Annotated in this window: 49 protein-coding genes and 1 riboswitch (2 of these 50 running past the window's edge); of the genes, 32 read left to right on the top strand and 17 right to left on the bottom strand. The window is 74.1% G+C overall.

Going from position 1 to position 56,435, the window contains the following annotated elements; genetic code table 11:
* On the top strand, positions 1-360 hold the 3' portion of the coding sequence (locus AB0D01_RS23025; RefSeq protein ID WP_363058092.1) for an alpha/beta hydrolase-fold protein. 753 nt of this gene lie to the left of the window's left edge; the window shows 360 of its 1,113 coding nt (coding positions 754-1,113); the start codon falls outside the window, past its left edge; the stop codon is at positions 358-360.
* A 51-nt stretch (positions 361-411) separates the two neighbouring features.
* On the opposite strand, the gene AB0D01_RS23020 is transcribed toward AB0D01_RS23025, so the two are convergent.
* Together AB0D01_RS23020 and AB0D01_RS23015 are read right to left on the bottom strand one after the other, a co-directional pair.
* Positions 412-1,485: an NlpC/P60 family protein gene (locus AB0D01_RS23020; RefSeq protein WP_363058090.1), complete on the bottom strand. Its 1,074-nt coding sequence runs from the start codon at positions 1,483-1,485 to the stop codon at positions 412-414.
* Between the two features lie 118 nt (positions 1,486-1,603).
* Entirely contained in the window at positions 1,604-1,960 is a 357-nt protein-coding gene (locus tag AB0D01_RS23015) for a hypothetical protein (RefSeq protein WP_363058089.1), read from the bottom strand.
* Between the two features lie 356 nt (positions 1,961-2,316).
* On the opposite strand from AB0D01_RS23015, the gene AB0D01_RS23010 reads away from it, so the two are divergent.
* The 3 genes from AB0D01_RS23010 (at position 2,317) to pcrA (ending at position 8,207) form a co-directional block, all read left to right on the top strand.
* Complete coding sequence (locus AB0D01_RS23010) at positions 2,317-3,831, top strand: VCBS repeat-containing protein (RefSeq protein WP_363058087.1); 1,515 nt, start codon at positions 2,317-2,319, stop codon at positions 3,829-3,831.
* Positions 3,832-3,976: 145 nt separating this feature from the next.
* Entirely contained in the window at positions 3,977-5,497 is a 1,521-nt protein-coding gene (locus tag AB0D01_RS23005; protein WP_363058085.1) for a VCBS repeat domain-containing M23 family metallopeptidase, read from the top strand.
* Between the two features lie 193 nt (positions 5,498-5,690).
* A complete protein-coding gene (gene pcrA, locus AB0D01_RS23000) occupies positions 5,691-8,207 on the top strand; it encodes a DNA helicase PcrA (RefSeq protein WP_363058083.1) in 2,517 nt (838 codons plus the stop codon).
* 94 nt (positions 8,208-8,301) lie between these two features.
* Here pcrA and AB0D01_RS22995 read toward each other — a convergent pair whose 3' ends face one another.
* Positions 8,302-9,780, bottom strand: a complete 1,479-nt coding sequence (locus AB0D01_RS22995) for a peptidoglycan DD-metalloendopeptidase family protein (RefSeq protein WP_363058178.1) — start codon at positions 9,778-9,780, stop codon at positions 8,302-8,304.
* Between the two features lie 274 nt (positions 9,781-10,054).
* Entirely contained in the window at positions 10,055-10,888 is an 834-nt protein-coding gene (locus AB0D01_RS22990) for an alpha/beta fold hydrolase (RefSeq protein ID WP_363058081.1), read from the bottom strand.
* Positions 10,889-11,098: 210 nt separating this feature from the next.
* Between AB0D01_RS22990 and AB0D01_RS22985 the strand changes: the two genes are divergently transcribed.
* Positions 11,099-11,503 (top strand): cobalamin B12-binding domain-containing protein, encoded by a 405-nt coding sequence (locus AB0D01_RS22985; RefSeq protein WP_363058079.1) that lies wholly within the window; start codon positions 11,099-11,101, stop codon positions 11,501-11,503.
* A 107-nt stretch (positions 11,504-11,610) separates the two neighbouring features.
* Here the strand turns inward: AB0D01_RS22985 and AB0D01_RS22980 are convergent, their stop codons facing one another.
* Both AB0D01_RS22980 and AB0D01_RS22975 read right to left on the bottom strand, forming a co-directional pair.
* Complete coding sequence (locus AB0D01_RS22980; RefSeq protein ID WP_363058077.1) at positions 11,611-13,236, bottom strand: DUF5691 domain-containing protein; 1,626 nt, start codon at positions 13,234-13,236, stop codon at positions 11,611-11,613.
* Positions 13,237-13,587: 351 nt separating this feature from the next.
* A complete protein-coding gene (locus tag AB0D01_RS22975) occupies positions 13,588-14,934 on the bottom strand; it encodes an SWIM zinc finger family protein (RefSeq protein ID WP_363058075.1) in 1,347 nt (448 codons plus the stop codon).
* Between the two features lie 134 nt (positions 14,935-15,068).
* Here AB0D01_RS22975 and AB0D01_RS22970 point away from each other — a divergent pair, with 134 nt between their 5' ends.
* The 5 genes from AB0D01_RS22970 (at position 15,069) to sucD (ending at position 22,258) form a co-directional block, all read left to right on the top strand.
* Complete coding sequence (locus AB0D01_RS22970) at positions 15,069-16,175, top strand: AAA family ATPase (protein WP_363058073.1); 1,107 nt, start codon at positions 15,069-15,071, stop codon at positions 16,173-16,175.
* Entirely contained in the window at positions 16,172-18,481 is a 2,310-nt protein-coding gene (locus AB0D01_RS22965) for a DUF5682 family protein (RefSeq protein ID WP_363058071.1), read from the top strand. The genes AB0D01_RS22970 and AB0D01_RS22965 overlap by 4 nt, the downstream gene beginning before the upstream one ends.
* Before the next feature lie 153 nt (positions 18,482-18,634).
* Complete coding sequence (locus tag AB0D01_RS22960) at positions 18,635-19,813, top strand: VWA domain-containing protein (protein WP_363058069.1); 1,179 nt, start codon at positions 18,635-18,637, stop codon at positions 19,811-19,813.
* A gap of 354 nt (positions 19,814-20,167) precedes the next feature.
* The gene (gene sucC, locus AB0D01_RS22955) at positions 20,168-21,346 is read left to right on the top strand and encodes an ADP-forming succinate--CoA ligase subunit beta (RefSeq protein WP_363058067.1); all 1,179 of its coding nucleotides are present in this window, start codon (positions 20,168-20,170) and stop codon (positions 21,344-21,346) included.
* Between the two features lie 21 nt (positions 21,347-21,367).
* Positions 21,368-22,258 carry a succinate--CoA ligase subunit alpha gene (gene sucD, locus AB0D01_RS22950; RefSeq protein WP_030710487.1) on the top strand — a complete coding sequence of 297 codons (891 nt, stop codon included), beginning with the start codon at positions 21,368-21,370 and terminating at the stop codon, positions 22,256-22,258.
* A 96-nt stretch (positions 22,259-22,354) separates the two neighbouring features.
* On the opposite strand, the gene AB0D01_RS22945 is transcribed toward sucD, so the two are convergent.
* Positions 22,355-24,187 carry a helix-turn-helix domain-containing protein gene (locus tag AB0D01_RS22945; protein ID WP_363058064.1) on the bottom strand — a complete coding sequence of 611 codons (1,833 nt, stop codon included), beginning with the start codon at positions 24,185-24,187 and terminating at the stop codon, positions 22,355-22,357.
* Between the two features lie 119 nt (positions 24,188-24,306).
* Here AB0D01_RS22945 and AB0D01_RS22940 point away from each other — a divergent pair, with 119 nt between their 5' ends.
* On the top strand, positions 24,307-26,130 hold the full coding sequence (locus AB0D01_RS22940; RefSeq protein ID WP_363058062.1) for a DUF6350 family protein: 1,824 nt from the start codon (positions 24,307-24,309) through the stop codon (positions 26,128-26,130).
* Positions 26,131-26,411: 281 nt separating this feature from the next.
* Here the strand turns inward: AB0D01_RS22940 and AB0D01_RS22935 are convergent, their stop codons facing one another.
* The gene (locus AB0D01_RS22935) at positions 26,412-27,020 is read right to left on the bottom strand and encodes a hypothetical protein (RefSeq protein WP_363058060.1); all 609 of its coding nucleotides are present in this window, start codon (positions 27,018-27,020) and stop codon (positions 26,412-26,414) included.
* Positions 27,021-27,268: 248 nt separating this feature from the next.
* Here AB0D01_RS22935 and purN point away from each other — a divergent pair, with 248 nt between their 5' ends.
* Positions 27,269-27,892, top strand: coding sequence for a phosphoribosylglycinamide formyltransferase (gene purN, locus AB0D01_RS22930; protein WP_363058058.1), 624 nt, complete (start codon positions 27,269-27,271; stop codon positions 27,890-27,892).
* Positions 27,889-29,484, top strand: a complete 1,596-nt coding sequence (gene purH, locus AB0D01_RS22925) for a bifunctional phosphoribosylaminoimidazolecarboxamide formyltransferase/IMP cyclohydrolase (RefSeq protein WP_363058056.1) — start codon at positions 27,889-27,891, stop codon at positions 29,482-29,484. Before purN ends, purH begins: the two co-directional genes overlap by 4 nt.
* A 78-nt stretch (positions 29,485-29,562) precedes the next feature.
* Here the strand turns inward: purH and AB0D01_RS22920 are convergent, their stop codons facing one another.
* Positions 29,563-30,183, bottom strand: a complete 621-nt coding sequence (locus tag AB0D01_RS22920; RefSeq protein ID WP_363058054.1) for a hypothetical protein — start codon at positions 30,181-30,183, stop codon at positions 29,563-29,565.
* Between the two features lie 243 nt (positions 30,184-30,426).
* Here AB0D01_RS22920 and AB0D01_RS22915 point away from each other — a divergent pair, with 243 nt between their 5' ends.
* A complete protein-coding gene (locus AB0D01_RS22915; protein WP_363058052.1) occupies positions 30,427-31,287 on the top strand; it encodes a bifunctional methylenetetrahydrofolate dehydrogenase/methenyltetrahydrofolate cyclohydrolase in 861 nt (286 codons plus the stop codon).
* Positions 31,277-31,804, top strand: a complete 528-nt coding sequence (locus AB0D01_RS22910; protein WP_363058050.1) for a DUF3017 domain-containing protein — start codon at positions 31,277-31,279, stop codon at positions 31,802-31,804. Before AB0D01_RS22915 ends, AB0D01_RS22910 begins: the two co-directional genes overlap by 11 nt.
* Before the next feature lie 20 nt (positions 31,805-31,824).
* Here AB0D01_RS22910 and AB0D01_RS22905 read toward each other — a convergent pair whose 3' ends face one another.
* A complete protein-coding gene (locus AB0D01_RS22905) occupies positions 31,825-32,793 on the bottom strand; it encodes a LysR substrate-binding domain-containing protein (RefSeq protein ID WP_363058048.1) in 969 nt (322 codons plus the stop codon).
* A 71-nt stretch (positions 32,794-32,864) separates the two neighbouring features.
* Here AB0D01_RS22905 and AB0D01_RS22900 point away from each other — a divergent pair, with 71 nt between their 5' ends.
* From AB0D01_RS22900 to AB0D01_RS22880, 5 genes are all read left to right on the top strand, one after another.
* Complete coding sequence (locus tag AB0D01_RS22900) at positions 32,865-33,488, top strand: short chain dehydrogenase (protein WP_363058046.1); 624 nt, start codon at positions 32,865-32,867, stop codon at positions 33,486-33,488.
* A 215-nt stretch (positions 33,489-33,703) separates the two neighbouring features.
* A complete protein-coding gene (locus AB0D01_RS22895) occupies positions 33,704-34,693 on the top strand; it encodes a malate dehydrogenase (RefSeq protein ID WP_363058044.1) in 990 nt (329 codons plus the stop codon).
* 150 nt (positions 34,694-34,843) lie between these two features.
* A complete protein-coding gene (locus AB0D01_RS22890; RefSeq protein WP_363058042.1) occupies positions 34,844-36,697 on the top strand; it encodes a hypothetical protein in 1,854 nt (617 codons plus the stop codon).
* On the top strand, positions 36,687-37,061 hold the full coding sequence (locus AB0D01_RS22885) for a hypothetical protein (protein WP_363058040.1): 375 nt from the start codon (positions 36,687-36,689) through the stop codon (positions 37,059-37,061). Before AB0D01_RS22890 ends, AB0D01_RS22885 begins: the two co-directional genes overlap by 11 nt.
* A 131-nt stretch (positions 37,062-37,192) precedes the next feature.
* Positions 37,193-37,888: a hypothetical protein gene (locus AB0D01_RS22880; protein WP_363058038.1), complete on the top strand. Its 696-nt coding sequence runs from the start codon at positions 37,193-37,195 to the stop codon at positions 37,886-37,888.
* Here AB0D01_RS22880 and AB0D01_RS22875 read toward each other — a convergent pair whose 3' ends face one another.
* Positions 37,889-38,341: a carboxymuconolactone decarboxylase family protein gene (locus tag AB0D01_RS22875; RefSeq protein ID WP_363058176.1), complete on the bottom strand. Its 453-nt coding sequence runs from the start codon at positions 38,339-38,341 to the stop codon at positions 37,889-37,891.
* 139 nt (positions 38,342-38,480) lie between these two features.
* Here AB0D01_RS22875 and AB0D01_RS22870 point away from each other — a divergent pair, with 139 nt between their 5' ends.
* Positions 38,481-39,923, top strand: coding sequence for a PLP-dependent aminotransferase family protein (locus tag AB0D01_RS22870; protein ID WP_363058036.1), 1,443 nt, complete (start codon positions 38,481-38,483; stop codon positions 39,921-39,923).
* Positions 39,924-39,957: 34 nt separating this feature from the next.
* Here the strand turns inward: AB0D01_RS22870 and AB0D01_RS22865 are convergent, their stop codons facing one another.
* Complete coding sequence (locus AB0D01_RS22865; RefSeq protein WP_363058174.1) at positions 39,958-40,803, bottom strand: DMT family transporter; 846 nt, start codon at positions 40,801-40,803, stop codon at positions 39,958-39,960.
* Positions 40,804-40,944: 141 nt separating this feature from the next.
* Between AB0D01_RS22865 and AB0D01_RS22860 the strand changes: the two genes are divergently transcribed.
* Both AB0D01_RS22860 and AB0D01_RS22855 read left to right on the top strand, forming a co-directional pair.
* A complete protein-coding gene (locus AB0D01_RS22860; RefSeq protein WP_363058034.1) occupies positions 40,945-41,247 on the top strand; it encodes a hypothetical protein in 303 nt (100 codons plus the stop codon).
* Between the two features lie 8 nt (positions 41,248-41,255).
* On the top strand, positions 41,256-42,458 hold the full coding sequence (locus AB0D01_RS22855; RefSeq protein WP_363058032.1) for a glutathionylspermidine synthase family protein: 1,203 nt from the start codon (positions 41,256-41,258) through the stop codon (positions 42,456-42,458).
* Here AB0D01_RS22855 and AB0D01_RS22850 read toward each other — a convergent pair.
* Together AB0D01_RS22850 and rocD are read right to left on the bottom strand one after the other, a co-directional pair.
* Entirely contained in the window at positions 42,448-43,020 is a 573-nt protein-coding gene (locus AB0D01_RS22850; RefSeq protein WP_363058030.1) for a hypothetical protein, read from the bottom strand. The genes AB0D01_RS22855 and AB0D01_RS22850 overlap by 11 nt on opposite strands.
* Positions 43,021-43,187: 167 nt before the next feature.
* Complete coding sequence (gene rocD / locus AB0D01_RS22845) at positions 43,188-44,393, bottom strand: ornithine--oxo-acid transaminase (RefSeq protein ID WP_363058028.1); 1,206 nt, start codon at positions 44,391-44,393, stop codon at positions 43,188-43,190.
* 108 nt (positions 44,394-44,501) lie between these two features.
* Positions 44,502-44,592, top strand: a riboswitch (ZMP/ZTP riboswitch).
* A gap of 35 nt (positions 44,593-44,627) precedes the next feature.
* Here rocD and glyA point away from each other — a divergent pair.
* The 4 genes from glyA to AB0D01_RS22825 all read left to right on the top strand — a co-directional run bounded on the left by glyA (position 44,628) and on the right by AB0D01_RS22825 (position 48,940).
* The gene (gene glyA, locus AB0D01_RS22840) at positions 44,628-45,899 is read left to right on the top strand and encodes a serine hydroxymethyltransferase (RefSeq protein WP_363058026.1); all 1,272 of its coding nucleotides are present in this window, start codon (positions 44,628-44,630) and stop codon (positions 45,897-45,899) included.
* 192 nt (positions 45,900-46,091) lie between these two features.
* Positions 46,092-47,105, top strand: a complete 1,014-nt coding sequence (gene trpS / locus AB0D01_RS22835; RefSeq protein WP_363058024.1) for a tryptophan--tRNA ligase — start codon at positions 46,092-46,094, stop codon at positions 47,103-47,105.
* Between the two features lie 82 nt (positions 47,106-47,187).
* Positions 47,188-47,784: a 2'-5' RNA ligase family protein gene (locus AB0D01_RS22830; protein ID WP_363058022.1), complete on the top strand. Its 597-nt coding sequence runs from the start codon at positions 47,188-47,190 to the stop codon at positions 47,782-47,784.
* A gap of 157 nt (positions 47,785-47,941) precedes the next feature.
* Entirely contained in the window at positions 47,942-48,940 is a 999-nt protein-coding gene (locus AB0D01_RS22825; RefSeq protein WP_363058020.1) for a YihY/virulence factor BrkB family protein, read from the top strand.
* Between the two features lie 20 nt (positions 48,941-48,960).
* Here the strand turns inward: AB0D01_RS22825 and AB0D01_RS22820 are convergent, their stop codons facing one another.
* Positions 48,961-50,205, bottom strand: a complete 1,245-nt coding sequence (locus AB0D01_RS22820) for a D-alanyl-D-alanine carboxypeptidase (RefSeq protein WP_363058018.1) — start codon at positions 50,203-50,205, stop codon at positions 48,961-48,963.
* 121 nt (positions 50,206-50,326) lie between these two features.
* On the opposite strand from AB0D01_RS22820, the gene AB0D01_RS22815 reads away from it, so the two are divergent.
* The 3 genes from AB0D01_RS22815 (at position 50,327) to AB0D01_RS22805 (ending at position 53,722) form a co-directional block, all read left to right on the top strand.
* Entirely contained in the window at positions 50,327-50,572 is a 246-nt protein-coding gene (locus AB0D01_RS22815) for a hypothetical protein (RefSeq protein ID WP_363058016.1), read from the top strand.
* Entirely contained in the window at positions 50,569-52,044 is a 1,476-nt protein-coding gene (locus tag AB0D01_RS22810; protein ID WP_363058014.1) for a metallophosphoesterase, read from the top strand. Before AB0D01_RS22815 ends, AB0D01_RS22810 begins: the two co-directional genes overlap by 4 nt.
* Before the next feature lie 121 nt (positions 52,045-52,165).
* Positions 52,166-53,722, top strand: a complete 1,557-nt coding sequence (locus AB0D01_RS22805) for an ABC transporter substrate-binding protein (RefSeq protein ID WP_363058012.1) — start codon at positions 52,166-52,168, stop codon at positions 53,720-53,722.
* On the opposite strand, the gene AB0D01_RS22800 is transcribed toward AB0D01_RS22805, so the two are convergent.
* Positions 53,709-54,326, bottom strand: coding sequence for a MarR family transcriptional regulator (locus AB0D01_RS22800; RefSeq protein ID WP_363058010.1), 618 nt, complete (start codon positions 54,324-54,326; stop codon positions 53,709-53,711). The two genes, AB0D01_RS22805 and AB0D01_RS22800, sit on opposite strands and share 14 nt — an antisense overlap.
* A 109-nt stretch (positions 54,327-54,435) precedes the next feature.
* Between AB0D01_RS22800 and AB0D01_RS22795 the strand changes: the two genes are divergently transcribed.
* Together AB0D01_RS22795 and AB0D01_RS22790 are read left to right on the top strand one after the other, a co-directional pair.
* Positions 54,436-55,689 carry an MFS transporter gene (locus AB0D01_RS22795; RefSeq protein WP_363058008.1) on the top strand — a complete coding sequence of 418 codons (1,254 nt, stop codon included), beginning with the start codon at positions 54,436-54,438 and terminating at the stop codon, positions 55,687-55,689.
* A gap of 249 nt (positions 55,690-55,938) precedes the next feature.
* Positions 55,939-56,292, top strand: coding sequence for a hypothetical protein (locus AB0D01_RS22790; protein ID WP_363058172.1), 354 nt, complete (start codon positions 55,939-55,941; stop codon positions 56,290-56,292).
* A gap of 67 nt (positions 56,293-56,359) precedes the next feature.
* On the opposite strand, the gene AB0D01_RS22785 is transcribed toward AB0D01_RS22790, so the two are convergent.
* Positions 56,360-56,435, bottom strand: partial view of a TetR family transcriptional regulator gene (locus AB0D01_RS22785; protein ID WP_363058006.1) — the final stretch only. Its footprint extends 674 nt past the window's final position; 76 of the gene's 750 nt are visible here — the last part of the coding sequence; its start codon lies beyond the right edge, outside the window — the gene reads right to left on this strand; it ends in the stop codon at positions 56,360-56,362.

Here is a 56,435-nt window from a genome sequence, read left to right as displayed (position 1 = left end):
TACTGCGCCGCCAAGCTCGCGATCCTGCACCCCGACCGCTACGGCGCGGCCGTCTCCCTGTCCGGGTACAACGACCCCGGGCAGGAGCCCAGCTCGCTGGTCGCCCAGGACCCGGAACTGCGCCGCACCCACAACCTCAAGCACCTCCTCCAGACGCAGCCCGCCCCGCCGGCGGTCTCCCTGTGGATGTCGGGCGCCGAGCACGACGGCTACCTGTCCGGCCAGGACCTGAAGGCCATCGCCAAGAGCCCGACGACGGTGCACGCGGAGAAGGTCGGCGGCGGGCACAACCTCGACTCGTGGTCCAGGCAGCTGCCGCAGACCTTCGACTGGCTGAGCAAGACGGTCAAGGCGCCGTAGCGGGAGGCCTCGGGCCGGGCGGCTCGGGCCGGGCGGATCGGGTCGGACGCCTCAGGCCGGACGGGAGGCGCCCGCCCAGGGCATCGAGTCCACCGGCGCGAGGCGGACCGTGGAGCCGGGACGCGGGGCGTGGATCATCTGGCCACCGCCGACGTACAGGCCGACGTGCGTCACCCCGGAGTAGAAGAACACCAGGTCACCGGGGGCCAACGCGTCCCGCGAGACCCGCCGGCCGGCGTTGATCTGGGTGTAGGTGGTGCGGGGCAGGGAGACCCCGGCCGCGCGCCACGCCGCCTGGGTCAGCCCCGAGCAGTCGTACGAGCCCGGTCCCGTCGCGCCCCACACGTACGGCTTGCCGATCGCCCCGTGGGCGAACGCCACCGCGCGGGCGGCGCGGGAGCCGTCCGAGGGGACCGGTGCCGGGCGCGCCGCGGGCCCGGCCGCCGCGCCGGCCCCGGCCCCCGCGGCCGGGGTGGTCGCGCCACCGCCCGACGCGGCCTCGTACGCCGCCCGCTCCTCGGCGGTGAGCCGGTCCAGCAGCCGCTTGGCGGTGTTCAGCCGGTCCTCGACGACGGCCTTCTGCGCGGCCAGTTCGTCCTGGCCGGCGCGGAGTTCCGCGACCTTGCCGGCCGCCTTCTCGCGCAGCGCGCCGACCTCGTCGAGGCCGCGCCGTACGGAGGACACCTCGGCGGCGGTGCGGTCGCCGGCCCGGGCCAGGAAGCCGGCGCGGTCGAGGTAGTCCTGCGGGTCGGTGGCCATGGCCAGTTGGAGCGCGGGGCCCAGCCCGCCGCTGCGGTACTGGCCGGCCGCGAGCGAGCCGAGCGCGTTGCGGGCGGTGTTGAGGCGGTCCGTCCTGCGGGCGGCCTCGTCGCGCAGCCCGTTCAGCGACCGCTCCGCCGCGTCGGCCTTCTCCTTCGCCCCGTTGTACCGCTCGGTCGCCGCCTCGGCCTCCCCGTAGAGCCGGTCCACCTCGGCCCTCACCTGGGCCGGGCCGAGCTGCGGTTCGGCCTGCGACGTGCCCTCGAAGGCGGTGGTGGTGGCAGCGCCCGCGAGGGCGAGCGTGGCGGCGGTCCGTACGGGGCCGCCGCACAGCGGGCGCTGCCGGGGCTTTCGATGACTGGCCACGGGGGCCTCACGTCCTTCCGTCGGTCTTGGGGGAGGACGCTAAACCCGGAGGTCACGGGACGATGTCGAAAAGCCCGGAAGTGATCTTGTCTGGCCGTGGATGACCGGAGGGGACCGCTCAGTGCCAGAGGACGGCGATAAAGATATTCGCCACGGTCAGTCCGCCCACCGCGCCGAACAGCGCCTTGTCGACGCTCTCCTCGTCCCGCTTCACGTAGACCAGCGCGAGGATCACGAAGAGGATCGCCAGCTTGATCCCGATCTTCACGTGGTTCAGGGGCGCTCCGCCGCTCATCTCCCGGAAGCCGACGAGCAGGACGCCGGTGACGAGCATGGTCAGCGCGCCGTGCAGCATCGCGGGCGTGAAGCGGGCGGTGCCGGCGCCCATCGCCTTCATCTGGGTCAGGAAGCCGCCCAGCAGCGAGGCGATGCCGATGATGTGCAGGCCGACGAAGACATTGATGAGAACGGTCATGCCGTCGAGCGTACGGGGCGCCCCCGCGCCCCCCGACGGCGGAGGGGCCGGGCCGGGCACGGGCCCGGCCCGGGGCCGGCGCGGGCCCGGTGCGGGCCGGTCCGAGGCCGTGGAACGGGGGGTCGCAGGTGGGGACGGGCCGGAACCGGCCATGGCCGATTCGGTCCCGCGGTGAAGCCTTCCGCGCCGTGATCACGGCGGCGAAGCTGAGGCACGGCAGCGGGGGAAACCCCCGCTGACACCCCCTCAGAGCCCCGGCGGCGTCACCGCGGGACGTGCACGGGCGAGGGGGAGGCGCCGGAGCGCACGCCCCGGCTCCCCGCACCCGATCCCCCGTCGTGAACCGGAGTTCCGCCATGCCCCGTCACACCCGTACGCCCGGTACCCGTACGCCCGCCGCCCGTACGTCGTCCACCCGTACGTCCTCCACCCCTTCGCCCCGCCGCGCCGCGGTGGCCGCCCTGGTCGCCGCGGCCGTCGCCTCCGGAACGGTCGTGGCCGTCGACTCGGCGGCGCTGGCCGCGCCGTCCGCCGCCACGGGCGTTCCCGCCGCGGCCCCCACCGCCGACCCGATACCGGATCCGGACTTCGGCAGTTCCGGCCAGGGGGCGGTGGCCCCGGTGTCCGGCGAGCTGAGAGCCTCGGTCTACTCGGCCGCCGCCACGAAGATCACCCGTAGCCGGGTCATCGCCCGCGCCAAGTCCTGGGTCGGCATCGGCCTCGACTACTCCGGAGGCGGCCGGTACGGCGGCTACCGCACCGACTGCTCCGGCTTCGTCTCCATGGCCTGGGACCTGGACGACTCGCTGACCACCGACGCCTTCGAACCGCGCGGCACCGTCCACTCCATCGCCAAGTCCGAACTGAAGGCGGGCGACGCCCTGTTGGACAACGACGCGGGGGTGAACGGCCACGTCGTCCTCTTCGAGAAGTGGGCCGACAGCGCCAAGACCCGTTACTGGGGCTTCGACTTCACCCCCTCCGGCGTGCACCACCGCGTCTACGACTACCCGTACTACCCGGGCTACGGACCCTTCCTCCCCGTCCGCTACGACAACATCGTCGACGACACGACGACCCCGCCCGCGCCCCCCGCCGGCATGACCGACCTCGTCGCGGCCAACCTCAACGGCGACGGCGTCGACGACGTGGTCGGCGTCGAGGCCTCCACCGGCAAGCTGTGGCTCTACAAGGGCAACGCGAACGGCACCATCGCGGGCGGCTCCACCCGGGTCGAGATCGGCTCGGGCGGCTGGAACGGCATGTCCGACCTGGCGGCCGGCGATTTCACCGGCGACGGCAGGGACGACGTCATCGCCACCGAGGAGAGCTCCGGCAAGCTCTACCTCTACCCGGGCAACGGCAGCGGCCTCGGCGCCCGCAAGGAGATCGGCTCGGGCGGCTGGAACGGCATGCACGACCTGGTGGGCGGCGACTTCACCGGCGACGGCAGGGCCGACCTCGTCGGGGTGGAGCGCTCCACCGGGAAGCTGTGGCTCTACAAGGGCAACGGCGCGGGAGCCATCGGCGGCGGCAGCACCCGCGTGCTGATCGGCACGGGCGGCTGGAACGGCATGCACGACCTCGTCGGCATGGACATCGACAGCGACGGCAGGGCCGACCTCGTCGGCGCGGAGACCTCCACCGGCAAGCTCTTCCTCTACAAGGGCGAGGGCACCGGCCTCGCCGACCGCAAGGAGATCGGCTCCGGCGGCTGGAACGGCATGAACGACCTGGTCGGCGGCGACTTCACCTCCAACGGCCACGACGACCTCGTCGGCGTGGAGAAGGCGACCGGGAAGCTGTGGCTCTACCCGGGCACGGGCTCCGGCCTCGGCGCCCGCAAGGAGATCGGCTCCGGCGGCTGGTAGCCGCCCCCCGGGACGGCGGGGCGTGACCACACCCGCCCCCGCCCCCGTCCCCACCCCGGCTCCGGCGGCCCCCCGCCGTACGAGCCGTCACGCACCCCACCTCCACCCCTTCCCCGGGCACCCGTGTGCCGGTTTGGAACCCCACATGTCTGCGAACACCCCCTCCGTCCCCTCCGCTCCCGCAGTCGCCGCCCCGACCCCCCGCACCTCGCGACGCGTGCGGATGGCCACCGGACTGATCTGCGCCACCCTGGCCGCCACCGCCCTCTCCGTCGGCGGGGCCCGGGCCGAGGACGGCGACCACCACGGGGAGCTGCCCGTCCTCACCGCCGAGGAAATGGGACTCTCCTCGTCCTACAACGCCCCGATGGCCGCCACCTTCGCCACCGGCGACAGCCGCCCCCGCTTCCAGATGCCCTTCCCGTGCGGCGAGAAGTGGTTCGGCGACTCCCGCTCCACGCACCGGCCCTCCGCCAACTCCGTCGACTGGACGCACGGCGGCGCGTCCACGACCGTGAACAAGTCGGTCCTGGCCAGCGCCGGCGGCACCGCCCACATCCGGGACAAGGGCAACGAGAGCTACGGAAAGTTCGTCGTCATCGACCACGGCAACGGCTGGAGCACCCTCTACGCCCACCTCAACGCCTTCAGGGTGTCCGAGGGGGAGAAGGTCGACGCCGGCGAGCTGATCGGCCTCGTCGGCAGCACCGGCGGATCGACCGGCGCCCACCTGCACTACGAACAGCGCCACAACTCCAGCTACCAGCGCACCGTCTTCAACGGCACCGCCTTCTACCCCGACGCCAGCCTGACCAGCAAGAACTGCGCGGCCCCGACCCCGGACCCGAAGCCGGACGGCCCGGGCGGCGGCGGCACCGGCGACACCGGCATGATCGACCTGGCCTCCGCCGACCTGACCGGCGACGGCGTGATCGACGTCGTCGGCGTGGAGAAGTCCACCGGAAAGCTGTGGCTCTACAAGGGCAACTCCAACGGCACCATCGCGGGCGGCTCGACCCGCGTCGAGATAGGTTCCGGCGGCTGGAACGGCATGTCCAACCTGACCGGCGGCGACTTCACCGGCGACGGCAAGGACGACGTCGTCGCCGTCGAGGAGTCCACCGGCAGGCTGTGGCTCTACAAGGGCGCCGACAACTCGACGATCGCGGGCGGCTCCACCCGCGTCATGATCGGCACCGGCGGCTGGAACGGCATGTCCGACCTGACCGGGCTGAACCTCAACGGAGACAAGGTCTCCGACCTCGCGGCCGTCGAGAAGTCCACCGGCAAGCTCTACCTCTACCCGGGATCCACGAGCGGGCAGCTCGGGACCCGCAAGGAGATCGGCTCCGGCGGCTGGAACGGCATGTCCAACCTGACCGGCATGGACGTCAACAACAGCGGACGACAGGACCTGGTCGGGGTGGAGGAGTCCACCGGGAAGCTGTGGCTCTACCCGGGCAACAACGGGTACATCGGCGAGCGCGTCCTCATCGGCACGGGCGGCTGGAACGGCATGTCCGACCTGATCGGCGGCGACCTCCAGGGCGCCACCGGCGCCGACGACCTGGTCGCCGTCCAGAACTCGACCGGCAAGCTCTTCCTCTACCCGGGCACCGGTTCCGGCCTGGGCGAGCGCAAGGAGATCGGCTCCGCCGGCTGGTAGCCCCCGGCGCCGGGCACCGGCCCGGCCCCTGCCGGACCGACCGACCGGACCGACCGGGACCGACCGGGACCGACCGACCGGACCGCCGAAGCTCATGGGAAACGACCGGCCCACCCCCGCGGGGGCGGGCCGGTCGGCCTTTTTCCGGCGGGCGGGACCGGGTGTCGGTCCGGCCCCCTAAACTCGGAAGGCGATGAGCAGCCTCTTTGACGACAGCTTCCTGGCCGACCTCAGCCCCTCCGACGAGGTCCCGCCGCCGCCCGAGGAACACGCCGCCCCCGAGCCGGGCGCGGACGACCTCTTCGGGGGCCGCTTCGACGTACCCATGGGCGGGGACGCGTACTACCGCGACGGGGCCCCGCGCCCCGTCATCGACCCCTCGACGCTGCTGGACGGGCTGAACGAGCAGCAGGCGGCGGCCGTGGTGCACGCCGGCTCCCCGCTGCTCATCGTGGCCGGCGCCGGCTCCGGAAAGACACGGGTGCTCACGCACCGCATCGGGCACCTGCTGTCCGCGCGGAACGTCCACCCCGGCCAGATCCTGGCGATCACCTTCACGAACAAGGCCGCGGGCGAGATGAAGGAGCGCGTCGAGGGCCTCGTCGGTCCCCGCGCGAACGCCATGTGGGTCTCCACCTTCCACAGCGCGTGCGTGCGCATCCTGCGCCGCGAGTCCAAGCGCCTCGGCTTCACCTCGTCGTTCTCGATCTACGACGCGGCCGACTCGAAGCGCCTGATGGCGCTCGTCTGCCGCGACCTGGACCTCGACCCGAAGAAGTTCCCGCCGAAGTCCTTCAACGCCAAGATCTCGAACCTGAAGAACGAGCTGATCGACGCGGACGCCTTCGCGGACCAGGCGGCGGACGGCTTCGAGAAGACGCTCGCCCAGGCGTACGCGATGTACCAGGGGCGGCTGCGCGAGGCCAACGCGCTCGACTTCGACGACATCATCATGACCACCGTCCACCTCCTCCAGGCGTTCCCGGACGTCGCCGAGCACTACCGGCGACGCTTCCGCCACGTGCTGGTGGACGAGTACCAGGACACCAACCACGCCCAGTACACGCTCGTGCGCGAGCTGGTCGGTCCCGGCCTCCCGGACCTGCCGCCGGCCGAACTGTGCGTGGTGGGTGACGCCGACCAGTCGATCTACGCCTTCCGCGGCGCGACCATCCGCAACATCCTCCAGTTCGAGGAGGACTACAAGGACGCGACGACGATCCTGCTGGAGCAGAACTACCGCTCCACCCAGACGATCCTGTCCGCCGCCAACGCGGTCATCGAGCGCAACGAGAACCGCCGCGCGAAGAACCTGTGGACCCAGGCCGGCACCGGCGCGGTCATCACCGGCTACGTCGCCGACACCGAGCACGACGAGGCCCAGTTCGTCGCCGACGAGATCGACCGGCTCACCGACGCAGGCGACGCCAAGGCGGGCGACGTCGCGATCTTCTACCGGACGAACGCCCAGTCGCGCGTGTTCGAGGAGATCTTCATCCGCGTCGGACTGCCCTACAAGGTCGTCGGCGGGGTGCGCTTCTACGAGCGCAAGGAGGTCCGCGACGTCCTCGCGTACCTGCGCGTCCTCGCGAACCCCGAGGACAACGTCCCGCTGCGCCGGATCCTCAACGTGCCCAAGCGCGGCATCGGCGAGCGCGCCGAGGCGATGATCGACGCGCTCGCGATGCGCGAGAAGATCACCTTCCCGCAGGCCCTGCGCCGTGTGGACGAGGCCTTCGGCATGGCCGCCCGCTCCACCAACGCCGTCAAGCGCTTCAACGTGCTGATGGAGGAGCTGCGCACGATCGTCGACTCGGGCGCCGGCCCCGCCGTGGTCCTGGAGGCGGTGCTGGAGCGCACGGGCTACCTCGCCGAGCTCCAGGCCTCGACCGACCCGCAGGACGAGACGCGGATCGAGAACCTCCAGGAACTGGCCGCGGTGGCGTTGGAGTTCGAGCAGGCCCGGGAGGCGGCGACCACCGAGGCCGCGGAGAACGGCACGCCCGCGCCCGGCCCCGGCACCCTGGCCGAGTTCCTGGAACAGGTCGCGCTCGTCGCCGACTCCGACCAGATCCCCGACGAGGACGAGGACGGCTCGGGCGTCATCACGCTGATGACCCTGCACACCGCCAAGGGCCTGGAGTTCCCGGTGGTCTTCCTGACGGGCATGGAGGACGGGGTCTTCCCGCACATGCGCGCCCTGGGACAGACCAAGGAACTGGAGGAGGAGCGCCGCCTCGCCTACGTGGGCATCACGCGGGCCCGCGAACGGCTCTACCTGACGCGCTCCGGCATGCGCAGCGCCTGGGGCACGCCCTCCTACAACCCGCCGTCGCGGTTCCTGGAGGAGATCCCGGCCGAGTACCTCCAGTGGAAGCGGACCGGCGCGGCGCAGAAGCCGGCGGGTCCGATGCGCGGCTCCGGCTACGGCTCCTCCGGCTCGGGGAAGGCCACGTTCGGCACCTCGCCCGAGGCGTTCCTGTCCTCGTCCCGCACGAAGTCGGGTCCGTCGGGCTTCGCCACGCGGCGGGCCGCCGACAAGCCGGTCATCGCGCTGGCCGTCGGGGACCGGGTCACGCACGACCAGTTCGGGCTGGGCACGGTCGTGGAGGTCCGGGGGGCCGGCGCGGACGCGCAGGCCACCATCGACTTCGGGGACGACAAGCCGAAGCGGCTGCTGCTGCGGTACGCCCCGGTGCAGAAGCTGTAGGCGGGGCTCCGGAAACCGAGAACCGGGCCCGCGTGCGCGGGCCCGGTCCGGGCGGTTCGGGGTCCGGGCGGTTCGGGTGCCCGGACGGCTTCGCTCAGGAGGGGTTGAGGCCCTTGTTGCCGAGCCAGGCCTGGGGGTCGACGGGGCCGCCGCCGCCGGGGCGCACCTCGAAGTGCAGGTGCGGGCCGGTGGAGTTGCCGGAGTTGCCGGAGTAGGCGATGACCTCGCCGGCCTTGACCTTCCCGGACCGGATCTTGGTGCTGCTGAGGTGGCAGTACCAGGTCTCGGTGCCGTCGGGCGAGGTCACTATGGCCATGTTGCCGTAGGCGCTGTTCCACTGGGTGCGCACGGTGCCGTCGGTGGCGGCCATGACCGGGGTCCCGTAGGAGACGGGGAAGTCGATGCCGGTGTGCACGGACATCCACATGCCGCCGGACTGGCCGAAGCCGGCGCTGAGGCCGTGCTGGGCCACGGGTACGGCGAACTTGGGGCGGGCGGCCTCCTTGGCCGCGGCCTCCTCGGCCCGCTTCTTCTTCTCTTCCTCCTGGCGCACCCGCAGGTCGATGCGCTCCTGGGTGCGGCTCGCGCGGTCCGCGAAGTCGCCCGCGTCGGCGCTGAGCGCGGCCAGTTGGGTGTCGAGCTTGTTGTTCGCCGCGACCGGCTTCACCGAGGCCGGGTCGGGGGCGGCCATCGTGGTCGGTTCCTCGGCCGGCTTCTCGGTGCCGGTCAGTCCGCCGACGGAGGCGGCGGCCACTCCGGCGACCCCCATCACGCAGGCGGAGGGTACGGCGACGGTCAGCAGGGCGGAGCGCTTGGCGGGGCTGCGCCGCCGGCTGCCGGCGGCGGGGGCCTGCCGGTCGGGGGCCGGGGACCTGCCCTTGCCCTTGCCGCCGGCGCGGCGCGCGGAGCGGGTCTCGCCGACGGCCGTGACGGGCATCGCCTGCGTGGGCAGTTCGTGGACGGCGTCCGTGAAGAGGTCCCCGTCGCCGAGGGTGTCGCCGATGTCGGGGAGGGCCTCGCCGAGGGTGTCCTCGTAGGAGCCGTGGGAATCGTAGGACGCGCCGAACGCATCGAGCGTCTCGAAGGCGTCGGAGGCCTCGACGGTGACGGGGACGACGGTCGTGGCCTCGTACGCGTACTCCGCGTCCTGCCGCGAGGTGTCGGCGCCGCCGTTCCAGGCGGTGGCGTCGAAGGCGCCGGTGTCCTGGCCGTAGTCGGGGACGGCCCAGTGACCGCTGTGCTGCGCGCCGGAGGAGTCGTAGGCGAAGGAGTTCGTCTGGAAGTCGCCGGAGGCGGTCGTCCAGGCGCTCGCGTCCCACTGCCCGGTGCCGTCCTCGGGGAGGCCCTGGCTGGGGACGGTCGACAGGTAGCTCTCCTGCGCGGTCCACGCGGTGCTGTCGTACGTGCCGGTGGCCTGGTGCGCGCCGTAGGGGTCGTAACTCCCCGCAGCGGCCGGGTCCGTGACGTACTGATAGCCCTGGCCCTGGGTTTCGTAGGAAACATAGGGCTGGTCACCAGCGAAAGTGGTGGTGGAAAGGCCGTCGTATCCCATTTCGGGGTACTGGCCCGACATCGGGCGGTCGTTCACCAACTTCTCTTTCGCCTCGGCAGTGGGGGGCCTGGGTGGCCGGGGAACTCAAGGTTCACCGGAGGAGAGCAGTGGCGTGACTGTACCCGGCGGTTACTGGCGACGACAATCTTCGGACGGTTTCATCCTGAGCGGAACCGGGCATTCGGCCGTCTTTCGGTCGCGGGGAGACCGAGCCTTGGCCTTGAGTTCGAAATTCGTTCGATCGCGGTTCGTTCGCCGGGCCCGGTCGGCCGGACGCGGAGGACCCCCGCGGGGCTCAGACGACCAGACCCCGTTCGTCGGTTCCCGTCAGGCGCGGGGGAGCGGGGGCGGCGGAGGTCCGAGGGTCGAGGACGGCGCCGTCGAGGGCGCGCCGGACGGCCGTGATGACGGCCGGGTGGACGGGCAGGGCCAGGTGCCCGATGCCGGTGACCTCGATGTTCGTCGCGTCCAGGTCCGGATGTTCGATGCGGGCCGTGCCCGTCGGCGCCATCAGCGCGTCGAACTCGCTCCAGAAGGCCACGCACCGGGTCCGGCACCCGGGGGCGGGCGCGCGCAGCTCGGCCATGACCTCCGAGTCCGGCCGCATCTGGCGGACCAGGGGGTGCGCGTCCATGAAGGGCGCGACCCGGGTCCCCCCGTGCGGGGTGCCGAGCGTGACCAGCGTCCGCACGCGCGTGTCGCCGCCGAGGCGCTGGACGTAGAACCGCCCCACCAGCCCGCCCAGACTGTGGCCCACCAGATCCACCCGGTCCTGCCCGGAGCGCTCGCACAGCTCCTCGACGCGCCGGGCCAGCAGGCGGGCGGTGACCCGCAGGTCACGGCTGAAGGGCGAGTGGTTGTACGTCTCCACGCGCCGCAGGCCGCCCGCGCCGAGGGCGCGCCGCAGCAGGACGAAGACGGAGCGGTTGTCGGTGAACCCGTGCAGCAGCAGGACCGGCGGGAGCTGTCCGGCCGTCCGCGCGGCGGGCGGCCCGGCGGCGGGGCGCTCCGCGAGGACGCCGGTGGGATAGAGGAGAAGGTGTCCGCCCAACACCACGGCTTCCAGGACGGCCGCCCGCAGGGCGGCTCCGGAACGGGACACGGGCAGCGGCGCGATCGTCAGCCCCATCGACGGCCTCCCCTGGACCTCTTGGGTACGGGGCCGTGCTGCCGATACGGCCCCGCCACCGTGCCGTGCGGCTGTCGGCGCGGTGGCGGGGGCGGCCGAACGGTGATGAATCAACGGCGTCCCGCGTGTGATTTCCCCCTCCTGGTTGACCGCGAAACGGCGCCGTGCGCAATGCTGTACTTAACGTTCGTTCACTCGGGAGGCAGTGCGATGGGTGTGACCGGTCCGATCCGTGTGGTGGTGGCCAAGCCGGGTCTCGACGGCCACGACCGCGGCGCCAAGGTGATCGCGCGTGCGCTGCGGGACGCGGGCATGGAGGTCATCTACACCGGCCTCCACCAGACCCCCGAGCAGATCGTGGACACCGCGATCCAGGAGGACGCGGACGCCATCGGCCTCTCGATCCTCTCCGGCGCGCACAACACGCTGTTCGCGCGCGTCATCGAGCTCCTGGAGGAGCGCGACGCGGCGGACATCAAGGTCTTCGGCGGCGGGATCATCCCGGAGGACGACATCGCCCCGCTGAAGGAGAAGGGCGTCGCCGAGATCTTCACCCCCGGCGCCACCACCACCTCGATCGTCGACTGGGTCAACGCCCACGTCCGTCAGGCCTGACCCCGGGGGCGGCCGGTACCCGCCGGCCGCCGACCCCTCGTCCGGCACGCCGCTCGTAAGCCGTGCCGTTCGTACGCCGCGCCCTTCGGTGGTCGCCCCCTCGTCCGTCACGTCCGTCCGCCGCTCCCGGCGGGCGGGGCCAGTTCGGCGAGCATCGCCGCGCGCAGCCGCAGGGTGGCCACCAGCCGCCCGAAGGCCTCCGCCCAGTACGCGTCCGCTCCGGGCGTCGCCTCCGCCGGGGCCTGCGCTTCCGCCACCGTCAGCGCGGCCAGGTGGTCCGCTTCCGCCGGATCCAGGCAGCGCTCCGCGAGCCCCATCACCCCGCTGAAACTCCACGGGTAGCTGCCCGCCTCGCGCGCCGCCTCCAGGGCGTCCACCACGGCCCGGCCCAGCTCGCCCGCCCACGGAACCCGGCACACGCCGAGCAGCTGGAAGGCCTCCGACAGGCCGTGGGCCCGTACGAACCCCGCCACCCACGCGGCCCGTTCCCCCTCGGGCAGGGTCTCCAGCAGCTTCGCCCGTTCCGCGAGGGAGGCCGTCCCCGGCCCCGCCGCCGGCGGGGCGGAGGGCGGCCCGAGCAGGGCCTTCGACCAGGCGGCGTCACGCTGGCGCACCGCCGCCCGGCACCAGGCCGCGTGCAGTTCCTCCGCCCAGCCCTCGGCCCAGCCGCCCGTCACCGCCAGCTCCACGATCCGCTCCGGGGCCAGGCCCGCGAACCGCTCCCGCCAGCAGGACAGCGGAGCCGCCTCCACCAGCTGGCCCAGCCACCAGGCCCGCTCCCCGCGCCCGGCCGGCGGTCGCCTCACGACGCCGTCGCGCGCCATCCCCGCGTCGCACTCCGCGGGCGGTTCCACCCCGTCCGGTCCGACGCAGGCCAGGGCCCGCACCGCCATCCGCCCGGCCAGCGCCGAACCGGTCAGCGCCGACAGCAACTCGGCGGCTGTGGCCCGTACGTTGCGGCTGCGGTCGCCCAACGCCTCCTCCAGGAAGGGCTCGTCCGCCGGGGACAGCCCCACCCGCAGGGAGTCGAGGAACATCAGCCGGTCCTCGGCCCGCTCCTGCGGCCAGGTCGTGCCCAACAACCGCAGCGCCGCCGCCGGATCGTGCGCCCGTACGCGGCCCAACAGCGCGACCCGTTCCGCGAACAGCCCCTCCTCCCACAGCCGGGCCACCGCCGGCCCGTCGGTCGGGTCCGGGGCCTGCCCCGCGCCGCCCGCGGTGGCCCGCAGGGCGAAACGCCACTCCGGGTTGAGCCGGGCCAGCCACAGTCCGCGCGCCCCCGCCAGGGCCAGCGCGCGCGGACGCAGGTCGGTCCGGGCCCGCGCGGCGTCCAGCAGGGCCGGGACCAGCTCCGACGGGGCCCGGTAGCCATGCCGTTCGGCGGTGGCCAGCCACTGCGGGAGCAGCTCCGTCAGGTCCGGGGCCGCCCCGCGGCGGTGGCCGCCGCCGGTGGCGGCCCGGCCCGCGAGGAGCTGCGCGAGCCGCTGCCGGGCGGCCCGCGGCGGTGCCGGACGCGGATCGTGGGGCGCGGGCGGCGGCCGGAGCGCGGCCTCGGCGGGCCGCAACCCCGCGCGGCGGCGCACCGTGCGCAGGGCCGCCGCGTCGAGCAGCTCCTGCGGCGAACCGCCCCGCCGGGCCGTCCCCAGCAGCGCGGTCGCGACCAGTTCCTCCCATGTCGCGGGTTCCGCGGGCCCCCGCGCCCCCCGCTCCGCGCCCGAGTCGGCGTCCTCCACCGGTCCCCTCCCTCGCGTCGTCTTCCGTGTCGTGCGTCGTGTGTCGTGTGTCGTACGTCGTACGTCGTGTCCAGGCGCCCCGGTCCCGCCCCCTGTGCGGGACCGGGGCGTGCTTCAGCTGGCGTGGTTGTCGTTCACCAGAGCCCCCGCTCTCTTGCTTCCCCCCGACGGCGGCGCCCCCGCGCCCCCGTTCCCCGTCCTCGATTCCTCCCTCGTCGTCGGTCCTCGGTCGTCGGTCGTTTTCGCGCGTCGTGCGTCCCTCGTACGGTCGCCGTCACCGGCGGACCGCCCCGCGTGCGCGCCCCCGCGCGCCCCGTGTGTGCCTCCGTCACGCCCCCTTCCGCTCCGTCCTCACCCCAGCGCGATCACCTCCGCGGTGCGCGGATGCCAGGCCGTCAGCGGGGTGAAGCCGCGGTGGCCGCACTCGCCGAACACCGTGACGGGTCCGCCGCCCGAGAGGGCGGCCAGGCGCCACAGCCCCGCACGGGCGCCGCCGTCGGAGAGCGTCACCGGCAACGCGGACGAGCCCTCCGCGTCGGCGAGTTGCCAGCCCCCGTCCCCCGATTCCCCCGGGATCGGGACGACCGGCCCCAGCACCACCGGCCAGGACTCCAGCCACGGGTCCGCCCGCAGCGCGGTCCCGTACGCGGCCAGGGCCTCGGCGGTGGCCACCCCCGCCGGAGCCCCGCCGGTCGGCGCCACGGCGGCGGTGCGGTCCCCGAGGTCCGCCCGCAGCCCCGCCGAGCCCGGTCGGAAGCGGGCCTCCGCCTCCAGCACCAGCCCGACGGGCAGCGCCAGCGAGGGCGGCCTGCCCGGCGGCCCGAAGTCCAGCACCAGGGCCGGTCTCCCGCTCGCCGACCCCCACAGCCAGGTCCGGCGGGTGGTGAGGCGGCCGTCCGGGGACACCGAGTCGTACTGGGCGAGTACGAGCCAGTGGTCCCGGACGGTCTCCCCGGCCGCCGGCGTCGGCAGCCCGACCCGACTCCGGACGGTCGCGGCCAACGGCTCCGGCAGCCCGGACACCCCCAACCAGGCCCTGTCCAGCAGGTGCAGCAGCGCGAACTCCTCAAGCATCCGGGCCGGCCAGCCGGGCCCGCAACCGGGTATTGTCCCCAACTCCCTTACCCGGGCGGCCAGTCCGGGCGCCTGGGCGTCGACCATCCGGGCGGCCGTCTCCTCCCAGCCGGCGTACCCCGTCCGCTCCTGACCCGCGATCCCGGACCGCAACAGGTCCGTGAGCCGGCGCTCCAACTCCACGGCCCCCGCCGTCACGCGCTCCGCCCGCCGCTCCGCCCGCCGCCGGGCCGCCTCCTCGTCCACCGGAGCGGCCTGACCGACCGCCGCGCGCTCGGCCCGCGCCGCCCGGTCGGCCAACCATTCCCCCGCCCAGTCCGGAGCCCCGCCCCCTTCCTCCACGCCTCCGTCCGCCCACAGCAGGAGCAGCCCCAGCGCGTGCTTGCACGGGAACTTGCGGCTCGGACAGGAGCACCGGTACGCAGGCCCGGACAGGTCCACGACCGTCCGGTACGGGGTCCTCCCACTGCCCTTGCACAGCCCCCATACCGCGCCAGAAGCGGAACCTCCGGTTTGGGTCCACGAGGCCGCCCCGGCGAGCCGGTTCCCCGCGGTGCGCGAAGCCTCGTCGGGAGCGAGCTCCCGTACCTCTTCCACTGTCCGGCGGACCCGCTGTCCATTCATGGAAACCACCGTAGGCAGCCCCACTGACAATCGCTGCGACCTGCAACGACGCCATTCCGGACGGGTGTTGTCAGTCCCATGGTGCACCGTGGGAGCAGCAGTCGGGAGCGGCTGTCGAGCATCGGAGGGGGAGCATGACCATGCCCGAGAACAGCACCGGTACCCAGGCGTTGCGTCCGCACGCCGAAGACGCCTTCGCGCACGAACTGAAAGCCCTGGACGCCGCCGACGACCGGCCCCGACCGGCCCGTTGGAAGCTCTCCCCGTGGGCCGTCGCGAGCTACCTCCTCGGTGCCACCCTCCCCGACGGCACCGTCATCACGCCCAAGTACGTCGGCCCGCGCCGGATCGTCGAGGTCGCCGTCACCACCCTGGCCACCGACCGCGCCCTGCTGCTGCTCGGCGTACCCGGCACCGCCAAGACCTGGGTCTCGGAACACCTCGCCGCCGCCGTCAGCGGGGACTCCACCCTCCTCGTCCAGGGCACCGCGGGCACCCCCGAGGAAGCCGTCCGCTACGGCTGGAACTACGCCCGCCTCCTCGCCCACGGGCCCGGCCGCGAGGCGCTCGTGCCCAGCCCCGTCATGCGGGCCATGGCCGACGGGATGACCGCGCGCGTCGAGGAACTCACGCGCATCCCCGCCGACGTCCAGGACAGCCTCATCACCGTCCTGTCCGAGAAGACCCTCCCGATACCGGAACTCGGCCAGGAGGTACAGGCCGTCCGCGGCTTCAACCTCATCGCCACCGCCAACGACCGCGACCGCGGGGTCAACGAGCTGTCCAGCGCCCTGCGCAGGCGCTTCAACACCGTCGTCCTGCCCCTGCCCGCCACCGCCGACGCCGAGGTCGACATCGTCGCCCGCCGCGTCGACCAGATGGGCCGCGCCCTCGACCTGCCCGCGGCGCCCGAGGGCCTGGAGGAGATCCGCCGCGTCGTCACCGTCTTCCGCGAGCTGCGCGAGGGCGTCACCGCCGACGGCCGCACCAAGGTGAAGTCGCCCAGCGGCACCCTGTCCACCGCCGAGGCCATCTCCGTGGTCACCGGCGGCCTGGCGCTCGCCGCGCACTTCGGGGACGGAGTCCTGCGCCCCTCCGACGTCGCCGCCGGGATCCTGGGCGCCGTCGTCCGCGACCCGGCCGCCGACCGCGTGGTGTGGCAGGAGTACCTGGAGGCCGTCGTCCGCGAGCGCGACGGCTGGAAGGACTTCTACCGCGCCTGCCGGGAGGTGACGGCATGAGCCCCGCGAGCGGCGGACCCCTGCTGCTGGGGGTGCGCCACCACGGCCCCGGGTCGGCGCGCGCGGTGCGGGCCGCGCTCGACGCGGCCGCGCCGTTGGCCGTGCTCGTCGAGGGCCCGCCCGAGGGGGACGCGCTCCTCGCCCTCGCCGACGACCCGGCGATGCGTCCGCCCGTCGCCCTGCTCGCCCACGCCGCCGACGACCCGAACCGGGCCGCCTTCTGGCCCTTCGCCGAGTTCTCCCCCGAGTGGGTGGCCATCCGCTGGGCGCGGGGGGCCGGCGTACCGGTGCGCTTCATCGACCTCCCGGCCGCGCACTCCCTGGCCCCCGCGCCGGCGGTCGACCCCGACGCGCCGCCCGACGGGCCGCGCGTCCGGCTCGACCCCCTCGCCGTCCTCGCCGAGACCGCCGGGTACGAGGACCCCGAGCGCTGGTGGGAGGACGTCGTCGAACACCGGGGCGGCGGCCCCGGTGACGCCCTGGCGGCCTTCACCGCCCTCGGCGAGGCCATGGAGGCCCTGCGCGAGGCGTACGGGGACGACGGCGATCCCCGCGAGGCGGTCCGCGAGGCCCACATGCGGCAACGGACGCGCGCCGCCCGGCGGGAGTTCGGCGACGACTTCGCCGTGGTGTGCGGCGCCTGGCACGTCCCGGCCCTGCGGGCCCGCACCACCGTCGCCGCCGACCGGGCCCTGCTCACCGGCCTGCCCAAGGTCAAGGTGGAGACCACCTGGGTGCCCTGGACCCACCGCAGGCTCGCCCGCGCCGGCGGCTACGGCGCGGGCATCACCTCGCCCGGCTGGTACGCGCACCTCTTCTCCGCCCCCGACCGGCCCGTGGAGCGCTGGCTGACCCGGATCGCCGGACTGCTGCGCGCGGAGGACCGCCAGGTCTCCCCGGCCCACGTGATCGAGGCCGTACGGCTGGCCGAGAGCCTCGCCGCGCTGCGCGGACGACCGCTGCCCGGGCTCACCGAGACCCTGGAGGCGGTCCGGGCCGTGATGTGCGACGGCTCCGACGTGCCGCTCGCGCTGATCGAGGACCGCCTCGTCGTCGGCGACGTGCTCGGCGAGGTCCCGGACACCGCGCCCGTCGTCCCCCTCCAGCGGGACCTGACGCGGCGCCAGCGCTCCCTGCGGCTGAGACCCGAGGCCCGGCGGCGGGAGCTGGAACTCGACCTCCGGGGGGACACCGACGCCGCCCGGTCCCGGCTGCTGCACCGGCTGGACCTGCTCGGCATCCGCTGGGGCGTGCCCACCGCCTCCCGGGCCGGCACCGGCACCTTCCGGGAGACCTGGAGGCTGTCCTGGGAGCCCGAACTGTCGGTACGGGTCGCCGAGGCGGGCGTCTGGGGCACCACGGTCGAGGCGGCCGCCACCGCCCGCGCCGAGGCGGACGCCGCCCGCGCGACGGAACCGGTCGAGATCACCGCCCTGGCGGAACGCTGCCTGCTCGCCGGGCTGTCCGGGGCGCTGCCCGCGGTGCTGCGCGCCCTCGCCGACCGGGCGGCGCTCGACCACGACGTGGTCCGGCTGGCCAAGGCCCTGCCGGCCCTGGCCCGTTCGCTGCGGTACGGGGACGTACGGGGCACCGACGGGGCGGCGCTCGCCGACGTGGCGGCCGGGATCGCGGAACGGATATGCGTGGCCCTGCCGGCGGCCTGCGCCGCCGGACCGGACGCCGACGCGGCGGCGGAGCTGCGGACCCACGTCGACGGGGTGCACGCGGCGATCGGGCTGCTGACCGACACCGACACCGACGGCGAGGCCGGGAACGGCGACGGGTTGCGGGAGCGGTGGTCGGCCGTGCTGGCGACGCTGGCCGGGCGGGAGGGAGTGCCCGGGGTGATCCGGGGCCGGGCCGTCCGGCTGCTGCTCGACGAGGGCCGCCTCCCGGCCGGCGAGACGGCCCGGCTGATGGGTCTGGCCCTGTCCCCGGCCACCGCCCCCGCCGAGGCGGCGGGCTGGATCGAGGGCTTCGCGGGCGGCGGTTCGGGCGGCGGCACGCTCCTGGTCCACGACGAGCGGCTGCTCGCCCTGATCGACACCTGGCTGGCGTCGGTGCCGGAGCGGGCGTTCGTCGACGTACTGCCCCTGCTGCGGCGCACCTTCGGGGCGTACGAGCCGGGCGTGCGGCGGACGTTGGGCGAGCTGGTCCGGCGGGGTCCGGGCGGCCGGCCGACCGGCGCCGCCGAGGGCCCCGAGGGCTTCGCCCCGCTGCTGGACCCGGCGCGGGCGGACGCGGCCGCCGAGGTGGCCCGCCTGCTGCTCACGGCGGCCCCCGGCCCGAACGGCCGGGCCGCCTGAGCCGAGGGGCGCGCCGGGTCGGGGCGTCCGGACGCGGCGCGGCCGAGCGGTCCGGCGCACGGCGCATGGGCGTGCGGGCGGATGGACGTACCGGAGGGCCGGCGTACGGGCGTCCGGAGGTGTGGGGAATCGAGAGCCTTGGGAGGGCGGCACATGAACGAGACGGACGCGCGGGCCGGGAGCGGGCCGGCGGACGCGGCGCGGCTGCGGCGGTGGCGGCTGGTCCTGGGCGGCGGAGGGGCCGACGGCACGGGCCACACGCCCGCCGGACGGGACGCCGCGATGGACGGCGCCCTGGAGGCCCTCTACGGCGGCGACGGCGAACCGGGCGCCCGCCGGGCCCCGGGGGAGCGCTCCGCCGGGCTGGGGGGCTCCGCGCCGCGCGTGGCCCGCTGGCTCGGGGACATCCGTACGTACTTCCCGAGCCCGGTGGTGCGGGTCATGCAGCGGGACGCCATCGACCGGCTCGGCCTGTCCACGCTGTTGTTGGAGCCGGAGATGCTGGAGGCCGTCGAACCCGACGTCCACCTGGTCGCCACCCTCCTGTCCCTGCACCAGGCCCTGCCCGACACCACCAGGGAAACGGCGCGCCTCGTGGTCCGCAGGGTCGTCGAGGAGTTGGAGGAGCGCCTCGCCTCCCGCACCCGGGCCACGCTGACGGGCGCCCTCGACCGGTCGGCGCGCGTCAGCCGCCCCCGGCACCACGACATCGACTGGGACCGGACCATCCGGGCGAACCTGGGGAACTACCTGCCGGAGCACCGCACCGTCGTCCCCGAGCGGCTCGTCGGCCACGGACGGGCGGCGCGGGCGGTGCGCAAGGAGGTGGTGCTCTGCGTCGACCAGTCGGGTTCGATGGCGTCCTCCGTCGTCTACGCCTCCGTCTTCGGCGCGGTCCTCGCCTCGATGCGCGCGCTCTCCACCCGCCTGGTGGTCTTCGACACCTCGGTGGTGGACCTGACGGAGCGGCTCGACGACCCCGTCGACGTCCTCTTCGGCGCCCGGTTGGGCGGCGGCACCGACATCAACCGGGCCCTCGCCTACTGCCAGTCCCGGATCACCCGACCCGCCGAGACCGTCGTCGTCCTCATCAGCGACCTCCACGAGGGCGGCATCCGCGACGAGATGGTGGCGCGGGTGGCCGCGATGAAGGCGGCCGGCGTGGAGTTCGTGACCCTGCTGGCCCTGTCCGACGACGGGGCCCCGGCCTACGACCACGACCACGCGGCGGCGCTCGCGGCCCTCGGATCGCCCGCCTTCGCCTGCACCCCCGACCTCTTTCCGGAGGTGATGGCGGCGGCCCTGGAGAAGCGCCCCCTGCCCCTGCCGTGACCCGCGCCGCCGTGACCCGCGCCCACCGGGGGACCACCGCGGGTCCACCGCCGGACCACCGGCGGGCCATCGCGGCGGGGGCCCGTCCGCGCGCCGGGCGTAAATCGGCAGATCACACGAAGACGCAGCTCAACCGTGAGGCGATCTGTGACAGGTATCACCGCTCAGGTGTGATCTGTGATTTAGGGACCTACGGCCCACGGGGATAACCTGCGAGACGGACATGCCGCGTCCACGGTCACCGTGTGCGCCTCCCCAGTGACAGCGCCGTCACGATGCCCTCGCGGCACGCCCACGCAGATAGCAGACAACCGCGAATCACTGCGAATCTTTGAAGACAAGGGACGGACGCGCGTGGACCTGTTCGAGTACCAGGCGAGGGACCTCTTCGCCAAGCACGGTGTACCGGTGCTGGCCGGTGAAGTCATCGACACGCCTGAGGCGGCTCGCGAGGCCACCGAGAAGCTGGGCGGCAAGTCGGTCGTCAAGGCCCAGGTGAAGGTCGGCGGCCGCGGCAAGGCCGGCGGCGTCAAGCTCGCCGCGACCCCGGACGAGGCCGTCGCCCGCGCGACGGACATCCTGGGCATGGACATCAAGGGCCACACGGTCCACAAGGTGATGATCGCGGAGACCGCTCCCGAGATCGTCGAGGAGTACTACGTCTCCTACCTGCTCGACCGCACCAACCGCACCTTCCTGGCCATGGCCTCGGTCGCGGGCGGCATGGACATCGAGCAGGTCGCCGAGGAGACCCCGGAGAAGCTCGCGAAGGTCCCGGTCAACGCCAACGAGGGCGTGACCATCGAGAAGGCCCGCGAGATCGTCGCCCTGGCGAAGTTCCCGGCCGAGGTCGCCGAGCAGGTCGCCGAGGTCCTCGTGACCCTGTGGAAGACCTTCATCGCCGAGGACGCGCTCCTCGTCGAGGTCAACCCGCTCGCGAAGGTCGCCTCCGGCGAGGTCATCGCCCTCGACGGCAAGGTCTCCCTGGACGAGAACGCCGAGTTCCGCCAGCCGGGTCACGAGGAGTTCGTGGACCACGCTGCCGCGAACCCGCTGGAGGCCGCCGCCAAGGAGAAGGGCCTCAACTACGTCAAGCTCGACGGCGAGGTCGGCATCATCGGCAACGGCGCGGGTCTCGTCATGAGCACCCTCGACGTCGTCGCCTACGCCGGTGAGAACCACGGTGGCGTCAAGCCCGCCAACTTCCTGGACATCGGCGGTGGCGCCTCCGCCGCCGTCATGGCCAACGGTCTCGAGATCATCCTCGGCGACCCGGACGTCAAGTCCGTCTTCGTCAACGTCTTCGGTGGCATCACCGCCTGTGACGAGGTCGCCAACGGCATCGTCCAGGCGCTGGCCCTGCTGGAGGAGAAGGGCGAGGCGGTCACCAAGCCGCTCGTCGTCCGTCTCGACGGCAACAACGCCGAGCTGGGTCGCAAGATCCTCTCGGACGCCAACCACCCGCTGGTGCAGCGCGTGGACACCATGGACGGCGCGGCCGACAAGGCCGCCGAGCTCGCGGCTGCGAAGTAAGGGCAGAGGTCACAGACTCACATGGCTATCTTCCTCAACAAGGACAGCAAGGTCATCGTCCAGGGCATGACCGGTGCCACGGGCATGAAGCACACCAAGCTGATGCTGGCTGACGGCACCAACATCGTCGGTGGCGTGAACCCGCGCAAGGCCGGCACGACCGTCGACTTCGACGGCACCGAGGTCCCGGTCTTCGGTTCCGTCGCCGAGGCGATGGAGAAGACGGGCGCCAACGTCTCCGTCCTCTTCGTCCCGCCGGCCTTCGCCAAGGCCGCCGTCGTCGAGGCCATCGACGCCGAGATCCCGCTGGCCGTCGTCATCACCGAGGGCATCGCGGTGCACGACTCCGCCGCCTTCTGGGCGTACGCGACCGCCAAGGGCAACAAGACCCGCATCATCGGCCCGAACTGCCCGGGTCTGATCACCCCCGGCCAGTCCAACGCCGGCATCATCCCGGGCGACATCACCAAGCCCGGCAAGATCGGTCTCGTGTCCAAGTCCGGCACGCTGACCTACCAGATGATGTACGAGCTGCGCGACATCGGCTTCACCTCCGCCGTCGGCATCGGTGGCGACCCGGTCATCGGCACCACGCACATCGACGCCCTGGAGGCCTTCGAGGCCGACCCGGAGACCGAGCTCATCGTCATGATCGGCGAGATCGGCGGCGACGCCGAGGAGCGTGCGGCGGACTTCATCGCGAAGAACGTCACCAAGCCGGTCGTCGGCTACGTCGCGGGCTTCACCGCCCCCGAGGGCAAGACCATGGGCCACGCCGGCGCCATCGTCTCCGGCTCCTCCGGCACCGCGCAGGCCAAGAAGGAGGCCCTCGAGGCCGCCGGCGTCAAGGTCGGCAAGACGCCGACCGAGACGGCCAAGCTGGCGCGCGAGATCCTGAACGCCGCCCAGTAGTCGTTCCCCGCAGGGGCGTACGGATCCGTACGCGCCCGCGGAAACGGGCGTGGCCCGCACCCTTCGGGGTGCGGGCCACGCCCGTTTTCCGTGCCCTCACCCGAGCCGGGGCGCGAGCCGGGCGGGTCCGGCCTCCGGGTGTTCACGCAGCCTGTCCCGCAGTTCGAGGCTCAGTTCGGTCTGCCGCTGGGGGCCGCCGTGCGGCGGTACGCCGGAGACGCTCGCGCCCGGGGACTCCGGGGGCTCGTACCGGTCGGGGGCGGTGACGGCCGTGTACGCCGTCGCGACGGCGATCACCGCGGTCAGGCCGATCGCCGCGCGCGAGAAGCGGCGGGCGCGGGTCTCGGTGGTGGCCCGTACGGCGGCGGCCGTGCGGGGTTCGAGCGCTACGGGGGGCCGCAGCGCGCCGAGGAGTTCGCGCAGCAGGGCGGAGCGCTGTTCGGGGGCCGTGCGGGCCAGCTCCGGGATCCGGTCGGCGAGATCGGCGTGGGCGTGGAGCAGCCGGTGCCCGGCGGTGGGGGTGCTGGACTCGGTCTCGGCGGCGGTGTCGGGCAGGTCGAGGCCGACGCCGTCGTAGAGCAGCACGGTGCGGCGGTGGACGGCGGGCAGTTCCAGCATGGCGTCGAGCAGGATCCGGTCGGCGGGCTCGGCCGGGGGCTTGTCCGGGTAGCGGTGGCGGCGGCGCCGCCGCCCCCCGGGGGGGGGGGGGGGGGGGGGGGCCCCCCCCCCCCGCCAGGGGGAGAGGGCGTGCTCGTGGGTGGCCGCGCGGACCCAGCCCACGGGGTCGGGGTCGGTGGCCACGGTGGGCCAGCGCTCCCAGGCCTGCTGGAAGGCCCGCTCGACGGCCTCCAGGGAGAGCGCGCGGCGGCCGGTGAGCAGGTAGGCCTGGCGGGCCAGGGCGGGGGCCGCGTAGGCGTGGAGGGCGTCGAAGGCCTCGGCGGGCCCGAGCGGGGTCGGGGGGCCGGTGTCGGCGGGGTCCTCGGGGACGTGGGGGCGGTCGACGGGGGCGGTCGCCCCCGGCGGGCGTGCCGAAGCCCCTGCGGGGGGCGCCTGTGTGGGGGCGCCGGCGTCGGCGGTGACGGGGGTGGCGGGGGTGGCTGCGGCCGTGGTGACCGGGGTGACCGGGGGAGCCGGGGTGGCTGGGGTACCCGGGTTGACCGGGGAGGCCCAGGCGGCCGAGGCAGCCGAGGTGGCCGGGGAGGCCGAGGTGGCCGGGGAGGTCGAGGTGGCCGGGGCAGATGGTGTGGCCGGGGCCGCCTGGGGAGCCGGCTTGACCAGGGAGGCCGGGGCGGCCGGGGGAGCCGACGTAACCCGAGTAGCCGGGGCCGATGGTGTGGCCGTGGCGGATGGGGCAGCCGTGGTAGGGGTGACGGGTGGGGCAGGTGTGGCGGCTTTCGGGGCCGTCGGGGCCGTCAGTGGCGGCGCGGGCGGTGCCGGGGGTGCGGGCGGGTGGGTGCCCGCGCGCGCCGGAGCGCCCGACGGCCTGCCGCCGGGCGCGTTCCTGACGGCGGGTCCGTTGCCGTGGCCGTTCCTGACGGTGGGTCCGCCGGAGTGGCCCGCCGGTGCCGCGCGCGGCCCGCCGGCGCGCGCGGACCCGGCCGCCGCGCCGTTCGCGCCGGTCGTACGGGACGTCCGGGCCGGGTCGGGCCGGTCCGGACGGTCCGATCGGGCCGGGCGGTGCGGGAGTTCGGGCTCGGCGTGGTGGTCGAGCCCCGCGAGCCGGTCCAGGACATGGGCGTACGCCTCGCGCTTGCGGCCGCGCGGCTCGGTGCGGCCCGACTCCCACGAGCGGACGGTGCTCGGCGTGACCCCGACCTCCGAGGCGATCCGCTCGGTCGTCAGCTCGCCGCGCTCGCGCAGCCGTCGGCGCTCCTTGGGGGAGGGGAGGCCCGGTTCCGAGTCGGAGGCCGTCTCGACGTCTCGTGTCATGCCACACTCCCCGCGACCCTGCCGTCCTGGCCGATAAAGTACATAAACGTATATTGAGCGACACCACGGGCATTCGCCTGTTACCCGCCCATAGCGCGTGTCGTTGGCACCATGGCGGGGTGACCCAAGTGACCGAACGCGGGACCCCGTTGCGGACGGCCCCGCGCGCCGCCGCGCGGCGCCGTTCACCGGCGGCCGCCGCCTGCGTGCTGGGCGGTGCCATGGCCGCCGGACTGGGGCTCGGCTTCCTCGCCGTGCTCGTGATCGTGCTGTGGATCAGTTCCCCCTACCCGGACAGCGGTCCCGGCGGCGCCCTGCACCTCGCCGCCGGGCTGTGGCTGATGGCCCACGGCACGGAACTCGTCCGCTACGAGACCCTGTCCGGGGTGCCCGCGCCCGTCGGCCTCACCCCGCTCCTGCTGGTGGCGCTGCCCGTCCTGCTCATGCGCAGGGCCGCCCGGCTGGGCAGCGCCTCGGGTGACCCCGTCGGCGAGGGGGAGGAGAGCGAAGAGGTGCTGCCGGCCAGTGCCGTCTTCTCGGCCGTGCTCTGCGGGTACCTCTCCGTCGCGGCCGTGGCCACGGCGTACGCGGCGGGCGGCCCGCTGCCGGCCGACCCGCTCAGCGCCGCCTGGCACGTCCCCCTGGTGGCGGTGCTCGCCGCCGGGCTCGGGGTGTGGACGGCGAAGGGGCGCCCGCTCGGACCGCTGCCGGAATGGGTGCCGGACGGCGTGCGCAGGGGCATCGCGCGCCCCCGTTACGCGCTGGCGCTGCGTTCGGGGCTGGCCGGGGTGCTCGCCCTGCTGGGTGGCGGGGTGCTGCTCGTCGGGGCCTCGCTGGCCTGGCACGCGAGCGAGGCGCAGTCCTCGTTCCTGACGCTGACCGGGGTGTGGTCGGGCCGCTTCGCGGTGCTGCTGCTCGCGCTGGCGCTGATCCCGAACGCGATGGTGTGGGGTGCGGCGTACGGTCTCGGGCCCGGGTTCGCGCTGGGTACGGGGGCGACGGCGACCCCGCTCGGCTTCGAGGGGGCGGCGGCGCTGCCGAGGTTCCCGCTGCTGGCCGCGTTGCCTCCGGAGGGCCCGGGTACCCCGCTGACCTGGGCGGCGGCCGGGGTGCCGGTGGCGGCCGGGCTGGTCGTGGGGTGGTTCGCGGTGCGCCGGGCGCGGGAGGTCTCGCTCGGGGAGACCGCGCTCACGGCGGCGTTGGGGGCGGTGGTGTGCGGACTGGTGACGGCCGGGCTGGGCGCTGCCTCCTCGGGCCCGCTGGGGTCGCGGGCGCTGGCCAGCTTCGGGCCCGTGTGGTGGCAGGTGGGCGCCGCGGCGGCGGGCTGGACGCTGGCCCTGGCGGTGCCGGTGGCGGTGGGGGTGCACGGGTGGCGGACGCGTCCGGTGCGGGGCTTCCCCGAGGGCGGCGCGGGCGGTCGCGGTGCGGACGCGTGGCACGACTCGGGCGTACGGGAACTGCGCTGGGAAGCCCTCCGCGAGGCCTCGACCCCGATGGTCGCCGCCCCCGCGCCGAAGGCCTTCCGCCCGAAGGGCGCCGTGCCCCCCGGCGTGGGGCCGGCGGTGCGCGCCCCCGCGCGCCCGCTGCCGCCGTCCGCCGTCCCGGTGTCCCCGGCCGCCCCGGTCGCGCCGCTGTCCCCGGCCGTCCGGGCCGCGCCGGTGTCCCCGTCTGTCCCGGTGTCCCCGGCCCTGGCCGCGCCGCCGTCCCCGGCCGTCCGGGTCGCGCCTCCCGCGCCCGTCCCCGACCCGGTGCCCCCGCGCCCCGTCCCGCAGGCCGTCGGGGCCCCCGCCGAGGAGCCGCCGGTCGCCGCCGTTCGGGTGTCCGCCCACCCCGCCGAACGGGTGGAGTCGCGCCCCGGACCCTCCGGGTCGCCGGAGCCGGGGGAGTTGCTGCCGCCGGTGGCGGGGGCGCGGGTGTTGGCGCGGCGGCCGTCCTCCCCCTGACGGTCGCGGCCCGCCCGGCCGCCCGGCGGCCGGGCGCCTCATGACGCCGGGCTCGCGCCCGGCCGCGTCACGCGACCGGGTTCACCTCCGGCGGGTTCACGTCGGGCCGTGTCACGTCGGGCGCCGGTCGCGCCCGCCGGGCAACCCGCCCGGCCGGGTTCAGGCCGGTCGCGCTCGGCCGCAGCACGTCGGGCCGGTCACGCCCGCCGGGCTCACGGCCGGCCGGGTTCGGGCCGGTCACGTCCGGCCGCGTCACGTCCGGCCGCGTCACGTCCGTCCGGTCAGTTCCGTACCTTCAGCACGTCGCCCAGGACGTTGTCCGGCAGCAGGTCGTTGCACTGGAGTTCCGCCGTGCGGGTCAGGGCGTCGTCGCGGCAGACGTAGAAGTCCTTGTACGCCAACTGCACCGCGTACGAGGTGCCCGCGAGCAGCAGGGCCAGCGAGGCCGTCACCAGGCCGCTGATCGCCGCGGCGCGCTGCGGGCGGGCCGCCGGGCCCAGCGCGGCCAGGCCGCCGGGCGAGGCCGGGGTGCCCTTCGCCGCGTCCGCCTCGGCGGCGGGCCGGCCGCGCAGCGCGCTGATGCCCCAGTACATGGCGAGCGCGCCCAGCAGCAGTCCCACCGAGGGGATCCCGAAGATCCCGAAGAAGAACCCCCACATGCCGGCCAGCAGGGCGTACCGCGCCCGCCGCTGGAGCGGGTCCATCGGGTCCCAACGGGCCGGGCCCTCGGGCTCCCGGTTGCCGGAGGGGCCCCGGTCGGATCCCTGGCCGCCGCCGCCCTGGGGCCCCGGCTGCCGCCGGGGCTGCCACGGCTGGTCGGGTCGGCCTTCCGGGGGCGCCGCGAAGGGGTTGTCGTCGGTGGAGGGGTCGGGATGGGCGCGGTCCGGCATCGAGTCGGTTACTTCCCCTGTGTCGTGGCCACGGCACGCGCCCGCGTACGGCCGCGTACCGCGTCGTTCGCGGCTTGTACGCCAGACGCTACCGCTCGCCCGTCCCCCCGTCCCTCGGGGGCGGTCGCGTGTGCCGGTATCGTTGCGTGCGGTCGGTGGCTTCGTATGGTTCCCCGTATATCGGTACCCCGAAGTTTCGTATGACCACACAAGACGAACGACGGCATTCCCGTAAGAAAGGGCCTCGCATGCCCGCCTCCCGCCTGGTCGTGCTGGTCTCCGGCTCCGGCACCAACCTCCAGGCCCTGCTCGACGCCATCGAAGCGCACCCCGGCGGAGCCGAGGGTTTCGGTGCCGAGGTCGTCGCCGTGGGTGCCGACCGCGAGAACATCGCCGGCCTCGAACGGGCCGCGAGGGCGGGGATCCCCACCTTCGTGTGCCCCGTCAAGGCGTACGCGAGCCGTGAGGAGTGGGACGCCGCCCTCACCGAGGCCACGGACGCCCACGCGCCGGACCTGGTGGTCTCCGCGGGGTTCATGAAGATCGTCGGCAAGAGCTTCATCGACCGCTTCGGCGGCCGGTTCGTCAACACCCACCCCGCCCTCCTCCCGGCCTTCCCCGGCGCGCACGGGGTGCGCGACGCCCTCGCGTACGGGGCGAAGGTCACCGGCTGCACCGTCCACTTCGTGGACACCGGCGTGGACACCGGTCCGATCATCGCCCAGGGTGTCGTCGAGATCCGGGACGGGGAGGAAGAAGCCGCTCTCCATGAGCGCATCAAGGAAGTCGAGCGCAAGCTGCTCGTCGACGTCGTGGGGCGCCTGGCCCGGCACGGCTACCGCATTGAGGGACGAAAGGTAACAATCCAGTGACCGCCGCAGACACCGCAGCGAGCAACGACCCGACCACGACCCAGCGGCCGATCCGGCGTGCGCTCGTCAGCGTCTACGACAAGACGGGACTGGAAGAGCTGGCCCGCGGCCTGCACGAGGCGGGCGTCGCCCTCGTCTCCACCGGGTCCACCGCCGGCAGGATCGCCGCCGCCGGCGTCCCCGTCACCAAGGTCGAGGAGCTGACCGGCTTCCCCGAGTGCCTCGACGGCCGGGTCAAGACCCTCCACCCGCGCGTGCACGCCGGCATCCTCGCCGACCTGCGCCTGGAGGACCACCGCAACCAGCTCGCCGAGCTGGGCGTGGAGCCCTTCGACCTGGTGATCGTCAACCTCTACCCGTTCCGGGAGACCGTGGCCTCCGGCGCCACCCCCGACGAGTGCGTCGAGCAGATCGACATCGGCGGCCCCTCCATGGTCCGCGCCGCCGCCAAGAACCACCCCTCGGTCGCGGTCGTCACCAGCCCGGCCCGCTACGCCGACGTCCTCGCGGCCGCCCAGGGCGGCGGTTTCGACCTGACCGCGCGCAAGCGGCTCGCCGCCGAGGCCTTCCAGCACACCGCCGCCTACGACGTCGCCGTGGCCTCCTGGTTCACGAACGCGTACGCCCCGGAGGGCGAGGAGGGCGCGCTGCCCGAGTTCCTCGCCGGAGCCTGGGACCGCAAGTCCTCCCTCCGTTACGGCGAGAACCCGCACCAGGCCGCCGCCCTCTACACGGACGGACAGCCCGGCGGTCTCGCCAACGCCGAGCAGCTGCACGGCAAGGAGATGTCCTTCAACAACTACGTGGACACCGAGGCCGCCCGCCGGGCCGCCTACGACCACGACGAGCCGTGCGTGGCGATCATCAAGCACGCCAACCCGTGCGGCATCGCCGTCGGCGCGGACGTGGCCGAGGCCCACCGCAAGGCGCACGCCTGCGACCCGCTGTCGGCGTTCGGCGGCGTCATCGCCGTCAACCGCCCGGTGACCGTCGAGCTCGCCGAGCAGGTCGCCGAGATCTTCACCGAGGTGATCGCCGCGCCCGCCTACGAGGACGGCGCGGTCGAGGTCCTGGCCAAGAAGAAGAACATCCGCGTCCTGAAGGTCGACGGCACCCCGCACCAGCCGGGCGACCTGAAGCCCATCTCCGGCGGCGTCCTGCTCCAGCAGAGCGACCTCCTGCACGCCGAGGGCGACGACCCCAAGGCCTGGACCCTCGCCACCGGCGACGCGCTCTCCCCGGCCGAGCTCGCCGAGCTCGCCTTCGCCTGGAAGGCCTGCCGCGCCGTCAAGTCCAACGCCATCCTCCTCGCCAAGGACGGCGCCTCCGTCGGCGTCGGCATGGGCCAGGTCAACCGCGTCGACTCGGCGAAGCTGGCCGTCGAGCGGGCCGGCGCGGAGCGCGCGCAGGGCTCGTACGCCGCGTCCGACGCCTTCTTCCCCTTCCCGGACGGGCTGGAGATCCTGACCGCCGCCGGCATCAAGGCCGTGGTCCAGCCGGGCGGTTCCGTCCGTGACGACCAGGTCGTCGAGGCCGCGAAGAAGGCCGGCGTCACCATGTACCTCACCGGTACGCGCCACTTCTTCCACTGACCGGACCCCGGTCCCGGACACGGCGAAGGCCGCGCCCCGCACTGCGGGACGCGGCCTTCGCCGTGGGTGGGACCGGGCTCAGTAGCGCGGACGCCCGAAGTAGGAGCTCGCGTCGCCCTTGGCCAGGAAGACGATGATCAGGATGCCGAGGACCAGGCTGATGAGGGCGAAGACGTTCGCGCCCACGAGGCTGATGAGGCTGAAGAGGACGACGACGGAGGCGTAGATGATGCCGGAGACGCGGACGCCGCCGCGGCCCTTGCCCAGCTTGGCGGCGGTCAGGATGCCCCACAGCGCGAAGCCGAGGACGACGACGCCCAGGCCGATCATGGCGCCGGCGCCGAACGCGGCGGCCGTGTCGGCGTCCGAGCTGCTCAGGCCCGAGTTCGCGGTGGAACCGGCGGCCTCGGAGATCATGTCCGCGACCCAGGCGGAGGCGATCATCATGAACACGCCACCGAGGGCCTGGAGGCCGCCCAGGATGTAGAGCATCACGCGCGCGCCCTTGACGCCGCCCGGCATCTCGACCGGGGCGCCGGGGAAGCCGCCGGGGCCGCCCGGGTACGCGGGGGCCGCGCCGGGGTAGCCGTAGCCGCCCTGCGGCGGAACGCCCTGCGGAGCCTGCTGGGGGTAGCCGTAGCCGGGCTGGCCCTGCGGGGGCTGCTGGCCGTAGGGGTTGTTCGGGTCGCCGAAGCTCATCTGGGGTGTTCCTCCGTGGAAGTGCGGGGACGCACGGCACGCGCGGAGGAAATCTCTACTTGCGGTCCGCCCCCCGGCACTGCCCGCGGCACTCTCTTACCCGTGCATGGTGATGCGACGCACGACTCGTTGTCCAGTTGGTTCCCAGGCGCGTCGTGACTTGTTGTGCAAGTGCAACCAACCGCGCACCCGCCCGTGCGCCTTGACTGGAACCGGGGCCACCCCATCCGGGAGGATGGCCACATGACCGCCCAGATTCTCGATGGCAAGGCCACCGCAGCCGCGATCAAGTCCGAACTGACCGTCCGAGTGGCGGCGCTGAAGGACCGGGGCGTCACGCCCGGCCTCGGCACCCTGCTCGTCGGCGACGACCCGGGCAGCCGCTGGTACGTCAACGGCAAACACAAGGACTGCGCCGAGGTGGGCATCGCCTCCATCCAGCGCGAACTGCCCGCCACGGCCTCCCAGGAGGACATCGAGGAGGTGGTGCGCGAACTCAACGCCAACCCGGACTGCACCGGCTACATCGTGCAACTCCCGCTGCCCAAGGGCATCGACACCAACCGGGTCCTGGAACTCATGGACCCCGCCAAGGACGCCGACGGCCTGCACCCCATGTCGCTGGGCCGACTCGTCCTGAACGAGCCGGGCCCGCTGCCCTGCACCCCGTACGGGATCGTGGAACTGCTGCGCCACCACGGCGTCGAGATCAACGGCGCGCACGTGGTCGTTCTCGGCCGCGGCATCACCGTGGGCCGCTCCATCGGACTGCTGCTGACCCGCAAGTCCGAGAACGCCACCGTCACCCTGTGCCACACCGGTACGCGCGACCTCTCCGGGCTGCTGCGCCAGGCGGACGTCATCGTCGCCGCGGCCGGTGTCCCGCACCTGGTGAAGCCGGAGGACGTGAAGCCGGGCGCGGCCGTGCTGGACGTCGGCGTCAGCCGCGACGAGAACGGCAAGATCGTCGGTGACGTCCACCCGGGCGTGGCCGCGGTGGCGGGTTGGCTCTCCCCGAACCCGGGCGGCGTCGGGCCGATGACCCGGGCGCAGCTCCTGGTGAACGTCGTCGAGGCGGCGGAGCGGACCACCAGTGCGGGCTGAGCGGGGCGTCGAGGGCGCCGGGGGCGCGGAGCCGGGCGAGGCGGTGAACGGGAGCCGGCCGGCGACGACGGACGTCCCGGCGCCCGGCCCGGCCCCGGACCCGGACCCGTCCGGGGCGCGGGCGCGGGCCGCCCGGTCCCGGCGGTTCCCCGCCGTCACGCAGGACACGGCCCGGCCCGAGGGCAGCGGTCGGGCCATCCCCGGCGCCGTGTCCGCGCCGGCCCGTCAGTGGCCGATGCTCAGCGTCCTCGCCGCCACGGCGGTGGGGCTGCTGTCGACGGCGTTCGGGCACCCGCGCATCGGCTGTCTGATCATCGGGGTCGCGCTGATCGCCGCCGCCGTGATGCGGCGCCTGCTGCCGTCCGTGGGCATGCTCGCGGTGCGCTCCCGGTTCACCGACATGATCACGTACGGGCTGCTGGGGGTGGCCATCACGCTGCTCGCGCTGGTCATCGAGCCGAAGCCGTGGCTGGAGATCCCGTTCCTGGAGAGCGCGGTCCGCTTCACCGTGCGCTGAGCCTCACCGTGCGCCGGGCCTCACCGCGAGCCGGTCGGCTCCGTCGGGACCATCGGCTCCGCCGGGACCGTCTCCGCCACCGCCGCCGGACCGGCGGCGGTGGCCGCGCCGATGGCGACGAGGGCCTCCAGGGCCGCCGCGACCGCCGGTCGGCTCCTGGTGCCCTCGCGGACCAGGGCCTCCAGCGTCCGCCCGGGCCCGGGCAGCTCCACCACCACCGCGCCGGGCGGCGGCGCGTCGCACAGCAGCCTCGGCAGGATCGACGCCGCCCGCCCCGTGGCCACCAGCCACAGGCCGGCCCGCAGGTCCGCGCACTCGTGCGCCACGCGCGGGGTGAAACCGGCGTTGCGGCAGGCGTGCACCAGCATCTCCCGGCAGCTGCTCGGCGCCGGCGCCGACACCCAGTCGAGCCCGCGCAGCGCCGCCAGGCCCTTCTCCTCGTAGGCGGGCAGCAGCGCCCGGGGCAGGGCCAGGCACAGCGGGTCGTCGAACAGCGGGACGGCGGTGGTGCCGGGCGCGGGCGGGGCGCCGAGCAGCGGGTAGGCGTACGTCACCGCGAGGTCGAGGCGGCGCCGGCGCAGCAACGGCACGGCTTCCTCGGGGTCCGCCTGCACGATCAGCGGCCGGAGCCCCGGATGGCGCGCGGCGAGGGCGGCGAGCAGCGGGGCGGCCAGCGGCGCGAGGGCGCTGGGGGCGCAGCCGACGCGCAGTTCGCCGACGGGGCCGCGGTCGAGGGCGCGCACGGCCCCCTCGGCCCGTTCCAGGGCGGCGAGCACCGGCTCGCAGGCGGCGGCCAGGGCGGCCCCGGCGGGGGTCAGGCGCAGTCCGCGGCCCTCCCGTTCCACGAGGACGGCGCCCGCCTCGGCCTCCAGGGCGCGCAACTGCTGGGAGACGGCGGAGGGGGTCACCCGGTGCAGCGCGGCGACGTCGGTGACCTTCCCGTGTTCCGCCAGGTCCCGCAGGAAGACCATCCGCTTCACATCAAGCATGAGTTCAGCTTAATCGTCCGTGTAGGAAAGGTAGCTGGACTTCACGGTCCTCTCGCGGGGATGCTCGGCGCATGAGCACTCCGAAGCAGCGCGTCCTCCTCGTCGGCGCCCACGGAACCCTCGGCGACGCCGTCGCCACGGCCCTGCGCGCACGCGGCCACGAGGTGGTCACCGCCTCCCGCACCGTCGGCGCCTCGGACGTCCGCGTCGACATCACCGACCCGGAGTCCGTCCGGGAGATGTACGGGGCGGTGGGCGCCGTGGACGCGGTCGCCGTAGCCGCCGGCAGCGTCCCGTGGCGCCCGCTGGGCGAACTGACCACCGCCGACGTGCGCGCCGGCCTCGAAGGCAAGGCCGTCAGCCAGATCGAGCTGGTCCGCCAGGGCGCCCCCCGGCTGCCCGAGCACGCCTCGTTCACGCTGATCACCGGGATCCTGGCGCGCGAACCCCTGCTCACCGGCTCGGTCGCCGCCCTGGTCAACGGCGCGGTGGAGGCCTTCGTACGGGCCGCCGCCATCGAGCTGCCCGGCCGGCAGCGCATCAACGCGGTCAGCCCGACCGTGTTCACCGAGTCGATGGACGTCTACGGCGACACCTTCGCCGGATTCGACCCGGTCCCCGTCGCCCGCGCGGCGAACGCCTACGTCAAGTCCGTCGAAGGCCGTCGGACGGGCGAGATCTTCCGGGTGGAATAGGCCCCCCGGGGGCCTTCCGCCTTCGAACCCGGGGGTCCGTGTGCCACGGACCACAGGGACCCGGGGGTTGCGGGCCCCACGGGTCGGATAGCCTGACCGCGGATGTCTCTTCACGTCAAGATTCGTAAGGACAGGGAAGCGGCGTCCTCCCAGTACTTGGGGCCCAGCACATGGGGCGGGGACGCCCCACCGCCAGCTGTCTAACGGAGAAGGCCATGACCCGCACTCCCGTGAATGTCACCGTGACCGGCGCCGCCGGCCAGATCGGCTACGCCCTGCTCTTCCGCATCGCGTCCGGCCACCTGCTCGGCGCGGACGTGCCGGTCCGGCTCCGCCTCCTGGAGATCCCCCAGGGTATGAAGGCCGCCGAGGGCACCGCCATGGAGCTCGACGACTGCGCCTTCCCGCTGCTCGACGGCATCGACATCTTCGACGACCCGAACAAGGGCTTCGAGGGTGCCAACGTCGCGCTGCTCGTCGGCGCCCGTCCGCGCACCGCGGGCATGGAGCGCGGTGACCTGCTCGCCGCCAACGGCGGCATCTTCAAGCCGCAGGGCGCCGCGATCAACGCGCACGCCGCGGACGACATCAAGGTCCTGGTCGTGGGCAACCCGGCCAACACCAACGCGCTCATCGCGCAGGCCGCCGCCCCGGACGTACCGGCCGAGCGCTTCACCGCGATGACCCGCCTGGACCACAACCGCGCGATCTCGCAGCTGGCCGCCAAGACCGGCGCCGCCGTCTCCGACATCAAGCGCCTCACCATCTGGGGCAACCACTCGGCGACCCAGTACCCGGACATCTTCCACGCGGAGATCGCCGGCAAGAACGCCGCCGAGGTCGTCGCCGACCAGGCGTGGCTGGCCGACACCTTCATCCCGACCGTCGCCAAGCGCGGCGCCGCGATCATCGACGCCCGTGGCGCCTCCTCGGCCGCCTCGGCCGCCAACGCCGCCATCGACCACGTCCACACCTGGGTCAACGGCACCGCCGCCGGCGACTGGACCTCGATGGGCATCCCGTCGGACGGCTCCTACGGCGTCCCGGAGGGCATCATCTCCTCCTTCCCCGTCACCACCAAGGACGGCAAGTACGAGATCGTCCAGGGTCTGGACATCAACGAGTTCTCCCGCGCGCGCATCGACGCGTCCGTGAAGGAGCTCGTCGAGGAGCGCGACGCGGTGCGCGAGCTCGGCCTGATCTGATCACCCTCTCGGGTGAGCCGATCCGCGCACGCGGCCGGCTCACCCCGTCGAGCGGTGAGGCACCACCACCAACGCCCCGACCGGGTCCGGTCGGGGCGTTTGGCGTGAATGCGCCTGCACAAGGGCGGAGGGGGTACGTAAGGTCGCCCGGTGACCGAGCCCCTGATCCCCCCTCAGTTACCGGGTGGCGACGACGCGTCCGACCCCCGCGCGGGCAAGTCCCCCGTCGACCCGCGCACGAGCGAGGCGGGCCGCCTCCTGTGCGCCGGCACGTACCTCGACGCCGCCTACCGCGACCGCGTCATCGACGAACTCCTCGTTCACGAGGAGCGGATCGCGGCCCCCTCCTACGGGTTCGACGCCACCCGCGTCCTCGCCCACGCCGTGCGCGCCCGCCGCGTCGACCTCGCCTGGGCCGCCGCGATACTCGCCGCCTGGTTCGTCGGCGCCGTACTGACCGCGGGGCTGCTCGCCCTGCTGGCCGTCCCCTTCCTGCTGCTCGGACTGGCCGACTGGCTGGGGCGCAAGGGGCGCGAGATCCCGCTGCTGCGGTTCGTGGCGCTGCTGGTGCGGATCTACGCCTGGTGGACGGTGGTGATGGTGGTCCTGTTCGCGCTGAGCGTGGTCATCGGCGGACTGGACCGCCTCGTCGCGGTCTTCGGAGCCCTGGTCCCGGACCTCCCGACGGGCGGACCGGGCGGATCGGGCGGGAGCGGAGCCGGCGGCTACTCCGACTACTCCGACTGGTTCGCGGATTCCTCGGGCCCGGCCGGTTCGTCCGGCTCCTACGGCCTCTTCGGCTCCTCCGGCTCCGAGGACGGCGCCCCGTGGTGGGTGCCCCTCGTCTTCCTCGCCGGCTTCGCCGTCGTCGTCTGCGTCGTCGGGCTCCGGCGCCGCCACATCGCCCGCGTCATCACCGGCGAACTCTCCCCGGAGCGCTACGCCGACCACGACCAAGGCCCCGCCGAGCGCGTCGGGAGCGCCCGCCTCGAACGCGTCCGCGAGCGGATCGCCAGGGAGCAGCACTCCCCGCTCATCATGTACGACATCAACGGTCCGTTCACCGGCGCGGGCGATGCCTACCGGCCCTGGCACCTGTCCGTCGAACTGCGCCCCCGCGAGGACCTCGACCCCGACCGCACACCGAGCCCCCTCACCAACGCCGACATCGTGCGCCGCGTCGTCCCCCTCCTGCACGCGCTGCGCGTCCCCTCCCCGCACGGTTCCCCCGGCGCCGAGGCGGCCGTGGTGGACCGGCTGCGCGAACTGGGCGTCGACGAGTGCGTGTTCCTGCCGGCCGTGGGACTCGCACACCGCGACGAGGCGCCGCTGTCGCCGGAGGAGTACGAGGAGCACCGCGCGGTGTCGATCGAGGAGGGCGGTGAACGCCGCCGCCACTTCCTGCGCGTACGCGTGGGGGGCTGGGACGAGAACCTCGTCGTCACCGTCTTCGTACGCGTCCACACCCAGGGTCGGATGATGATGCTGGAGGTCGCCCCGCACCTGCTGCTGCCCGTCCGCACCGACTTCCACGACGCCGACGCGGACGCCCGGCGGTACCTGAGGAACAACCCCGTGGGCAAGGCGGCCGCCGCCCTGGCCGCCACCCCCGGCTCGCTGGTGAAGGCCCTGGTCACCCTCGGCCGGGGCGTCGGCAGCCGGTGGCGGATCGCCACCGGGGGCCACGGGGGCGCCCGCCCCGAGGGGCCGGCGCGGTCCGTACGGGAGATGGCGGCCGAGGACAACGGCTCGCTCTTCCACCACATGGACGTCGACCGGTACCTGAAGACCATCCAGGACCGGGTGGTCGGCGGGGTCACCGTCGCCCTCCACGAAGCGGGCTGGCACACCGAGGAGTTCGCCCGGCGCGCCGTGACCGTCGCCGAGGGCGGCGTGTTCATCCAGTCGGTGAACGGCAGCGCCTTCAGCATCGGCGGCACCGGCACCACCAACACCGCCGGAGGCGGCGGTACCGGCAACAAGGGGAGCAACGGTGGCACGTGACGATCAGGATCCCGCGGTGCGGATCGGCGAGGTCCGCGACAGCGCCTTCAGCATCGGCGGCAGCGGCAACACCAACACCGTCCGGCACGGCGGCGGCGCGGCCGAACCGCCGCCCGGAGCGGCGGAACTGCTCAAGGCGGTACGGGAACTGCGCGCCGCCGTCGTGCAGTTGCCGCGCAGCACCGAACGCAACGAACTCGACGCCGAACTCGACGACGTGGCCGCGGAGTTGGAGGACGCCGGCGAAATCCGGACGGGGCTGACCGGGCGGCTGCGCGCCGCCCTGGAGCGGTGGGCGCCGCTGGTGGAGTCGATCGCCGCGGCGACCGCCCTGGGCGGGCTGCTCACCTCGCTGGGCGGCTGACGGTGCCCCCGCCCGAAGGGACCGGCGCCCGCTGGAACCCCGGCTCGCAGCGCTGGGAACGGGAGCCGGAGACAGCCCCGCCCCGCCCTCCCGCGCCCGGCGGCGGGACGGGGCGCCGGCGTGGCCCGCTGGTGGCGGGGATCGTTGCGGCCGTCGTGGCCGGCGGATCGGTGGCGGTCTGGCTCCTGGTCGGCGACGGTGGCGGTGACGGCGGCGGCGGTGACGGAGGCGACCGCGCGACGACGGACGCCCGTCCGTCCGCGAGCCCGTCACCCGGCCCGACCTCCGGGACCGGCCCCGGCCCGTCCGCGACCGGCCCCGACCCGTCCACCCCGGGCGGCCCGGACGGGAGCGGGGGCCCCGGCGCCCCGACGGGCACCGGCGGCCCCGCCGACTACACCGTCGTGGACGACCCGTACGGATTCTCGGTCGCCGTCCCCCGGGGGTGGCGGCCCAGCCGCGACGAGACCGGCGACGGGGCCTTCTACCGTCCGCCCGGCGACCGCACGGCGCTGCTCCAGGTCTTCCGGGTCACGGAGTCCTCCGCGACCGGATCGTGCGAGCTGCTGCGGATCTCCTCGAAGGTCCTGCGCGACGACACGCCGGCCTACGCGGAGGTCTCCCTGGGCCCGACCGCCGGGAGCGCCTGCGAACTGGTCTACGAGTACGACAGCGCGGAGTCCCGGGGCCGCCGGCAGGGCATCGAGCGGATCATCACCCTCCCGGGCGGCGGACGGTGGGCGCTGCTGGCCGCCGGGCCGGCCGCCGACAGCCGGACCACCCGCGCGCACCTGACGGCCGCGCTGGAGTCCTTCCGCCCGCGCTGATCAGCCCTTGTGCTTCCCCGGGGCGTAGTGCCCCGGGGCCATGCGGGTGGTGACGCCGATGCGGTTCCAGACGTTGATGGTCGCGATCAGGGCGATCAGCTGCGCCAGCTCGGCGTCCTCGAAGTGGGCCGCCGCCCGCTCGTAGACCGCGTCGGGCACGAACCCGTCCGTGAGGACGGTGACGGCCTCGGTCAGCGCGAGCGCCGCCAGCTCCTTCTCGGTGTAGAAGTGCCGCGACTCCTCCCACGCGCCGAGCTGGACGATCCGCTCCACGCTCTCGCCCGCCGCGAGGGCCTCCTTGGCGTGCATGTCCAGGCAGAACCCGCAGTGGTTGATCTGCGAGGCGCGGATCTTCACCAGCTCGATCAGGGCCGGGTCCAGCCCCTTCTTCGCGGCGACCTCCAGACCGATCACCGCCTTGTAGACCTCCGGGGCCAGCTGGGCCATCCGCATGCGCGGGGCGTGTTCGGCGGCGAGCTCGGCGGAGGGGGAGGGGGTGGTGGGGGCGGTGAGGGTGGTGGTGGAGGTGTCGGTGTGGTTGCTCATGCCTCCACCGTACGGAGCGGGCGGCCCGCCGGTATGGTCCATATCCATGACCGGAACGTGGGCCACTTTCGGCGCCGACCTGCACCTCGACCTCGCGGCGCGGGCGGGCGCCCCCGGACTGCGGGCCGCGCTCGCCGAGGCCCTGCGGGAGGCGGCGCGCAGCGGGCGGCTCGCCCCCGGCACCCGGCTGCCGTCCTCCCGTTCCCTCGCCGCCGACCTGGGCATCGCCCGCAACACCGTCGCGGAGGCGTACGCCGAACTCGTCGCCGAGGGCCGGCTGACCGCCCGCCAGGGCTCCGGCACCCGCGTCGCCGCGCGCGCCCGGCCGCGCCGCCCGCAGCCCGGTGCGGCCGCCGCCGGCGCCGCCCGCGCCGGCGTCCGGGAACCGCGGGCCCGGCGCGGGCCCGCGTACAGCCTGGTGCCCGGTTCCCCCGACCTGAGCGGCTTCCCGCGCGCCGCCTGGCTCGCGGCCGCCCGGCGGGCACTGGCCGTCGCCCCGGACGCCGCCTTCGGCTACGCGGTGGACGCGCGGGGCCGCGTGGAGCTGCGCGAGGCCCTCGCCGGGTACCTGGGCCGGGCGCGCGGGGTGTACGCGCACCCGGACCGGATCGTGCTGTGCTCCGGCTTCGCGCACGGCCTGACGCTGATGGGCCGGGTGCTGCGGGAGCGCCGGGTGCGGGAGGTCGCCGTGGAGGGGTACGCCCTGGACGTCCACCGCGACCTGCTGGCCGGGGCCGGGCTGCGCACCCGCCCGCTGTGGCTCGACGGCGCCGGGGCGCGCACCACCGACCTGGCGGGGCTCGGCCCCCGGGTGGGCGCGGTGCTGCTGACGCCCGCCCACCAGTTCCCGACCGGGGTGGCGCTGACCCCCGAGCGGCGGTCCGCCGCCGTGGACTGGGCGCGCACCGAGGGCGCGGTGATCCTGGAGGACGACTACGACGGGGAGTTCCGCTACGACCGCCAGCCGGTCGGCGCCCTCCAGGGGCTGGACCCCGACCGCGTGGTCTACCTCGGCACCGCCGCCAAATCGCTGGCCCCGGCGCTGCGCATGGGCTGGATGGTGCTCCCGCCGGACCTGGTGGCGCCGGTGGTGGCGGCGAAGGGCCCGGTCGACTGGACCGCCGGCGCCCTCGACCAGCTGATCCTGGCGGAGTTCATCACCTCCGGGGCCTACGACCGCCACGTGCGCGGCATGCGGCTGCGCTACCGGCGCCGCCGCGACGAGCTGGTGGCGGCCCTGGCCGGACGCGTCCCGGTGTCCGGGATCGCCGCGGGGCTGCACGCGGTGCTGGACCTGGCGCCGGACACGGAGCGGGAGCTGGTCCGGTCGGCCGCCGCCTGGCAGGACCTGGCCCTGGAGGGCCTCGCCCGCTACCGCCACCCGGATTCGCCGATGCCGGCCCGCGACGCCCTGGTGGTCGGCTACGGCACCCCGTCCCCGAGCGCCTGGACCCCGACCCTGACGGCCCTCGCCTCGGCCCTCCCCTGACGCCCCGGTCCGCCCGCCGCCGGCCGGGTCGGGATCAGGCAGGGTCGGCGGGCGGGGAGGCGGCCGGCGCCGGCGGTTCGCCGAAGCGGGACAGGGCCAGCGCCCCGGCCAGGGCGACCGCGAAGCCGAGGACCGCGAGCCAGGTCAGGCCCTCGCGGGTGCGGTCGCCGAGCCAGACGACGCCGACCACCGCCGGGCCCACCGTCTCGCCCAGCACCATCCCCGCCGTGGCGGCCGTCACCGAGCCGCGTTGCAGCGCCGAGGTGAGCAGCAGGAAGGCGGCCGCACCGCCCAGCAGCAGCGCGTACAGGGCCGGGTTGAGCAGTTCCCGCGGCGAGAGGGAGTCGATGAGGCGTACGGAGACCTCCACCACGCCGAACCCCGTCCCGGACGCCAGACCCAGCACCAGCGCGCGCGGTCCGTCGGGCAGCCGTCCCGCCGCGGCGCCGACCAGCAGGATCAGCAGGGCCACGGCCAGGAGCGACAGCTCCAGCGCGAGCGAGCCCCGCCCCGTGCCCTCCTCGCCCGAGGCAAGGCCCAGCATCAGCAGCCCCGCGCACACCACCCCCACCGCGCCCCACTCCAGCGGCGACAGTCGTACGTCCAGCAGCCGCGCGGCGACCACCGCCGTCACGGCCAGGCTCGCGGCCAGCGCCGCCCCCACCGCGTAGATCGGGAGGTGCTTGAGGGCGATGATCTGGAGGACGAAGCCCGCCCCGTCCAGCGCGAGCCCCGCCAGGTAGCGCCACTGGCGCAGCGCCCGCAGGAACAGCGCCGCGTCCACCCCGGAGCCCGTCCCCGGCTCCGTCGCCCGCGTCGCCACGGCCTGGAGCACCGAGGCCGTTCCGAAGCAGACCGCCGCACCCAGTGCGCAAACCATCCCAATCAGCACGGACCGACTGTAGATGTCCTCGCCGCCGGCACGGCCGTGACAAGGGTGTGACGGCGGCCGGATTCCATCCCCCCGCACGACCGCTCTAGTCTGTCGGGAGCACGCCACCCAGGGGGAGCGGATCCAGCCATGAACACCGACATCACCACTCGACGCCGTATGCGCTCCGGCGCGGTCGCCCTCGGCGGCATGGGCCTGCTCGCGGCGACCCTCGTCGCCTGCGGCAGCAGCGACGAGCCCGACAAGCGGTGCGCCTCCCGCTCGTCCCTGAACCACCTGAACATGAAGGAGTGCAAGAGCGGCGGCACCGGCTCGTACTACTACGGCGGCTCCGTCAGCAACGGCAAGGTGACCGGCGGCAGCTTCGACAAGTCCGCCGTCACCCGCGGCGGCATCGGCGGACACTCCTCCTCCGGTTCCTCCGGCGGCTGAGCGCGCACATGCAGCGGCACACCATCGAGCCCCGCCCCGACTGGCAGAAGACCGTCGAGGAACAGGGGCTGATCTATCCCCTGACCCGCTACCCCGACGACTCCCTGCGCCCCTACTGGGACGAGAGCGCCTACTACGCGTTCACCCTCCCCGAGGTGGAGGCGCTGGAGGACGTCGTCGAGGAACTGCACGCCATGTGCCTGGCCGCGGCCGCCCACATCGTCGAGCACGACCGCTTCGCCGACCTCGGCGTCACCGACGCCAGGCTCGCCGCGAAGATCACCGAGTCCTGGCGCCGCCGCGCCGAACAGCCCTCCCTCTACGGCCGGTTCGACCTGCGCTACGACGGCTCCGGCAGCCCGGCCAAGATGCTGGAGTACAACGCCGACACGCCCACCTCCCTCGTGGAGGCGGCGAGCCCGCAGTGGTTCTGGATGGAGGAGCGCTTCCCCGGCGCCGACCAGTGGAACTCGCTGCACGAGCGGCTCGTCGAGGCCTGGCGCCGACAGGCCGAGCTGCTGCCGGCCGGCCCGTTGCACTTCGCGCACTCCGAGACCGACGAGCTCGGCGAGGACCTGATGACGGTCGCCTACCTCCAGGAGACCGCCGAACAGGCCGGGCTGGACACGCACGCCCTGTCCGTGGAGACCATCGGCTGGGACCGCCTCTCGGGCCGGTTCGTCGACGAGAAGCTCCGCTTCATCCGCAGCTGCTTCAAGCTCTACCCCTGGGAATGGCTGGCCACCGACGAGTTCGGCCCCCAGGTGCTCGACACCTACGACCACGGCGGCGGCTCCGGCTCCACCGTCTGGATCGAGCCGCTGTGGAAGATGCTGCTCTCCAACAAGGCGCTGCTGGCGATCCTGTGGGAGCTCTTCCCGGACCACCCGAACCTGCTGCCCGCCTACCTCGACGGCCCGCGCGAGCTGGCCGAGGAGGGCGGGCCGGGCTACGTGGCCAAGCCGCTGCTGGGCCGCGAGGGCGCCGGCGTCACCCTCCACCCGACCGGCGGGGACGGGGAGCCCTTCGTCCCGGTCGAGGGGGAGGCGTACGTCTTCCAGGCCCTCGCCCCGCTGCCCGACTTCGACGGCAACCGCGTGGTGCTCGGCGCCTGGGTGGTCGAGGACGAGGCGGCGGGCCTGGGGATCCGCGAATCGGCCGGCCCGGTCACGGACGAGTACGCCCGCTTCCTGCCGCACGTCATCCTGTAGGGGAGCTCTTGCAGCGCATGTCGAAGGCGGACTGCGCGGCGGCCGTCCAGCCCTTGCGGTACATGTCGGTGTGCGTCTGGCTCGTGTCCGGCTGCGGCGGCTTGTCGCAGTCGGCGACGGCGGCCTTGATGCCGGCCCGGTAGCCGTCCCGGTGGCCCTGGCGGTAGTCCCGCTGGGTGCCGGGGGTGGTCGTGCCGGTGCCGGTGTCGGTACCGGGGTCGGCGCCGACGACCTTGCAGTTGACGAAGGTGAAGTTCTGGTCCTCGTTGACCGCGAGGACGGTGTAGTCGACGTTCTTCTGGAACCGCTGGAGCCGGAAGTTGCCGTTCGCGTCCACGTTCAGCCGTTCAGTGGACTCGCCGTCGTTGAGGTCGCGGGGGGCCGAGAAGCCCTCGCCGGTGATGACCACGGACATCCCGTTCGCGGCCGGGGTGACCGTACAGCTGGCGGCGGGGACCGCCGCCGGCGCCGCCGCCGCGGTACCCGCGACGGCGCCGGCGCCGACTGCGACGCAGGACGCCAGGACGCCGCAGGCCAGGGCGTGCCGAGCACGTGCGTACATGAGGGTGCTCCCATCGGGAGGGGAGGGCCCCGCCGGCGCGCGGCGCGGACGGCGCCCGGGGGCGCGCGGGAAGGCGCCCGCCTCTTCCATCCTCGCCCCGCCCTCCCGGGGCGGCGACCGGGCCGGGACCCGGCACGCCGCCTCCGGCGCGCCCCCTCCGGCGCGCTCTAGGAGGAGAGCACCGAGCGCAGCTGCTCCAGACCCCAGTCCAGGTCCTCCTTGCCGATCACCAGCGGCGGCGCGATGCGGATCGTCGAGCCGTGGGTGTCCTTCACCAGCACCCCGAGCTCCATCAGCTTCTCCGAGATCTCCCGGCCCGTGCCGTGCGCCGGGTCGATGTCCACGCCCGCCCACAGGCCGCGGCCCCGTACGGCGGTCACCGCGCCGCCGCCGACCATCAGGTTCAGCTCCCGGTGCAGGTGGTCGCCGAGCTCGGCGGCGCGCTGCTGGAACTCGCCCGTGCGCAGCATCGCGATCACCTCCAGGGCGACGGCGCAGGCCAGCGGGTTCCCGCCGAAGGTCGACCCGTGCTCGCCGGGTCGGAACACCCCGAGCACGTCCCGGTCGGCGACGACCGCGGAGACGGGGACCACCCCGCCGCCGAGCGCCTTGCCCAGGATGTACACGTCGGGGACGACGCCCTCGTGCTCGCAGGCGAAGGTCCTCCCGGTGCGGCCCAGGCCCGACTGGATCTCGTCGGCCATGAACAACGCGTTCCGCTCGCGCGTCAGTTCCCGTACGCCCGCCAGGTATCCGGCGGGCGGCACGAGCACCCCGGCCTCGCCCTGGATCGGCTCCAGCAGCACGGCCACGGTGTTCTCGGTGACGGCGTGGGAGAGCGCGGTGAGGTCTCCGTAGGGGACGATCTCGAAGCCGGGGGTGTAGGGCCCGAAGTGGTCGCGCGCGTCGTGGTCGGTGGAGAAGGACACGATCGTCGTGGTCCGGCCGTGGAAGTTGTCGGCGGCCACCACGATCTTGGCGTGGCCGTCCGGGACGCCCTTGACCTCGTAGCCCCACTTGCGGGCGGTCTTGACGGCCGTCTCCACCGCCTCCGCGCCCGTGTTCATGGGCAGCACCGCCTCCTTGCCGCACAGCGCGGCGAGTTCGGCACAGAAGTCGGCGAACCGGTCGTGGTGGAAGGCGCGCGAGGTGAGGGTGACCCGTTCCAGCTGGTCGCGGGCCGCGTCGATCAGCCGGCGGTTGCCGTGGCCGAAGTTGAGCGCCGAGTACCCGGCGAGCATGTCGAGGTAGCGACGTCCCTCCACGTCGGTCATCCACGCGCCCTCGGCCGAGGCGACGACGATCGGCAGGGGATGGTAGTTGTGCGCGCTGTGCGCGTCGGCGGAGCGGATGGCATCAGCAGTTCTCGACACGGGGTCTCCGATCGTCCGTCTGGCCGGTGACGTGGGTGGCGTCCTTTCTATCGTCGCTCGGATCGCGGACGGAGAAACCTTCCCGTCGGCGCGCCCGCTAAGGTGTGCGGTACGCACGGCGACTGGCGTACGGAGAACCAACTCCGGGGGAGTCGTGCGCGCACGACCGCACACAGGGCCGCTCGCCTGGGCCTCGCGGGGACGAGAGACGACATCGACCCCGGAGGAACCGCCATGAGCGCGAACCACCGTCACCCCGCCCTGACCGCCACCGATCCCGAACTGGCGTCCTTCGTCGCGGCGGAGGAGACCCTCCAGGCGCGGACGCTGCGCCTGATCCCCAGCGAGAACTACGTGTCCGCCGCCGTCCTGGAGGCCTCCGGCACGGTCCTGCAGAACAAGTACAGCGAGGGCTACCCGGGCCGGCGCTACTACGAGGGCCAGCAGAACATCGACCGCGTCGAGTCCCTCGCGATCGAGCGGGCCAAGGGCCTGTTCGGCGTGGACCACGCGAACGTCCAGCCGTACTCCGGCTCCCCGGCCAACCTGGCCGTCTACCTGGCCTTCGCGAAGCCCGGCGACACCGTGATGGGCATGGCCCTGCCGATGGGCGGGCACCTCACGCACGGCTGGGGCGTCTCGGCGACGGGCTCCTGGTTCCGCGGGGTCCAGTACGGCGTGCGGGCCGACAACGGCCTGATCGACTACGACGCGGTGCGCGAGCAGGCCCTCGCCGAGAAGCCGAAGATCATCTTCTGTGGCGGTACGGCGCTGCCCCGCACCATCGACTTCGCCGCCTTCGCCTCGATCGCGCGGGAGGCGGGCTCGATCCTGGTCGCGGACATCGCCCACATCGCCGGCCTGGTGGCGGGCGGCGCGCACCCGTCCCCGGCCGGGCACGTCGACGTCATCTCCACCACCACCCACAAGACCCTGCGCGGCCCGCGCGGCGCCATGCTGATGTGCCGCGAGGAGCACGCGAAGGCCATCGACAAGGCGGTCTTCCCCGGCCTCCAGGGCGGCCCGCACAACCAGACGACGGCCGGCATCGCCGTCGCCCTCCACGAGGCGGCCCAGCCCTCCTTCACCGCGTACGCCCACGCGGTGGTCGCCAACGCGAAGGCGCTCGCGGCGGCCCTGCTGGAGCGCGGTTTCGACCTCGTCTCGGGCGGCACCGACAACCACCTGATCCTGATGGACCTCACCTCGCGCGGGGTCCCCGGCAAGATCGCGGCGAAGGCCCTGGACCGGGCCGGGATCGTCGTCAACTACAACACCGTGCCCTTCGACCCGCGCAAGCCCTTCGACCCGTCCGGGATCCGCATCGGCACCCCGTCGCTGACCTCGCGCGGCCTGACGACGGAGCACATGCCGGCCGTCGCCGACTGGATCTCCCGCGCCGTCGACGCGGCCGCGAAGGGCGACGAGCAGGCCCTGGCCGTCGTCCGCGCGGAGGTCACGGACCTGATGGCCGCGCACCCGGCCCCGGGCCTGCCGCTCGCCTGACGGGCGCGCCGGGGCGCTATCGGTCGCCCGGCCGGGGCAAGATCCGGCCGGGCCGCTACCGTCCGGTACGTGGGCAACGGCCCGACGCGGGGCGGGGGCGGGTGTGACCCCCGCCTCACCCCTCGCGGCGACGGGGCGGTTTCAGGCCGGCGCGGGGCCGGAGTCAGCCCCCGCACCTGAGACAATGGGGCCATGGCTTCTGATCGTCCTCGCGCGCTCTCCGGCATCCAGCCCACCTCCGGTTCGTTCCACCTCGGGAACTACCTCGGGGCCATCCGCCAGTACGTCGCCCTCCAGGAGACGCACGACGCGTTCTACATGGTGGTCGACCTGCACGCGATCACCATGCCGCAGGACCCCGCGGCCCTGCGGGCCAACACCCGGCTGTCCGCCGCGCAGCTCCTCGCCGCCGGCCTGGACCCCGAGCGCTGCACCCTGTTCATCCAGAGCCACGTGCCCGAGCACGCGCAGCTCGGCTGGGTCATGAACTGCATCACCGGTTTCGGCGAGGCGAGCCGGATGACGCAGTTCAAGGACAAGTCCGCCAAGCAGGGCGCCAACAACGCCACCGTCGGCCTGTTCACGTACCCGATCCTCCAGGTCGCCGACATCCTCCTCTACCAGGCGAACGCCGTCCCGGTCGGCGAGGACCAGCGCCAGCACATCGAGCTGACCCGCGACCTCGCGGAGCGCTTCAACCAGCGGTTCGGCGAGACCTTCACCCTGCCCGCCGCGCACATCGTCAAGGAGGTCGCGAAGATCTACGACCTCCAGGACCCGGCGATCAAGATGTCGAAGTCCGCGTCCTCCCCCAAGGGCCTGATCAACCTCCTCGACGAGCCCAAGGTCACCGAGAAGAAGATCAAGAGCGCGGTCACCGACACCGAGGCCGAGATCCGCTTCGACGCGGCGGCCAAGCCCGGCGTCAGCAACCTGCTCACGATCTACTCCACCCTCACGGGCGAGTCGATCCCGGAGCTGGAGGCCAAGTACGAGGGCAAGGGCTACGGCGCGCTCAAGACCGACCTCGCCGGCGTGATGGTCGACTTCGTCACACCCTTCAGGCAGCGCACCCAGGAGTACCTGGACGACCCCGAGACCCTGGACTCCTTGCTGGCCAAGGGCGCGGAGAAGGCACGGGCGGTCGCGGCCGAGACCCTGGCGCAGACCTACGACCGCCTCGGTTTCCTGCCCGCCAAGCACTGACGCACCGAGGCCCCTGGCGGCAAGGGGGGTGCTGCCGCCACACTGAGCGGCAGCACCTACGCCTACACACGGAGGAGAACACGTGGGGACCGTAACGCTCGGCGTTTCGATCGCGGTCCCGGAGCCTTACGGCAGGCAGCTCCAGGAGCTGCGCGCCGGCTTCGGGGACGCCGCCGCGCACGGCATCCCCACGCACGTGACCCTCGTACCGCCCACCGAGGTGGACACGGACCGGCTGCCGGCGATCCGGGCCCACCTGGCCGAGGTGGCCGGTGCCTTCCCCTCCTTCGCGATGCGCCTGGAGGGGACCGGAAGCTTCCGTCCGCTCTCGCCGGTGGTCTTCGTCCGGCTCGCCGAGGGCACCGCGGGCTGCACCCGCCTCCAGGGCCTGGTCCGCGACTCCGAGGGGCCGCTCAGCCGCGAGCTGGCCTTCCCGTACCACCCGCACGTCACCGTCGCCCACGGGATCTCCGAGGAGGCGATGGACCGCGCCCACACCGAGCTCGCGGACTACGCCGCCGCGTGGCTGTGCGAGGGCTTCGCGCTCTACGAGCAGGGCTTCGACGGGGTCTGGCGCAAGCTGCGCGAGTACCCCTTCGGCATCGGCCCCGAGGGCGCCCCGGCCGCCGTTCCCGCACAGTCGGCGTCGGCGACGGACGCGGCCTCGCGCCGCTCCTGACGCAGCGGCCGCAGGGCCCGCACGGCACCGAAGCGGAGCTTCCGCAGGACCAGGGCGTGGAACGGATGAGTCGTCGGGCGAAAAGTCACAATCGACGACCGTAGTGCCCAAAAGCCACAATCCCGGCTATTTCCAACGGCTCAATTACGGTGACCCCATGGACTGGCTGAAGAAACTCCCGGTCGTCGGACCGCTGGTGACCGCCGGCATGCGGACCCACCCGTGGCGGTCCTACCAGCGCCTCGACCGGGTCCACTGGACCCGGCTGGCGGCCGCGATCACCTTCATCAGCTTCCTCGCCCTCTTCCCGCTGATCACCGTCGCCGCCGCCGTCGGAGCGGCGCTGCTCAGCCCGGACCAGCTCGCCAAGCTCCAGAAGAACCTCGCCGAGCAGGTCCCGGGCATCTCCGAACAGCTCGACCTCGACGGCCTCGTCGCGAACGCCGCCACCATCGGCCTCGTCGCCGGCGCCGTCCTGCTGTTCACCGGCATCGGCTGGGTCGGATCGATGCGCGACTGCCTGCGTGCCGTGTGGGACAAGGACGACGAGGACGAGGGCAACCCGATCGTCCGCAAGGGCAAGGACACCCTCGTCCTGCTCGGCCTCGGCGGCGCGGGCCTCGGCTCGGCCGCCGCGTCGATCATCGGCTCCAGCGCCGTCGGCCGGTTCGGCGAGCTCCTCGGCATTCCGCGCGAGGGCGCGGGCGGGGTCGTGCTGCGGGCCGGGGCCTTCCTCGTCGGGGTCGCCGCCGCCTTCCTGCTGCTCCTCTACGTCCTCAGCCTGCTGCCCGGGGTCGAGCCCCCGCGCGGTCGCCTCATCCAGGCGGCGCTGATCGGGGCCGCGGGCTTCGAGCTGCTGAAGCTGCTGCTCAGCGGCTACATGAGGGAGGTTGCGGGCAAGAGCATGTACGGGGCGTTCGGCGTGCCGATCGCCCTGCTGCTGTGGATCAACTTCACCGCGAAGCTGCTGCTGTTCTGCGCCGCGTGGACGGCCACCCGGGACGACGAGGGCGCGGACGACGACGCGGAGGCCGGGGCGACCGACGAGGCCGCCGACGACGCCGCGGCGGCCGGGGCGGCGGCCCCGGAGCCGCGGCCGGACTCCGGACCGGCCCCGCAGCCGCGGCCCGACCCCGGGCCGCGGGGCGGCGTCTAGGGTCTGTCGTCGGTCACGACCTAGGAGGTTTCCGGGCCGCCGCCGGGGGCGCCCGGGCCGCGTCGGCCGCGCGGCCACCGCCGGTTGACGACGAAGGCGCCGCCCGCCAGTACGGCCAGGGCCCCGCCGGCGATGCCCATCGCGGTGCCGAGTCCGCCGCCGCCGGCCGGCCCGCCGCTCGCGGAGGAGTCGTCCTCGTGGGACTGGGCGGGGGAGCCGTGCGAGGTGGTGTCCGCGCTCTTGGGCGGGACCAGCTCGCCCACCGGCCGGACCTTCCCGGCGGCCGCGAAGCCCCAGTCCAGGAGCGCGGCGGTCTCCTCGTAGACCGAGTTCGCCCCGCCCGAGTCCGGGTTCATCACGGTCACCAGCAGCTTCCGCTCGCCCTGCTGGGCCGCGCCGGTGAAGGTGGCGCCGGCCATGGTGGTGTTGCCGTTCTTCACCCCGGCGATGCCCTTGTACGGGCTGATGCCGCCGGCGCCGGTCATCAGCCGGTTGCTGTTCTGGATCTCGAAGGCCTCGCGCGGTTTGCCCGGCTCCTGGAGCCCCGGGAACATCGCGGTCGCCGTCCCGCAGTACTCGCGGAAGTCCTGCTTCTGGAGTCCGGAGCGGGCGATGAGGGTGAGGTCGTAGGCGCTGGAGACCTGCTCGGGCGCGTCGTAGCCGTCGGGGGACACCACGTGGGTGTCCAGGGCCTGGAGCTCCTCGGCGTGCGCCTGCATGTCCTTGACGGTCTTGTCGATGCCGCCGTTCATGGCCGAAAGGACGTGCACGGCGTCGTTGCCGGACTTCAGGAAGACCCCCAGCCACAGGTCGTGGACGGTGTACTCGTGGTCCTCCTTCACCCCCACGAGACTGCTGCCGGGGCCCACGCCCTCCAGCTCCGCGTCGGTGACCCTGTGCACCCGGTCCTTGGGCAGGCTCGGCAGCACCGTGTCGGCGAAGAGCATCTTCATCGTCGAGGCGGGCGGCAGCCGCCAGTGCGAGTTGTACGCCGCCAGTACCTCCCCGGACTCGGCGTCCGCCACGATCCAGGACCGGCCGGTCAGGTTCGTGGGCAGGGCCGGGGCACCGGGCAGCAGGTTCACCTGCGTGCCGGGCTGCCCGAGGGCGGTGCCGCCGACGGTGGACATCGACACGGGCGGCGCGGGCGCCTTGCGCGCGCGGCCCTTGCCGTCCACCGGGGCGGCGTGCGCGGGCACCGCGAGCATCGAGGGGACCAGCAGCGCGGCGGAAAGGACCGTCAGCGCGGTCTTCTTAGCGGACACGCAGGTGAAATTACATCCCGATCGACTGTCCGGCGTCGTGGACCGGCCAACCGTGGTCAACCACCGCCGGTACGGCCCACCCCGGCGCGTCCGTCCTGGGTACGAAACCGATACTGGGGACATGAAACTCAGTCGCTCCGTCTCCTGGTTCCTGCTCGCCTTCGGGGTGTGGAGCTGGCTCATCTGGGTGACCTTCGTCCGGAACCTGTGGAAGAACGGCAGCGGTCTCGCATTCGACACGGCCGGCGATCCCACCACCTACTTCTGGGTCCACCTTCTCCTCGCCGTGACGTCCTTTCTCCTGGGGACGGCCGTCGGTGTGATCGGGTTGCGTGGCGTGTTGGCCCTGCGACGGGAATCACGATGACCGTGTTCGTGGCGATCGGTGCCGTTCTGGCGGTGCTCGCGCTGTTGGTGTCTGTCCACCGGTGGCTGTGGATCCGACTGGTCCGCGACACGACCCGGCCCGGCGGCCCCGCGCGGCGCGCGGGCACCGTCCTGGCGTTCGCGCTGCCGCTGTTCGCGGTCGCGGCCCTGACCGCGGGGCGGGCCGGGGCGCCGTTCTGGCTGGAACGGCTCGTGGCCTGGCCGGGGTACATGTGGCTCGCGGTGCTCCTGTACCTGACGCTGGCGATGCTCGTGGCGGAGCCGGTGCGGTACGTCCTGCTGCGCCGCCTGGCCCCCGCGCCGACCGAGGCCGACTCCGGGGCGCGGCAGGCGGCGGGCACGGGCACCGACACGGGCACGAGCGCCGACACGGGGGCGGGCATCGACACGGGCACGGCCGCCGCGCAGGCCCCCGTCGTCACCGCCCCGCCGGCCGCCGCACAGGCCGCCCCCGCCCCGCCGGTCCCCGGCGCCCCGGCCGACTCCACCGCCCCGGGCGAACCCGCCGGGTCCGGTGACGCCGAGGGCCCGCTGCCCGGCGCGGCCGTCGCCACGGCCGAGGACCGGCCCGACCCGGGCGACCGGGCACCCGACGCCGCCGGCGGCGGGATCGTCCGGCCCGGCGGGGTCACCCGGCGCGTGTTCGTCGCGCGGGCCGTCGGCGGCGCGGCGGCACTGGCCGCCGGGGCGACCGTCGCGAACGGCACCCACGGCGTGCTCCGGGGGCCCCGCGTCAAGCGCGTCTCCGTACCCCTGAACCGGCTGCCCCGGGCGGCCCACGGCTTCCGCATCGCCGTGGTCAGCGACATCCACCTCGGGCCCGTCCTCGGCCGCGCGCACGCCGAGCGGATCGTCTCCACGATCAACGGCACCCAGCCCGACCTGATCGCCATCGTCGGCGACCTCGTCGACGGCGACGTGGCCGACCTCGGGCCCGCCGCCGAGCCCCTGCGCCGGCTGTCGGCCCGTCACGGCAGCTACTTCGTCACCGGCAACCACGAGTACTTCTCCGGCGCCGCGCAGTGGGTCGACCACGTGCGCGAGCTGGGCCTGGTCCCGCTGGAGAACGCCCGTCGCGCGCTGCCCCACTTCGACCTCGCCGGCGTCAACGACGTCCAGGGCGAGTCCGAGGGCCACGGCCCCGACTTCCAGGCCGCGCTCGGCGACCGCGACCGCTCCCGGGCCTCGGTGCTCCTCGCGCACCAGCCGATCGTGATCGACGAGGCCGTCCGGCACGGGGTGGACCTCCAGCTCTCCGGACACACCCACGGCGGGCAGCTCTGGCCCGGCGAATACCTCGCCGAGCTGGCCAACCCCACCGTCGCCGGCCTGGAGCGGTACGGCGACACCCAGCTCTACGTGTCCCGGGGCGCGGGCGCCTGGGGCCCTCCGGTCCGGGTCGGCGCGCCGTCCGACATCACCGTCGTCGAACTCGCCTCGTACCAGGCCTGAACGGAGTCAAGCGCGCATAACGACCCTTCCCGTGGCCGGAATTCTGTGATGGGGTGACCGATAGTCGGAGTGGGGACTCCGATTATCGGATGCTTCCGGTCATGAGGGTGGGGGTCAGGGGATGCGGTCTGTCCGCTCGAAGGTCATCGCGGCGGTGCTGCTCCTCGGGGTCGCCGGCGTCGGGGGCTGGCAGCTGCTGCCCGCCGACGAGGACCGGCGGGGCGCGATCCGCGTCGGCACCACGGACGTGGTCTCCGCCCTGGACCCGGCGGGCGCCTACGACGCCGGTTCCTGGGCCCTGTTCGGCAACGTCTACCAGTCGCTGCTGACGATCAAGCCCGGGTCCGACACGCCGGCACCGGACGCCGCCACCTCGTGCAGGTTCGTCGGGCAGAAGCTGACCACCTACCGGTGCGAGCTGCGCCCCGACCTCACCTTCGCCGGCGGGCGCGCGGTCACGGCCGAGGACGTGAAGTTCTCCTTCGACCGCATCAAGCGGATCAACTCCGACCAGGGCCCGGCCCCGCTGTTCAACACCCTCCAGTCGGTCGCGGCCGAGGGGCGCACGGTCACCTTCAACCTCTCCACCCACGACGCCACCTTCCCGTTCAAGATCGCCACGGGTGCGGCGTCGATCGTCGACAAGGAGAAGTACCCCGCCGCGGCCCTGCGCACGGAGGCGCGCGTCGACGGCTCGGGTCCGTACGTCCTCGGCGAGTACCGGGCCGGCGCGCGCGCCGAGCTGAAGCCGAACCCCGCCTACAAGGGGCAGGGCGGCGCCGCCAAGGCGCGGGTTTCGGTCCGCTACTTCAAGGACCCGGCGCAGCTCGACCGGGCCTGGCGGGACCACGAGGTCGAGGTGGCCCACCGGGACATGCCGCCCCAGGTGCTCGCGGGCCTGCACCCGGGGCTGGAGGACACCCGCTACCAGGTCGCCGGCGGTACGGAGACCCGCAACCTCGTCTTCAACGTCCGGCCGGGCTCCGCCGCGGCGAAGCCGGCCGTCCGCCAGGCGGTGGCGGCCGTACTGGACCGCTCGAAGATCTCGGGGGAGGTCTACAAGGGCACGGTCACCCCGCTGTACTCCCTGGTCCCGGCGGGCATCGCCTCGCACGGCACGCCCTTCTTCGACGCCTACCCCTCGCCCAACGGGGCGACGGCCAAGCGGCTCCTGGGCGCCGCCGGCGTCGTGGCCCCGGTCCCGATCAACCTCGGGGTCAACGTCCGCGGCACGAACCTCCCGGAGGCGGAGGAGATCAAGCGGCAGCTGGAGGCGACGGGCCTGTTCCAGGTGCGGATCAAGCCGGTCGAGGCGTGGGAGGACTTCCAGAAGGCCTACGCCGCCGGGGAGTTCGACGCCTACACGATCGGTTGGATCGCCGACTTCCCGGACGCCGACAACTTCATGGCGCCGCTGGTCGGCGCCGACTCCAGCATGAACAACGGCTTCTCCGACCGGCTGGTCGACGAGTTGATCACCCGTACGCAGGCCCACTCCGACCGGGCCGCGGCGGCGGGCGACTTCCGCGAGCTCCAGCGCCTGGTCTCCCAGCACGTCCCCATCGTGCCGATCTGGCAGAAGAAGGACTACGTGCTGTCCCGCGAGAGCGTGACCGGCACCCAGTACCTCGCCGACGGCACGGGCGTGTGGCGCCTGTGGGACCTCAACTGGATGTAGGCGGCTGCGCGGTGTCCCCCTGGGCCACCAGGAGGGTGCGCAGGGCCTCGCCGAGCCCGTGCGAGGTCGCGCGGTCCAGGGGGGCCAGCAGCTCGGCGTAGTTGCGCAGGTGCTCGGCGATCAGCGTCTCGGTCAGCGCGAGCCCCGAGGCGGTCAGGCGGATGCGCACCGAGCGGCGGTCGACCTCGTCGCGCACGCGCTCGACCAGCCCCTTGGCGACGAGCCGGTCGATCCGGTTGGTGATGGCGCCGGAGGTCACCATGGCCGCCGGGATCAGGGCGCCGGCCGTCAGCGCGTACGGGGGGCCCGAGCGGCGCAGGCCGGCCAGCAGGTCGAACTCGCCGACCTCCAGGCCGTGTCCGGCCAGGAAGGTCTTGAGCCCGCGGTCGACGATGTTCGCCATCCGCTGGATCCGGGCCACCACCTCGACGGGCCAGAAGGCCTCCGCGAGGTCCGGGCGCTCCGTCTGCCACTGGTCGACGATCCCGTACACGGTGTCCTTCCCCGCGTCCGTGCCCCTTCCCGCGCCCATGGTCGTGTCCGCAGCCGTGTCCGTGGTCGCGTCCGTACCCGTGGTCGTGCCGTCGTGCGTGCCGTTCTCCATGCCCTCAGATTACCTCAACGTTAAGAGACTTGACGTTGAGGTAGTGGGTCTGTTTTTATCTCAACGTTGAGATGCTCAAGGTTGAGAGATCGAGGGGGAGTGGTCGACCATGTCCGTCACCGCAGCGGAGCGGCGCGAGAAGAGGCGGAGCCCGGGGGAGGGCGACCGGATCGCCGGCGGGACCACCGCCGCCCGGGGCCCCGTCCCCGTCCTGTGGCTCGCCCTGCTGGCCACCCCCCTCGCCGCCGGGGCCAACGCGCCGGTGCTGATCCTCCCCGACATGGCCGCCTCGCTCGGCGTCGACGCCGCGGGCGCCGCCCGCCTCCTCACCGCCTTCGGCTGGGCCACCGCCGTCGGCACCCCGCTGCTCGCCGGGCTCCTGCGCCGCCGCGGCCTCGCGGCCCTGCTCCGGCTGTCGGCCGCCCTCGTCCTCCTCGGGACCGTACTGGTCGCCGCCTCCCCGTGGCTGCCGCTGACCCTCCTCGGCCGCTGCGCCCAGGCCGCGGGCGGGGCCGGGCTGGTGGCCGCCGCGATCAGCCTCGCCGGCACCGCCCGCCGCATGGGCGTCATCAGCGCAGGCTTCGGCGTCCTCGGCGCCTGCGGACCCCTCCTCGGCCGCACCCTGACGGACGCCGTCTCCTGGCGGCCCGCCCTCGCCCTGTCGGCCCTGGCCCTCCTGGCCGTCCCCGTCGTCCTGCGCCGCGCCGACACCGCCGCCCCGCCCGCCCCCGGCCGCTTCGACGGTCGCGGCGCCGTCCTGCTGACGGGGCTGGCCACCGCCCTCGTCCTGCTGCCGACCGCCCCCTACGCCGCCCTCGCCGCCGCCCTCGTCGCCGCCGCGCTGCTCACCGCGCACGTCCGGCGCCGGCCCGACGGCTTCGTCCCCGCCGACCTGCTGCGCCGCCCCGCCTTCGTCGTCCCGGCGCTCCTCGCCCTGCTCCTGTCGACCTCCTACTTCACCCTGCTCTTCTCGGTGCCCCGGCTGCTCGCCGACCGCGCCGGCTGGGAGGCCGCCGGCATCGGGACCGGCCAGCTCCTCGCCCTGCTCGCCGGCTCCGCCCTGTCCTGGCCGCTCGCCGCCGCCTCCGCCCGCATGGGCCGCACGGCCGCCCGTACCGTCCTGCTCGCCGTCGGCGTCCTCGCCGCCCTGGCCGGCCTCCTCGCGAGCGGGGGCCTGTTGCTGGCCGCCCTCGCGGCGGGCGTCTTCACCGCCACCGGAGCCAACGCGATCCTGTCCACCCAGGCGGTGGCCGCCGCGACCGACGAGGCCGGACGGCCCAGCGCCATCGGGCTGTTCACCCTCTGCTACCAGCTCGGCGGCGCCTTCGGACCCGCCCTCGCCACCCTGCTGGTCCTCGGCTGACCCCGGACCCACCGCACACCACCGGGGGCGCCCCGTACGGCGCCCCCGGCCTTCCGCATGCCGAGGCGGTGCCGCCGTGCCACGCTGAGACGGGGGATCGGGCAGGTCCGGCGCTCAACCGGCCGGACGGCCCTGTCGAGCAAGGAGGCCGACATGGCCAGTGAATCCGGCCGACCCCGAACGACCGACGCGGGCCCGCACCCCTGGCACGCGCACACGTCCGGGACCACCGTCCTCGCGGCGGCACTCATGATCTTCGGTGGGGCCATGGCGCTCCTCGAAGGGATCGCGGCCGTCGCCCGGGACGAGCTGTTCGTCACGACGCGGCACTACGTGTTCGAGTTCAGCCTCGCCGGCTGGGGCTGGGTCCACGTCATCCTGGGCATCGTGCTCATCGGCGCGGGCTGCGCCGTGCTCGCCACCGGAGCCCTGTGGGCGCGCTTCTTCGGCGTGTTCGTCGCGGGCCTGGGAGCGCTCGCCAACTTCCTGTGGATCCCGTACTACCCCGTGTGGGCCACGGTGCTGGTCGCCGTGAACCTCTTCATCGTGTGGGCGCTGTGCACGGGCCTGCACCACGAGAGCGGCGCCCCCCGGACGACCTGAGCCCCGCAGCGGGACGACGCCTCCCCGGGCGCCGCCCCTCGTCCCGCTCCCGGTCGCGGTGCGCGTCCTAGCCGACCTCGGGCCCTTCCTCCGGGCCCGCGTCCGGGTCGGAGGCCCGCTTCCCGCGCGAGACCGCCGTCTGG

This window comes from Streptomyces sp. NPDC048606, from assembly GCF_040650855.1.
In the GTDB taxonomy this organism is placed as follows: Bacteria; Actinomycetota; Actinomycetes; order Streptomycetales; family Streptomycetaceae; genus Streptomyces.
This window is presented reverse-complemented; position numbering and strand designations above follow the sequence as displayed.

Coding starts and splice junctions, on each gene's coding strand:
- AB0D01_RS23015 (WP_363058089.1), bottom strand. CDS start 1,960: ATGACCGTTCTCATCAATGTCTTCGTCGGCCTGCACATCATCGGCATC.
- AB0D01_RS23010 (WP_363058087.1), top strand. CDS start 2,317: ATGCCCCGTCACACCCGTACGCCCGGTACCCGTACGCCCGCCGCCCGT.
- AB0D01_RS23005 (WP_363058085.1), top strand. CDS start 3,977: ATGTCTGCGAACACCCCCTCCGTCCCCTCCGCTCCCGCAGTCGCCGCC.
- pcrA (WP_363058083.1), top strand. CDS start 5,691: ATGAGCAGCCTCTTTGACGACAGCTTCCTGGCCGACCTCAGCCCCTCC.
- AB0D01_RS22995 (WP_363058178.1), bottom strand. CDS start 9,780: ATGTCGGGCCAGTACCCCGAAATGGGATACGACGGCCTTTCCACCACC.
- AB0D01_RS22990 (WP_363058081.1), bottom strand. CDS start 10,888: ATGGGGCTGACGATCGCGCCGCTGCCCGTGTCCCGTTCCGGAGCCGCC.
- AB0D01_RS22985 (WP_363058079.1), top strand. CDS start 11,099: ATGGGTGTGACCGGTCCGATCCGTGTGGTGGTGGCCAAGCCGGGTCTC.
- AB0D01_RS22975 (WP_363058075.1), bottom strand. CDS start 14,934: ATGAATGGACAGCGGGTCCGCCGGACAGTGGAAGAGGTACGGGAGCTC.
- AB0D01_RS22970 (WP_363058073.1), top strand. CDS start 15,069: ATGACCATGCCCGAGAACAGCACCGGTACCCAGGCGTTGCGTCCGCAC.
- AB0D01_RS22965 (WP_363058071.1), top strand. CDS start 16,172: ATGAGCCCCGCGAGCGGCGGACCCCTGCTGCTGGGGGTGCGCCACCAC.
- AB0D01_RS22960 (WP_363058069.1), top strand. CDS start 18,635: ATGAACGAGACGGACGCGCGGGCCGGGAGCGGGCCGGCGGACGCGGCG.
- sucD (WP_030710487.1), top strand. CDS start 21,368: ATGGCTATCTTCCTCAACAAGGACAGCAAGGTCATCGTCCAGGGCATG.
- AB0D01_RS22945 (WP_363058064.1), bottom strand. CDS start 24,187: ATGACACGAGACGTCGAGACGGCCTCCGACTCGGAACCGGGCCTCCCC.
- AB0D01_RS22935 (WP_363058060.1), bottom strand. CDS start 27,020: ATGCCGGACCGCGCCCATCCCGACCCCTCCACCGACGACAACCCCTTC.
- purN (WP_363058058.1), top strand. CDS start 27,269: ATGCCCGCCTCCCGCCTGGTCGTGCTGGTCTCCGGCTCCGGCACCAAC.
- AB0D01_RS22920 (WP_363058054.1), bottom strand. CDS start 30,183: ATGAGCTTCGGCGACCCGAACAACCCCTACGGCCAGCAGCCCCCGCAG.
- AB0D01_RS22915 (WP_363058052.1), top strand. CDS start 30,427: ATGACCGCCCAGATTCTCGATGGCAAGGCCACCGCAGCCGCGATCAAG.
- AB0D01_RS22905 (WP_363058048.1), bottom strand. CDS start 32,793: ATGCTTGATGTGAAGCGGATGGTCTTCCTGCGGGACCTGGCGGAACAC.
- AB0D01_RS22900 (WP_363058046.1), top strand. CDS start 32,865: ATGAGCACTCCGAAGCAGCGCGTCCTCCTCGTCGGCGCCCACGGAACC.
- AB0D01_RS22895 (WP_363058044.1), top strand. CDS start 33,704: ATGACCCGCACTCCCGTGAATGTCACCGTGACCGGCGCCGCCGGCCAG.
- AB0D01_RS22875 (WP_363058176.1), bottom strand. CDS start 38,341: ATGCGGATGGCCCAGCTGGCCCCGGAGGTCTACAAGGCGGTGATCGGT.
- AB0D01_RS22870 (WP_363058036.1), top strand. CDS start 38,481: ATGACCGGAACGTGGGCCACTTTCGGCGCCGACCTGCACCTCGACCTC.
- AB0D01_RS22865 (WP_363058174.1), bottom strand. CDS start 40,803: ATGGTTTGCGCACTGGGTGCGGCGGTCTGCTTCGGAACGGCCTCGGTG.
- AB0D01_RS22860 (WP_363058034.1), top strand. CDS start 40,945: ATGAACACCGACATCACCACTCGACGCCGTATGCGCTCCGGCGCGGTC.
- AB0D01_RS22855 (WP_363058032.1), top strand. CDS start 41,256: ATGCAGCGGCACACCATCGAGCCCCGCCCCGACTGGCAGAAGACCGTC.
- AB0D01_RS22850 (WP_363058030.1), bottom strand. CDS start 43,020: ATGTACGCACGTGCTCGGCACGCCCTGGCCTGCGGCGTCCTGGCGTCC.
- glyA (WP_363058026.1), top strand. CDS start 44,628: ATGAGCGCGAACCACCGTCACCCCGCCCTGACCGCCACCGATCCCGAA.
- trpS (WP_363058024.1), top strand. CDS start 46,092: ATGGCTTCTGATCGTCCTCGCGCGCTCTCCGGCATCCAGCCCACCTCC.
- AB0D01_RS22825 (WP_363058020.1), top strand. CDS start 47,942: ATGGACTGGCTGAAGAAACTCCCGGTCGTCGGACCGCTGGTGACCGCC.
- AB0D01_RS22815 (WP_363058016.1), top strand. CDS start 50,327: ATGAAACTCAGTCGCTCCGTCTCCTGGTTCCTGCTCGCCTTCGGGGTG.
- AB0D01_RS22810 (WP_363058014.1), top strand. CDS start 50,569: ATGACCGTGTTCGTGGCGATCGGTGCCGTTCTGGCGGTGCTCGCGCTG.
- AB0D01_RS22805 (WP_363058012.1), top strand. CDS start 52,166: ATGCGGTCTGTCCGCTCGAAGGTCATCGCGGCGGTGCTGCTCCTCGGG.
- AB0D01_RS22800 (WP_363058010.1), bottom strand. CDS start 54,326: ATGGAGAACGGCACGCACGACGGCACGACCACGGGTACGGACGCGACC.
- AB0D01_RS22795 (WP_363058008.1), top strand. CDS start 54,436: ATGTCCGTCACCGCAGCGGAGCGGCGCGAGAAGAGGCGGAGCCCGGGG.
- AB0D01_RS22790 (WP_363058172.1), top strand. CDS start 55,939: ATGATCTTCGGTGGGGCCATGGCGCTCCTCGAAGGGATCGCGGCCGTC.